This window comes from Streptomyces sp. NPDC033177 (assembly GCF_055577715.1).
In genome coordinates, this window is the sequence record NZ_JBVIPS010000014.1 from 57672 (window position 1) to 114890 (window position 57219).

The 57219-nt window shown below is 70.5% G+C and carries 49 protein-coding genes and 1 tRNA gene (2 of these 50 running past the window's edge); 22 read left to right on the top strand and 28 right to left on the bottom strand.

Translation table 11 applies throughout. From position 1 onward, the window contains the following. From ACZ5U5_RS38145 to ACZ5U5_RS38160, 4 genes are all read right to left on the bottom strand, one after another. A protein-coding gene (locus ACZ5U5_RS38145) for an SNF2-related protein (RefSeq protein WP_469031078.1) crosses the window boundary here: on the bottom strand, nucleotides 1-2620 show its 5' portion. Its footprint begins 425 nt before the window's first position; the window shows 2620 of its 3045 coding nt (coding positions 1-2620); its start codon is at nucleotides 2618-2620; its stop codon lies beyond the left edge, outside the window. A 103-nt stretch (nucleotides 2621-2723) separates the two neighbouring features. Further along, complete coding sequence (locus tag ACZ5U5_RS38150) at nucleotides 2724-3926, bottom strand: serine/threonine-protein kinase (RefSeq protein ID WP_469031080.1); 1203 nt, start codon at nucleotides 3924-3926, stop codon at nucleotides 2724-2726. Nucleotides 3927-4066: 140 nt separating this feature from the next. Beyond that, nucleotides 4067-4213, bottom strand: a complete 147-nt coding sequence (locus ACZ5U5_RS38155) for a hypothetical protein (RefSeq protein ID WP_469031253.1) — start codon at nucleotides 4211-4213, stop codon at nucleotides 4067-4069. A 1024-nt stretch (nucleotides 4214-5237) separates the two neighbouring features. Continuing rightward, nucleotides 5238-5311, bottom strand: a tRNA-Pro gene (locus ACZ5U5_RS38160). Nucleotides 5312-5419: 108 nt separating this feature from the next. On the opposite strand from ACZ5U5_RS38160, the gene ACZ5U5_RS38165 reads away from it, so the two are divergent. From ACZ5U5_RS38165 to ACZ5U5_RS38175, 3 genes are all read left to right on the top strand, one after another. Beyond that, nucleotides 5420-5935 carry a DUF309 domain-containing protein gene (locus ACZ5U5_RS38165; protein ID WP_469031082.1) on the top strand — a complete coding sequence of 172 codons (516 nt, stop codon included), beginning with the start codon at nucleotides 5420-5422 and terminating at the stop codon, nucleotides 5933-5935. A 109-nt stretch (nucleotides 5936-6044) separates the two neighbouring features. After that, a complete protein-coding gene (gene cobF, locus ACZ5U5_RS38170) occupies nucleotides 6045-6824 on the top strand; it encodes a precorrin-6A synthase (deacetylating) (protein WP_469031083.1) in 780 nt (259 codons plus the stop codon). 80 nt (nucleotides 6825-6904) lie between these two features. Beyond that, entirely contained in the window at nucleotides 6905-8995 is a 2091-nt protein-coding gene (locus tag ACZ5U5_RS38175; RefSeq protein WP_469031085.1) for an MDR family MFS transporter, read from the top strand. A 105-nt stretch (nucleotides 8996-9100) separates the two neighbouring features. Here ACZ5U5_RS38175 and ACZ5U5_RS38180 read toward each other — a convergent pair whose 3' ends face one another. The 6 genes from ACZ5U5_RS38180 to ACZ5U5_RS38205 form a co-directional block, all read right to left on the bottom strand. Beyond that, entirely contained in the window at nucleotides 9101-9844 is a 744-nt protein-coding gene (locus tag ACZ5U5_RS38180) for a sulfite exporter TauE/SafE family protein (protein WP_469031086.1), read from the bottom strand. 13 nt (nucleotides 9845-9857) lie between these two features. After that, on the bottom strand, nucleotides 9858-11378 hold the full coding sequence (locus ACZ5U5_RS38185; RefSeq protein WP_469031088.1) for a long-chain-fatty-acid--CoA ligase: 1521 nt from the start codon (nucleotides 11376-11378) through the stop codon (nucleotides 9858-9860). Nucleotides 11379-11435: 57 nt separating this feature from the next. Then, nucleotides 11436-12623: a thiolase family protein gene (locus ACZ5U5_RS38190; RefSeq protein ID WP_469031090.1), complete on the bottom strand. Its 1188-nt coding sequence runs from the start codon at nucleotides 12621-12623 to the stop codon at nucleotides 11436-11438. Between the two features lie 305 nt (nucleotides 12624-12928). Continuing rightward, on the bottom strand, nucleotides 12929-14152 hold the full coding sequence (locus ACZ5U5_RS38195) for an FAD-dependent oxidoreductase (RefSeq protein ID WP_469031092.1): 1224 nt from the start codon (nucleotides 14150-14152) through the stop codon (nucleotides 12929-12931). After that, nucleotides 14149-15606, bottom strand: coding sequence for an FAD-dependent oxidoreductase (locus tag ACZ5U5_RS38200; protein WP_469031094.1), 1458 nt, complete (start codon nucleotides 15604-15606; stop codon nucleotides 14149-14151). Before ACZ5U5_RS38200 ends, ACZ5U5_RS38195 begins: the two co-directional genes overlap by 4 nt. Continuing rightward, complete coding sequence (locus tag ACZ5U5_RS38205) at nucleotides 15603-17075, bottom strand: FGGY family carbohydrate kinase (protein ID WP_469031096.1); 1473 nt, start codon at nucleotides 17073-17075, stop codon at nucleotides 15603-15605. Before ACZ5U5_RS38205 ends, ACZ5U5_RS38200 begins: the two co-directional genes overlap by 4 nt. A 243-nt stretch (nucleotides 17076-17318) precedes the next feature. Between ACZ5U5_RS38205 and ACZ5U5_RS38210 the strand changes: the two genes are divergently transcribed. Together ACZ5U5_RS38210 and ACZ5U5_RS38215 are read left to right on the top strand one after the other, a co-directional pair. After that, nucleotides 17319-18311, top strand: a complete 993-nt coding sequence (locus tag ACZ5U5_RS38210) for a hypothetical protein (RefSeq protein ID WP_469031098.1) — start codon at nucleotides 17319-17321, stop codon at nucleotides 18309-18311. A gap of 78 nt (nucleotides 18312-18389) precedes the next feature. After that, nucleotides 18390-19919 (top strand): amino acid permease, encoded by a 1530-nt coding sequence (locus tag ACZ5U5_RS38215; RefSeq protein WP_469031100.1) that lies wholly within the window; start codon nucleotides 18390-18392, stop codon nucleotides 19917-19919. A gap of 59 nt (nucleotides 19920-19978) precedes the next feature. Here the strand turns inward: ACZ5U5_RS38215 and ACZ5U5_RS38220 are convergent, their stop codons facing one another. The 3 genes from ACZ5U5_RS38220 to ACZ5U5_RS38230 form a co-directional block, all read right to left on the bottom strand. Then, on the bottom strand, nucleotides 19979-20533 hold the full coding sequence (locus ACZ5U5_RS38220; protein ID WP_469031101.1) for a GNAT family N-acetyltransferase: 555 nt from the start codon (nucleotides 20531-20533) through the stop codon (nucleotides 19979-19981). 33 nt (nucleotides 20534-20566) lie between these two features. Further along, nucleotides 20567-21304, bottom strand: coding sequence for an SDR family oxidoreductase (locus tag ACZ5U5_RS38225; RefSeq protein ID WP_469031103.1), 738 nt, complete (start codon nucleotides 21302-21304; stop codon nucleotides 20567-20569). A gap of 81 nt (nucleotides 21305-21385) precedes the next feature. After that, nucleotides 21386-22753 carry a radical SAM protein gene (locus tag ACZ5U5_RS38230; RefSeq protein ID WP_469031104.1) on the bottom strand — a complete coding sequence of 456 codons (1368 nt, stop codon included), beginning with the start codon at nucleotides 22751-22753 and terminating at the stop codon, nucleotides 21386-21388. Nucleotides 22754-22933: 180 nt separating this feature from the next. Here ACZ5U5_RS38230 and ACZ5U5_RS38235 point away from each other — a divergent pair, with 180 nt between their 5' ends. Beyond that, nucleotides 22934-24460, top strand: a complete 1527-nt coding sequence (locus tag ACZ5U5_RS38235; RefSeq protein ID WP_469031106.1) for a CAP domain-containing protein — start codon at nucleotides 22934-22936, stop codon at nucleotides 24458-24460. 301 nt (nucleotides 24461-24761) lie between these two features. On the opposite strand, the gene ACZ5U5_RS38240 is transcribed toward ACZ5U5_RS38235, so the two are convergent. From ACZ5U5_RS38240 to ACZ5U5_RS38265, 6 genes are read right to left on the bottom strand one after another with little or no spacing between them, the layout of a single operon-like run. Further along, nucleotides 24762-25772 (bottom strand): Gfo/Idh/MocA family protein, encoded by a 1011-nt coding sequence (locus tag ACZ5U5_RS38240; RefSeq protein WP_469031107.1) that lies wholly within the window; start codon nucleotides 25770-25772, stop codon nucleotides 24762-24764. Continuing rightward, on the bottom strand, nucleotides 25769-26818 hold the full coding sequence (locus ACZ5U5_RS38245; RefSeq protein ID WP_469031109.1) for a Gfo/Idh/MocA family protein: 1050 nt from the start codon (nucleotides 26816-26818) through the stop codon (nucleotides 25769-25771). The genes ACZ5U5_RS38240 and ACZ5U5_RS38245 overlap by 4 nt, the downstream gene beginning before the upstream one ends. Nucleotides 26819-26868: 50 nt before the next feature. Then, nucleotides 26869-27723 (bottom strand): carbohydrate ABC transporter permease, encoded by an 855-nt coding sequence (locus ACZ5U5_RS38250; RefSeq protein WP_469031110.1) that lies wholly within the window; start codon nucleotides 27721-27723, stop codon nucleotides 26869-26871. After that, on the bottom strand, nucleotides 27716-28660 hold the full coding sequence (locus tag ACZ5U5_RS38255) for a carbohydrate ABC transporter permease (protein ID WP_469031112.1): 945 nt from the start codon (nucleotides 28658-28660) through the stop codon (nucleotides 27716-27718). The genes ACZ5U5_RS38250 and ACZ5U5_RS38255 overlap by 8 nt, the downstream gene beginning before the upstream one ends. Further along, complete coding sequence (locus ACZ5U5_RS38260) at nucleotides 28660-29916, bottom strand: ABC transporter substrate-binding protein (protein ID WP_469031113.1); 1257 nt, start codon at nucleotides 29914-29916, stop codon at nucleotides 28660-28662. The genes ACZ5U5_RS38255 and ACZ5U5_RS38260 overlap by 1 nt, the downstream gene beginning before the upstream one ends. A 22-nt stretch (nucleotides 29917-29938) precedes the next feature. Beyond that, complete coding sequence (locus ACZ5U5_RS38265) at nucleotides 29939-31087, bottom strand: ROK family protein (RefSeq protein WP_469031114.1); 1149 nt, start codon at nucleotides 31085-31087, stop codon at nucleotides 29939-29941. Nucleotides 31088-31496: 409 nt separating this feature from the next. Here ACZ5U5_RS38265 and ACZ5U5_RS38270 point away from each other — a divergent pair, with 409 nt between their 5' ends. From ACZ5U5_RS38270 to ACZ5U5_RS38290, 5 genes are all read left to right on the top strand, one after another. Further along, a complete protein-coding gene (locus ACZ5U5_RS38270) occupies nucleotides 31497-32588 on the top strand; it encodes a mechanosensitive ion channel family protein (protein ID WP_469031116.1) in 1092 nt (363 codons plus the stop codon). Between the two features lie 100 nt (nucleotides 32589-32688). After that, nucleotides 32689-33639 (top strand): ABC transporter ATP-binding protein, encoded by a 951-nt coding sequence (locus ACZ5U5_RS38275; protein WP_469031248.1) that lies wholly within the window; start codon nucleotides 32689-32691, stop codon nucleotides 33637-33639. Next, the gene (locus ACZ5U5_RS38280; protein WP_469031117.1) at nucleotides 33636-34616 is read left to right on the top strand and encodes an ABC transporter permease; all 981 of its coding nucleotides are present in this window, start codon (nucleotides 33636-33638) and stop codon (nucleotides 34614-34616) included. The genes ACZ5U5_RS38275 and ACZ5U5_RS38280 overlap by 4 nt, the downstream gene beginning before the upstream one ends. A 47-nt stretch (nucleotides 34617-34663) precedes the next feature. Next, the gene (locus tag ACZ5U5_RS38285) at nucleotides 34664-35089 is read left to right on the top strand and encodes a GntR family transcriptional regulator (RefSeq protein WP_469031118.1); all 426 of its coding nucleotides are present in this window, start codon (nucleotides 34664-34666) and stop codon (nucleotides 35087-35089) included. 113 nt (nucleotides 35090-35202) lie between these two features. Further along, the gene (locus ACZ5U5_RS38290) at nucleotides 35203-36999 is read left to right on the top strand and encodes an acyl-CoA dehydrogenase (RefSeq protein WP_469031120.1); all 1797 of its coding nucleotides are present in this window, start codon (nucleotides 35203-35205) and stop codon (nucleotides 36997-36999) included. On the opposite strand, the gene ACZ5U5_RS38295 is transcribed toward ACZ5U5_RS38290, so the two are convergent. Next, entirely contained in the window at nucleotides 36941-37600 is a 660-nt protein-coding gene (locus ACZ5U5_RS38295) for a DUF6629 family protein (RefSeq protein ID WP_469031121.1), read from the bottom strand. The genes ACZ5U5_RS38290 and ACZ5U5_RS38295 overlap by 59 nt on opposite strands. Before the next feature lie 238 nt (nucleotides 37601-37838). On the opposite strand from ACZ5U5_RS38295, the gene ACZ5U5_RS38300 reads away from it, so the two are divergent. After that, complete coding sequence (locus ACZ5U5_RS38300; RefSeq protein ID WP_469031122.1) at nucleotides 37839-38963, top strand: NADH:flavin oxidoreductase; 1125 nt, start codon at nucleotides 37839-37841, stop codon at nucleotides 38961-38963. 82 nt (nucleotides 38964-39045) lie between these two features. Beyond that, nucleotides 39046-39681, top strand: a complete 636-nt coding sequence (locus ACZ5U5_RS38305; RefSeq protein WP_469031124.1) for a CGNR zinc finger domain-containing protein — start codon at nucleotides 39046-39048, stop codon at nucleotides 39679-39681. Between the two features lie 102 nt (nucleotides 39682-39783). On the opposite strand, the gene ACZ5U5_RS38310 is transcribed toward ACZ5U5_RS38305, so the two are convergent. Both ACZ5U5_RS38310 and ACZ5U5_RS38315 read right to left on the bottom strand, forming a co-directional pair. Further along, nucleotides 39784-41046, bottom strand: a complete 1263-nt coding sequence (locus ACZ5U5_RS38310; protein WP_469031125.1) for an MFS transporter — start codon at nucleotides 41044-41046, stop codon at nucleotides 39784-39786. Further along, the gene (locus tag ACZ5U5_RS38315) at nucleotides 41043-41717 is read right to left on the bottom strand and encodes a winged helix-turn-helix domain-containing protein (RefSeq protein ID WP_469031126.1); all 675 of its coding nucleotides are present in this window, start codon (nucleotides 41715-41717) and stop codon (nucleotides 41043-41045) included. Before ACZ5U5_RS38315 ends, ACZ5U5_RS38310 begins: the two co-directional genes overlap by 4 nt. Nucleotides 41718-41845: 128 nt before the next feature. Here ACZ5U5_RS38315 and ACZ5U5_RS38320 point away from each other — a divergent pair, with 128 nt between their 5' ends. Together ACZ5U5_RS38320 and ACZ5U5_RS38325 are read left to right on the top strand one after the other, a co-directional pair. Then, complete coding sequence (locus ACZ5U5_RS38320) at nucleotides 41846-42778, top strand: polyphosphate kinase 2 family protein (protein WP_469031128.1); 933 nt, start codon at nucleotides 41846-41848, stop codon at nucleotides 42776-42778. 119 nt (nucleotides 42779-42897) lie between these two features. Further along, a complete protein-coding gene (locus ACZ5U5_RS38325) occupies nucleotides 42898-44541 on the top strand; it encodes a GMC oxidoreductase (protein ID WP_469031129.1) in 1644 nt (547 codons plus the stop codon). A 41-nt stretch (nucleotides 44542-44582) separates the two neighbouring features. Here ACZ5U5_RS38325 and ACZ5U5_RS38330 read toward each other — a convergent pair whose 3' ends face one another. From ACZ5U5_RS38330 to ACZ5U5_RS38345, 4 genes are all read right to left on the bottom strand, one after another. After that, entirely contained in the window at nucleotides 44583-45062 is a 480-nt protein-coding gene (locus tag ACZ5U5_RS38330) for a carboxymuconolactone decarboxylase family protein (RefSeq protein ID WP_365816265.1), read from the bottom strand. Nucleotides 45063-45067: 5 nt separating this feature from the next. Beyond that, a complete protein-coding gene (locus ACZ5U5_RS38335) occupies nucleotides 45068-46147 on the bottom strand; it encodes an NAD(P)H-dependent amine dehydrogenase family protein (protein WP_469031131.1) in 1080 nt (359 codons plus the stop codon). 96 nt (nucleotides 46148-46243) lie between these two features. After that, nucleotides 46244-46759 (bottom strand): lytic polysaccharide monooxygenase auxiliary activity family 9 protein, encoded by a 516-nt coding sequence (locus ACZ5U5_RS38340; RefSeq protein WP_469031132.1) that lies wholly within the window; start codon nucleotides 46757-46759, stop codon nucleotides 46244-46246. 149 nt (nucleotides 46760-46908) lie between these two features. Continuing rightward, on the bottom strand, nucleotides 46909-47451 hold the full coding sequence (locus tag ACZ5U5_RS38345; RefSeq protein ID WP_469031133.1) for a nitrobindin family protein: 543 nt from the start codon (nucleotides 47449-47451) through the stop codon (nucleotides 46909-46911). Nucleotides 47452-47683: 232 nt separating this feature from the next. Between ACZ5U5_RS38345 and ACZ5U5_RS38350 the strand changes: the two genes are divergently transcribed. From ACZ5U5_RS38350 to ACZ5U5_RS38370, 5 genes are all read left to right on the top strand, one after another. After that, complete coding sequence (locus ACZ5U5_RS38350) at nucleotides 47684-49378, top strand: ABC transporter ATP-binding protein (RefSeq protein WP_469031135.1); 1695 nt, start codon at nucleotides 47684-47686, stop codon at nucleotides 49376-49378. Continuing rightward, nucleotides 49375-51180, top strand: coding sequence for an ABC transporter ATP-binding protein (locus ACZ5U5_RS38355; RefSeq protein ID WP_469031136.1), 1806 nt, complete (start codon nucleotides 49375-49377; stop codon nucleotides 51178-51180). The genes ACZ5U5_RS38350 and ACZ5U5_RS38355 overlap by 4 nt, the downstream gene beginning before the upstream one ends. Beyond that, nucleotides 51132-51533: a hypothetical protein gene (locus ACZ5U5_RS38360; RefSeq protein WP_469031137.1), complete on the top strand. Its 402-nt coding sequence runs from the start codon at nucleotides 51132-51134 to the stop codon at nucleotides 51531-51533. Before ACZ5U5_RS38355 ends, ACZ5U5_RS38360 begins: the two co-directional genes overlap by 49 nt. 15 nt (nucleotides 51534-51548) lie before the next feature. Then, on the top strand, nucleotides 51549-52085 hold the full coding sequence (locus ACZ5U5_RS38365) for an NUDIX hydrolase family protein (protein ID WP_451213049.1): 537 nt from the start codon (nucleotides 51549-51551) through the stop codon (nucleotides 52083-52085). Nucleotides 52086-52212: 127 nt separating this feature from the next. Next, on the top strand, nucleotides 52213-53268 hold the full coding sequence (locus ACZ5U5_RS38370) for a YncE family protein (protein ID WP_469031139.1): 1056 nt from the start codon (nucleotides 52213-52215) through the stop codon (nucleotides 53266-53268). Between the two features lie 16 nt (nucleotides 53269-53284). Here the strand turns inward: ACZ5U5_RS38370 and ACZ5U5_RS38375 are convergent, their stop codons facing one another. Then, on the bottom strand, nucleotides 53285-53971 hold the full coding sequence (locus ACZ5U5_RS38375; protein WP_469031249.1) for an esterase/lipase family protein: 687 nt from the start codon (nucleotides 53969-53971) through the stop codon (nucleotides 53285-53287). A gap of 98 nt (nucleotides 53972-54069) precedes the next feature. Continuing rightward, on the bottom strand, nucleotides 54070-54801 hold the full coding sequence (locus ACZ5U5_RS38380) for a FadR/GntR family transcriptional regulator (protein ID WP_469031140.1): 732 nt from the start codon (nucleotides 54799-54801) through the stop codon (nucleotides 54070-54072). A gap of 223 nt (nucleotides 54802-55024) precedes the next feature. Here ACZ5U5_RS38380 and ACZ5U5_RS38385 point away from each other — a divergent pair, with 223 nt between their 5' ends. Both ACZ5U5_RS38385 and ACZ5U5_RS38390 read left to right on the top strand, forming a co-directional pair. Continuing rightward, nucleotides 55025-56269: an SLC13 family permease gene (locus tag ACZ5U5_RS38385; RefSeq protein WP_469031141.1), complete on the top strand. Its 1245-nt coding sequence runs from the start codon at nucleotides 55025-55027 to the stop codon at nucleotides 56267-56269. A gap of 53 nt (nucleotides 56270-56322) precedes the next feature. Then, nucleotides 56323-57219, top strand: partial view of an acyl-CoA synthetase gene (locus ACZ5U5_RS38390; protein WP_469031143.1) — the 5' portion only. The gene runs 555 nt beyond the window's last position; only the first 897 of its 1452 coding nucleotides appear in the window; the start codon lies at nucleotides 56323-56325; its stop codon lies beyond the right edge, outside the window.

Below are 57219 nucleotides of genomic sequence, written 5' to 3' on the forward strand. Positions count from 1 at the left end.
CCTTCGCGTCGCGCAGCGCGTCGGCCATGGGGCGTACCTCGGGCGTCCCATGGCCGTCGGGGCGGAGACCGGTCACGGCCATCCAGCGAACCACGGTCGGGCGACCTAGGGCGTTGGAGTGGATGCCCTGAATGAGGAAGACCGGGCCGTCGACGTGGGGCGTGGTGACGACAGGGGCCTCCTGCCGGCCGAACTCGACCAGGACCTTGTCCGTCAGCCACTCGACCACCGGATGGATGTCGGTGAGGAAGGAGACGTCCGGCCACATCGTGGTGCTGCTGTCCCTTGCCTCGGTGAGCTTGCGCTGTGCGAGGGCTCGGTCGAAGGTGACCAGCATCCGTTCGGCGACGCGCTGTTCCCTGAGGTAGGAGGGCGGCAGGGCTTTGAGGCGGTGTAGCAGGTCGGGCGCCAGGGCCGGGGAGAGGGAGAAGTAGGCACCGCCCTGGGCGTCGGTGCCGGACGACAGGGCGATCTGGTCCTCGGCGCGCTCCTCGTACACCTCGTCGAGGGCGGTGGCGACGAAGTCGGCGGTGTCGCCGTCGAAGAGAGAGATCAGCTCGGCGCGCGCGGGCAGCTCCTGCTCGGTGATCGTGTCCACCTGGCCGAACAGGTCGGCGAGTGCCGTGTCATCGGCGGGGGCAGAGGCCAGAAACTCCTCGACCGTGCCGCCCCTGACCAGTTCCTTGATGAGCCGGCGCTCTTCCTCCTCGGCCCGGTAGAGACCGGAGACGGCCTCGGCCGTGCCGTCCAGCTTGTGCGCCTCCTCCTCCCGGAGCAGCAGCTTCTCGGCGACCGTGCGGTCGTCCTTGGCGCCGGGGACGGTCGAGGTGAGGATCAGCGCGTGGAACCGGGGCTCGTGCTTCTGCCCGTAGCGGTCGATACGGCCGTTGCGCTGCTCGATGCGGATCAGGGACCACGGGATGTCGTAGTGGACGAGGTGGTGGCACTGGCGGTGCAGGTTGACGCCCTCGGAGGCCACGTCTCCGGTGAACAGCAGCCGGACGGGAGTGTCGGCGAGGCCGAAGGCCTCAAGGACCTTGCCCTGCTCCTCGTCGCTGAGGCCGCCGTGCATCACGGCCACGGCCTTCGACGTGCCGTCCGCCCCGACCGGGAGGCCCAGGCGGCCCGGGACGACCTCGGCGAGCCACGTCAGTGTTCGGACGCGTTCGGAGAAGACCACGGCTCGCGTGGTGGACCGGGGGCCGACACCGATCTCCTTGAGCTGGGCGACGAGCGCGTCGAGCTTGGCGGAATCGCCGGGCGCGGTGCCGTCGCCCATGCCGGAGACGATCTCCCGGAGCCGGGCGAGGGCGGCCTGCTCGGCGGCGATGGCGGGGTCGGGTCGCAGCCCCTCCTCCTCGGCCTTGCGGACCCGGTCCGTGAGGGAGGACACGCGGTTCGCGACCGTCTCGTCCAGGGCGACGTGCGAGGACAGGAACGTCTTGAGCAGGTTGTAGGCGAAGACCGGCTCGACGGCGACCGAGACGGGGTCGTGACTCGCGGTGCCGAACTCGGTGCTTGTCGGCGGGGTGGGGATCCAGTGCTCGGCCAGTTCCGCGAAGACCCTCTCCTCCGCCTCGGTGGCCGCGCATTGGAGGGAGACGGTGGGACCCCGGTCCGGCCACTCGGTGCCCATCTCGTCCCGGACCTCGGGGCTGATCTTGGTGCGCCTGATGAAGAGATGGCCGAGGTCCTCCGCCGGGTCGTAGTGGTCGCGGTCGGCGATCGCGGCCGGGTCGAGCAGGGAGATCAGGTCGGCGAAGGACCGCTTGTCGCCGTTGTGCGGGGTGGCGCTGGCGAGCAACAGGGCGTCCGTGCGGGGCGCGAGGATCTCGGCGAGGGCGCGGCGCTGGCTGCCGGGGTTGATCAGGTTGTGGGACTCGTCGATGACGACGGCGTCCCAGCGGATCCGCTCCAGGTGGTGCCGGTACTGGCCGATGTTCTTCAGGGTGTCAACAGAGATGATCACGCGCTTGTAGTGCGTGAACGGATTCCGCCCCGCCGGAAGCTCGCGCTGGACGCGCTGGATGCCGAGCGAGTCGAGCCGTACCAGCGGGATGGAGAAACGGGTCCACAGCTCGTGCTGGAACTGCTCCAGGATGCTCTGTGGGGTCACGACCAGGATGCGCTCGCCCCGGCCCCGGCGGATGAGCTCCGCGAGGGTCAGGCCGATCTCCAGGGTCTTGCCGAGACCGACGACGTCGGCGATCAGAACCCGGGGACGGAGGTTGCGCATGGACAGGGCAAGTTCGGCCGGGCGCTGCTGGTAGACGAGCGGGTCCAGGAGGAAGCGGTCGGTGAGGGCAAGGCCCCGCTCCGACTGAGGCAGCGGCGTCTTGCGCAGGACGGCTTCGAGGAACAGGCGGCTGCGCCGGTAGTACGAGGAGGTATCGGGTACGAGGACGGTCTTCTCCGGGTCCAAGAGCTCCACTGTGTCGATGCCGCTGAAGAAGACGGCCTCCTCGTCCCGCACGAACTCGGAGACGCCGACCGCCTCGATCCGCTCCCCGTCGTGATCGGTCGTGGTGGTGTTACGGACCAGCCACTCCTCGTCCCGTACGAGGACCTGCGCGCCCGGCGGGAACCGGGTTCCCTCCTGCGTTGCCCCCTGGTCGGTCACTCGCCGCCCCTTCGTCTTCCTGTGTGTTATGCGCTCTCATCTCCGCAAGTCTGTCACGGGGAGGAAGGGAGGCGTACGGGGTAGGGCAGGTGGCCGCGCCTGCTCAGAAACGGGCCTCGCGGGCGTAGCCGGCACGAATCCGCTCGGCGATCCTCAAGGGCGCGGAAGGCCTGACAGCGGTCATCCTGCATCGCGGGCGCGGGCGATTTTCCGCCTGCGCAGGCGAGGACGCCGGGAGGGCGGAGGTGCCGTCGTCCGGATCATCCGGATCGGGCTCTCCCACCGAGGTGTACTGCCGGGCCCCTGCGAAACCGGCCGGACCCGCCTGCTCGTCGTCCTCGACCGCCGCCTGGTCGATAACGGCGGGTGTGTAGGCAGGTGCGCCGGCTCCCGCGGGAGGCCCAGGGACCGGCGCGGGAAGCGGGGGCACGCTGATTTCGGGCGTCAGAGCTGCGAGGCGGCGCTTGGCCTGGAGGGCGGTCAGACCCTGTTCACGGATGACGCGCACCAGCCGCTCGGTGACTTCGGGCAGTGCCGGCCTGTCATCCGGATCCAGTGCCAGCATGTCCGTGATCAGCGGCACGAGTTCCGGTGGGGCGTCCGCCAGGTCGGGAGGGGTCGCCGGGTCCTCGATCTTCAGGGCGACGGCCTGCCACGTCGCCCCCTCGTACGGGTAGTGGTGGGTCGCCGCGAAGAGCAGCACCGCACCCAGAGCGTACACATCGGCGGACCGGTCCAGCTGTTGCTCGCCCCTGGCCTGCTCCGGAGGCATGCAGAGCACGCTGCCGACGACGAAGCCGGTGGCCGTGAGGGTGGTGCGGCGTTCCGCGAGGACGGCGAGACCGAAGTCGATCACCTTGGGGCCGTAGGAGGAGAGCAGGATGTTCTGCGGCTTCAAGTCACGGTGGAGCAGCCCTGCCTTGTGGACGGTGCCGAGGCCCTCGGCCAGCAGCGCTCCGAGGCTAGCGGTCTCGGCGAGCGGCAGGGCTCCCTGACCGGCGACCAGGGTGCGCAGATCGGGTCCGGGTACGTACTCGACCGCGAGCCAGGGCTGGTCGGCGTTTGCGTCGGCGCCGACGAAGGCCGCGACGAAAGGCCCGTAAACGGTGCGCAGGCTCTCCACCTCGGACAGGAAACGCGCCCGGGTTTCCTCATCGAGCACGGAGGGCTTGATAACCTTCACGGCGGCCAGGTGGCCGGCCGCGGACTCACCCAGGAACACCTGGCCCATGCCGCCGGAGCCGATCCTGCACACGAGGGCGAAACCCCCGATCTCCTTCGGGTCGTCGTCCCTCAGTGGTTCCACGGTGTCACGCCTCCCCGTTGTGGTCCGCACCCCGCGATTTCACGCGGTGGACCTACCCGGACCGGGACGCAGTCTATGCAGGTCCTCTGTCGTCCTGTACCGGCTTTCCCCGGAGGCATCCACAGGCGCGACGGTCGCCGTCACGAGCCTGACAGGCCGTGGTCGTCCATCAATCGCATCAGATTCCGCTTCCGCTTGTAGGCGGCGCGCAGGTCGGCGATGTACGCGGTGAAGTCGTCCGGTGTGCCGAGGTGGCGGTAACAAGAGGCGAATTGACGGCCAAGCAAAGACCGCCGCCCGCACGGACATCCACTTGACGGCAGCATACCGTTGTCATAGATCCACTTCGAGTCGACGATGTGCCTTCGGAACGGCAGGTCAACGAGCGGCAGCTCTCGGTACTGCAGTGGGTGAGAGGCGGCGCCCCGTCGGCGTGTGGGAGATCAACTCCTACAAGACAACGTGCCAGGCACTGCAGAACCGGCGAGGCTGGCCAACCGCGCGGCGGCCAGCCTTAAGGACCCCATCTCGGCGTTCACCGTCATGCAGGTGAACACCCGCCCACCAGCCTGAAACCGCGCATGACCACCCATCAGAAATGCAGCGTTCATGCGCCAACCGTGCGTCCATAGCGCACACTCGGAAAAAGCAGGTCAGCGGCCCTTTTCTGGCAGACTCCAAAATCGCCACATACTCCACATAATGCGTCATCGGGAACAGGACGATCGGAGCTCAGTTGACCGGTCTCTGTGATCGGTCAACACTAGGCCGAACCAAACTGACATCGCAGGCACGTTCGGTCCCCCGGAGCTCACTCCAGCCCTACCGAATCGGGCAGGCATCACACACGCCCCCAGCATCTTCGTACCGCTCCGTACAGACACCTACATCCACTGGCGCCGGGCCAAGGGGACTCGCAGGAGCAGACATACCCGAGCCGATACCCCTACTGACCTGCGCAGCGTCTCGCTACCGCGTTCAACCTCTGGATGAGGTGTGCAACAAGACAGGGCGTACACACAGACAAGGGGTCGGTGCAAGCCGTCATGGGGTCGAGTGGGAGCACGGCCCCATGACGAGTATTCGGACAAGGGGGCGAACAGCGCGACCCCTTGCCTCGTGCACCAGACCGGGCAGCGGAGATGCTCCCTGGGAGCGACCGGATCGGGTGACCATCCGTCCACCCCCGGTTGACGTCGCTCCCAGTCTCCCGCTCCCTGGGAGCGCAGGGAGCCGCTCCCCGCTCCCAGAATTGCTCCCAAACACGAAGTAGGGGCCATCCGAAGATGGCCCCTACCTGCGACGTTTCCGTCGGGACGACAGGATTTGAACCTGCGACCCCTTGACCCCCAGTCAAGTGCGCTACCAAGCTGCGCCACGTCCCGATGCGCGTGTCCCGCGGTGTTCTGCGTGATCGCGCAAACAGAACTTTACCCCACGTTCGGGGGTGGTCCGCTCCCCCCGCCGCACGCCCGGCGAGGGACAATCGCCGTATGAGCACCGCACCCCGACCCGATGACCGTGGCCGCGACCGTGATACCGAAGGGCGGGCCCGCAACGCGCGGCCGCGTGACGGTCTCGGGCGCCCTTTGCCGTACGGCACCGAAGGCGTGGAGCGGCAGCCCGAAGGGGTCACGCGCACACCCGAGGAGACGGTCACTCAGGCACAGGCGCTCCTCGACGCGGGGCGCCCCTTTCACGCGCACGAGGTCTTCGAGGACGCCTGGAAGTCGGGCCCCGATGACGAGCGTGACCTGTGGAAAGGGCTCGCGCAGCTGGCCGTTGGGCTGACCCACTCGGCCCGCGGCAACCTCACGGGTGGGGCGCGGCTGCTGCTGAGGGGAGCGGGCGCGATCGACGCGGGGAGGAAGAGCGAGCGGCCGTACGGGATCGACGTGGACGGACTCGTTCTGTGGGCCCGGCAGTTGGCGGAGTCTCTGGAGGCGGGCGGGCCGACGGTGGACGCCGCGAAGCACGCGCCGCGGCTGCGCGGGGCCGACGGCACGTGACGTCGCGGGGCCGGATCCGGCAGGTGAAGCCCTCGGGTCCAGTCGGTACCGGCCGTACCTGACGCGCCCCGCCCACCCCCACCGCACCCCCGTGCGGCAGACTCTCGGCGTGCGAAAGATTCATGTCATCGGTATCGGCGCCGGCGACCCCGACCAGTTGACCCTGCAGGCCGTCAAGGCTCTGAAGAGCACCGACGTGTTCTTCATCCTCGACAAAGGCGAGGAGAAGGACGACCTCGTCCAGCTGCGGCGTGACCTCCTTGACGCGCACCGCGCCGACGGCGCCTACCGCGTGGTCGAGGCGCGGGACCCCGCACGCGACCGGAAGGCGGGTGGCGCCGACTACTCCCCCGCCGTCGGGGACTGGCGCAGCCGCCGGGCGGACATCTACGCGCGGCTGATCGCCGATGAGCTGGGTGCGGACGAGTGCGGCGCGTTCCTGGTGTGGGGCGACCCCGCGCTGTACGACAGCACGCTCGGGATCCTGGAGGAAGTACTCGACCGGGGCGAGCTGGCCTTCTCGTACGACGTCGTGCCGGGTATCAGCAGCGTCTCCTCGCTCGCCGCCAGGCACCGCACCGGCCTGAACCGCGTCGCGCGCCCCGTGCAGATCACCACCGGGCGCCGGCTCACGGACCACGGCTTTCCCGACGGTGTCGATGATGTCGTGGTCATGCTCGACGCCCATCAAGCGTTCCGGCGCTATCAGGACGGGGAGGGCGGCGACATGTACATCTACTGGGGCGCCTACGTCGGGACCGCCGACGAGATCCTCGTCTCCGGGCCGCTCGACGAGGCCGCTCCGCGTATCGAGGCCCTTCGGGCCGAGGCGCGCGAGCGCAAGGGCTGGATCATGGACACCTATCTCCTGCGCCGCAACCTGGACTGAGGGAACGCGCGCGAGCCCCGCGTCACCGGACCGGACCGGCCCCGCATGCACACGCCCGTGCCCGGTGTGAGGGTGACGGTGTGACGACCACCGCCGAGCCCGCCGCCGAGGCCCCCGCGCAGGGGCCGCCCGTCCTGGACAAGCGCCGCCGCAACATCGTCTTCGTGACGATCATGCTGGGGATGCTGCTCGCCGCGCTCGACCAGACCATCGTGGGCACCGCGCTGCCCACGATCGTGGCGGATCTGGGCGGCGCCGAGCACATGTCGTGGGTCGTGACCTCGTATCTGCTCGCCGAGACCGTGGCCACCGTGCTCGTCGGAAAGTTCGGCGATCTCTTCGGGCGGAAGATCGTCTTTCAGGTCTCGGCGATCATCTTCATCACCGGCTCGTTCCTGTGTGGTCTGTCGACCAACATGACGCTGCTCATCGCCTGGCGTGCGCTGCAGGGCATCGGAGCGGGCGGTCTCATGGTGACCTCGATGGCGTTGATCGCCGACGTCATCCCGCTGCGTGAACGCGGGAAGTACCAGGGTGCGATCGGCGCGGTCTTCGGGGTGGCCACCGTCATCGGCCCACTCCTCGGCGGGCTCTTCACCGACCATCTGACCTGGCGCTGGGCCTTCTACGTCAACGTCCCCATCGCGATCGTCGTGGTGATCGCCGCGGCGCGCACCATCCCCGTCGTGAAGTCGGCGGTACGGCCCGTCATCGACTATCTCGGCATCGCGTTCGTCGCGATCGGCGCCAGTGCGCTGATCCTGGCGACGAGTTGGGGCGGCAATCAGTACGCGTGGGGTTCGGGCACCATCATCGCGCTGTTCGCGGGCGGCGCGATCGCGCTCGCGTTGTTCTGCGTGGTCGAGACGCGGGCCGCCGAACCGATGCTGCCGATGCGGCTCTTCGCCAATCCCGTCTTCACCGTCTGCTCGATCCTCAGCTTCATCGTCGGCTTCGCGATGCTGGGCGCGATGACCTTCCTGCCGACCTATCTGCAATACGTGGACGGGGACTCGGCCACCATCTCGGGTGTGCGGACGCTGCCCATGGTGATCGGGCTGCTCATCGCGTCGGTCTTCAGCGGCAACGTGGTGAGCAAGACCGGCAGGTACCGGATCTTTCCCATCGTGGGTGCGCTGGTCATGGCACTCGGGCTCTATCTGCTCTCGCTGATGGACAACGAGACCAGCACCTGGCTCGAATCCCTGTACATGTTCGTCCTCGGTGCCGGTATCGGGCTCTGCATGCAGGTCCTGACGATCGCCGTGCAGAACACCGTCGTCTACTCGGATCTGGGGACGGCGACCTCCGGGGTCACCTTCTTCCGTACGCTCGGCAGCTCCTTCGGCACCGCCGTGTTCGGGACGATCTACGCCAATACGCTGAAGCCGAATCTGGAGGACGGGGTCGCGGCGGCGGCGAAGGCCGGGTCCGCCGATCCCGCCGTGGTGGCCAAGGCCGCGCAGAGTCCGGCGGGGCTGCACGGCCTCCCCCCGGAGGCGGCGGCGCCCATCATCAAGGCGTACGCCGACACGCTGCACACCGTGTTCCTGTGGACGGTGCCCGTGGCGCTGCTCGGATTCCTGGTGGCCCTCTTCCTCAAGCAGGTGCAGCTGCGGGACAGCGCGCGGATGAGTTCATCGGACATGGGCGAGGGCTTCGCGTCGCCGACCTCGGGCGGCAGCCCGGACCGGGTGCTCGAACTGGCGGTGGGCAACATCATCCGCAACACCGGGATGGACACCGCTCGTCGTGTCATCCGTGAGTCCGACACCCGGCTCGACATCGCCGGCGCGTGGGCCGTGATGCAGGTGACGCTCTTCGACCGGATGGTCGGTCACGCGAATCTGAGCCTGATCGCCGCCCGGCGTCAGCTGCCGGCCGAAGTCCTGGTGCCGGTGTTCGACCGCATGGTCGAGGAAGGCTTCCTCACCCGCACCGGCATGCTCTTCTCGCACACCCCCGCGGGGGAACGCGAGGCCGACGTGATCGGCAAGGCGTGGGCCAGGTGGCTGGGCGAGCAGGTGGAGAGGGACAGCGGGCGTCCCGCCGACCAGGATCTCGTCAAGGCCGTCGACGCGATCGCGAAGCGGCTGCTCGTGGAGGACCTGGAGCACGGCCTCGCCCCCGAGGCGAGAAAGCCGGCCCCGATCTCTGCGGGCAGGGCCTAGGTCCCTGGCCGGGGCCCCTCCACACCGCCGACCCCCCGATGCGTACGTCGCCTTCGAGTGCGGCCGGGCGGGCTTCGCGGCACCGCGCGGCGGGACTCGGGCGGTTCAGCGCAGCAGCAGTTGGAGGCCGCCGAGCACGGTGGCCCCGATGACCAGTTGCTCGAAGAGACGCTGGTTGATGCGGTGCACGGCGGCCTTGCCGATGAGGGCTCCCGGGATGACGAAGAGCACGAGTGCCGCGTCGAGGAGCAGTGAGTGCGCGTCGATCAGGCCGAGGCCCGCGCTGAACGGCACCTTGGAGGTGTTGACGATGAGGAAGAACCACGCCGACGTCCCCAGGAAGCTGAGCTTCTGGAAGCCCGCGGAAAGCAGATACATCGACATGACCGGGCCACCCGCGTTGGCGACCATGGTGGTGAACCCGCCGAGCACGCCGTAGGAGGGGGCCTTGAGGCGGGAGCGGCGCGAGGGTTCCGCCCCGTCCGCGACGGCCCGGCGTCGCCACAGCGTGACCGCCGCCATCATCAGCAGGATCGCCCCGATCGACGTACGCACCACGGCGTCGTCGGCCCACATCAGGAAGACGGTGCCCACCACCACGCCGCCCGCGACGGCGGGGAACAGCCGCCACAGCGTGGGCCAGTGGGCATGCCTGCGGTAGATGAGGACGGCCAGGACGTCGCCCGCGATGAGGATGGGCAGCAGGACGCCGGTCGACTCGCGCGCCGGCAGGACCGCGGCGAAGACCGCGAGGCTGACCGTGTTGGCTCCGCTGACGGCGGTCTTCGAGAAGCCGACGAGCACCGCGGCCGCGGCGAGCGCGGCGAATTCCCAGAGAGATATGTCCATGCCAGGGCGAAACCTACGCCCCGCTGTAGGTGACGCGCAGCTCCCGCTTGAGGACCTTCATGCTGGGACCGAGCGGCAGTTCGCCGGTGAACTCGACGCGGCGCGGGTACTTGTGGCGGCCCAGGTGCTCCTTGGACCACGCGGTGATGCCCGCGGCGTCAGGGACCGCGCCCGGCGCCGCGACGACGACGGCGCAGATCTCCTCGCCGTGCACGTTGTCGGGCAGGCCGATGACGGCGACGTGCGCGACGTCCGGGTGGCGCATCAGCACCTCTTCGACCTCGCGCGGGTAGACGTTGAAGCCGCCGCGGATGATGACGTCCTTCTTGCGGTCGACGATGGCCAGGAACCCGTCGGCGTCCTTGGTCCCGAGGTCACCGGTGCGGAACCAGCCGTCGACGACGGCCTCGGCGGTAGCCTCCGGGCGCCCCAGGTAGCCGGAGAAGACGTTGTGGCCACGGACCACGACCTCGCCAAGGTCACCCGTCGGAAGCAGCTCGATCCGCCCCTCGACGTCGGCTCGGGCAATCTCCACGTCGACGCCCCACAGCGGGTGGCCGATGCTGCCCGCCTTGGTGCCGAAGACGGGCTGGTTCACGGAGGCGGTGGGCGAGGTCTCGGAGAGGCCGTACCCCTCGTAGACCGGTACGCCGAAGGCCTCCTCGAAGCGTTCGAGCACGGCCACGGGCAGCGAGGCGCCGCCGGAGACCGCGAGCCGCAGCGTGGGCAGTTCGGAGGCGGCGGTGGCAGCAGCGGCCACGAGGTTCACGTACATCGTCGGAACGCCGTGGAAGGTGTTGACGCCCTCCGCCGCCATCAGTTCGATCGCCCGCGCGGCGTCGAAGCGCGGCAGCAGGACGAGCGTCGCGCCCGCGCGCCAGGTCGCGTTCATGGAGACGGTCTGGCCGAACGCGTGGAAGAGCGGGAGCGCGCCGAGCGCGATGTCGTCGTCGCGCACGTCATGGGCGTCGAAGGCACAGACGGTCGCGTTCATCACCAGGTTGAAGTGGCTGAGTACGGCACCCTTGGGGACCCCCGTGGTGCCGCTGGTGTAGAAGACGACGGCGGGGTCGTCGGCCTCACGGGTGACGTAGCTGGTCAGCGGCTCGGCTGCCCCCGCCAGGGTCTCCAGTTCACCGCCCTCGCCCAGGGTCAGCATCCGTACGCCGGTGGCGGCGGCAGCGGTTTTACCCGTCTCGGCCTGCGCGGGGTGGCAGAGGAGCAGGGTGGCGCCGCTGTCCCGCAGGACGTGCTCGACCTCCTCCGCGGAGAGCAGGAGGTGTACGGGGACGACGACGCCGCCCGCGGCGAGGATCGCGTAGTAGGCGCGGGGGAACTCGGCGGTGTTGGGCGCCATCAGGGCCACGCGGTCTCCCGGCCGCACCCCGAGCCCCACGAGCGCCGCGGCCTGCGTACGGGCCTGCTCCCACAACTCGCCGAAGGTGAGCCGCAGTTCGCCCTCGACGAGGGCGGTGCGGTCCGGTCGGCGTCGGGCGGGCTCGGCGAGGATCGCGGCGAGGGACAGCGTGGCCATGGGTGGTGCTCCGTTTCCTTGCGTTCCGTGCGGCCTTGCAGATGTGAGGCGGGGGATTCAGCCGCGCTCGACCAGGAGCGCGCTGCCCTGGCCGACGCCCACGCACATCGTGGCGAGGCCACGGGCCGAGCCGGTGCGGCGCATGCGGTGCAGCAGCGTGGTCAGGATGCGGGCGCCGGAGCAGCCGAGGGGGTGGCCGATGGCGATGGCGCCGCCGGTCGGGTTCACCAGCTCCGGGTCGATGCCCAGGGCGTCGACGCAGGCGAGTGCCTGGGCCGCGAACGCCTCGTTGAACTCGGCCTCCCGCAGGTCGTCGACGGACCAGCCGACGCGGGCGAGCGCCTTCTGCGTGGCGGGCACGGGCCCGATGCCCATGACGTCCGGGTGCACACCGGCGGAGGCCCCCGCGACGTACCGGCCGAGGGATTCGAGGCCGAGGTCGTTCAGGGCCTCCTCGCTGACGAGGAGGAGTCCTGCCGCGCCGTCGTTCATCGGCGACGCGTTGCCCGCGGTGACGGTGCCGCCCTTGCGGAAGACGGGGCGCAGGCCGCTGAGCTTTTCGTACGAGGTGTCCTCACGGATGCATTCGTCGAGTTCGACGAGGGTGCCGTCGGGCAGCGTGACGGGGAGGATCTCGTCGTCGAAGTGGCCGTTCTTGCGGGCCTCGGTGGCCTTTTGGTGGCTGCGGAGGGCGAAGGTGTCCTGGCGTTCGCGGGAGATGCCGTGGCGCTCGGCGACTTCCTCGGCGGTCTCGCCCATGGCGAGGACGCCGTGCAGGTCCTTCATGGCGGGGTTGACCAGGCGCCACCCGAGGCGGGTGTCGGCGGTCTCCATCTTGTGCGGCAGTGCTTCGTCGGGTCGGGGCAGCACGAAGGGGGCGCGGCTCATCGACTCGGAGCCGCCCGCGAGGACGATGTCGGCCTCACCCGAGGCGATGGTGCGGGCGGCGGCGGTGACGGCTTCCATACCGGAGGCGCAGAGGCGGTTCACGGTGGCGCCGGGCACGGAGTCCGGGAGACCGGCGAGGAGGGCGGCCATGCGGGCCACGTTGCGGTTGTCCTCGCCCGCCTGGTTGGCGGCGCCCCAGTACACGTCGTCGATCCGGGCCGGATCCAGCTGGGGTGTGCCGGCCAGGAGGCCCCGCACGACGGTGGCGGCGAGGTCGTCCGGGCGGACGGCGGAGAGGGCGCCGCGGAGCTTGCCGATGGGGGTGCGGCGGGCTGCGGCGAAGTGGACTGGGCGCACGATACGGCTCCGGATCGTTTGCGGTCATCGTCTGCGGGGTCACTGCGTGACGGCTCGATGTAAATTAGCACTGCTAGTTTTGAGTGTACGGGGAGGCTGCGCTGGGCGGAAGAGCGGTCTTTTCCCCAACCCCGCCCCTTCCCGAAAACCGTGCCTGCGCCCCGGACCTACCTGGGGCTCCGCCCCAGACCCCGCTCCTCAAACGCCGGAGGGCTGAAAGACTCAGCCCGTCCGGCGTTTGAGGACAAGGCCCCCGCGCCGAGCGGGTTTTCGGGAAGGGGCGGGACTGGGGCCAAAAAAATGCTCTACACAACCGTCACCCGCACCGGACCATCCCCCGCATCCACCCTCCCGACCCAACCCCCCGAGAGATACACCCCCTGGTTGGGCAGCACCCTTCGCCGTACCCGTTGCCGGTGCAAGAGGCGCCCGTCCTGCCTCACCACCAGAACAGGGCAGACCAGAGCCTCCGCCGTCCGCAGGACAAAGCGGCCGCTCGGAGCATCCGGCACCAGCCGGTTCGGCGCCACCCACCGCAGTGGGGCCTCGGCCACCACCGGCACCGCGCCGCCCGGCCACCCCGCACCCCCGAGATGCCGCCGCACCGAACCCGCGACCAGCGCCCCCTCCCCCGCGGCCACCCGCGCCGGCTCCACCGCGTGCACCCCGCTGCCCACCGCGAAGACCCCCGGTGACGCGGTGCGGAACGAGGTGTCCACCGCCGGGCCCCGCGTCCCGGGGTCGAGGAGCACGCCCCCGCGTCGCGCCAGCTCGTGGTCGGGGACGAAGTCGCCGGTGAACACCACCGTGTCGCAGGCGAGTACGCACTCCCGCCCGTCTTCCCGCCGCAGGCGCACTCCCGACAGCCTCCCGCGGCCCAGGAGTTCGGTCACCGAGGCCCCGGTCAGCAGCGGTACCGAGGGCACTCCGAGTCTGGCGACCGCGGCCCTGCCCCGGCCCACCTGGGCACGCGCCTCCTCCGTGACGAGCGCGACGACCTCCACGCCCGCGCGCCGCAGCGCGGACAGCGCCCCGTAGCTCACCGGCTCCGCGCCGACGACGACCGCGCGGGTCCCGATCTCCTGCCGGTAGATGTCGACCGCCTGCTGCAGCTCTCCCGTGGTGAAGACCCCCGCCGGGCGCGTCCCCGGGACGAGCCGCGCCGTCCGAGGCCGTTCCCGCGCGCCCGTGGCGAGGACCACGGCACGCGCGGTGATCCGCTCCAGGCCGTGCGGCCCGGTCGTGTCCAGGGCCAGCGGCCCGGCCCAGCCGGTGGCGCTCACCCCGGTCCTCACGGCCGCTCCGGCACCGAGCGCGGCCTCGACGAGGCCCTCCGCGTACTGCGGCCCCGTCACTCCCCACCGCCCGAACCCGGCGTGGTGACAGTGCCGCGGCACCCCGCCGGCCCGCGCCTCCCGCTCCAGGACCTCCACCGTGCCCGCGCCCGACGCGGCGAGGCGCGCGGCCGCGGCGAGTCCCGCGGGGCCCGCGCCCACGACGAGTACGTCCACGCTGCGCTGCCGCCTCATCGCGCCGCCCCCGACTCGCCCCAGCCGTCGAAGAGTTCCCGTACGGCGGCCCCGCAGTAGAACCCCTGGCAGCGCCCGCCCCGCGCCCGTGTCCGGCGCCGCAGTCCGTCCAGAGACCCGGGCGGAACGGTACTGATGAGGGCGTCCCTGATCTCCCCGCGGGTCACGCGTTCGCAGTGGCAGACGATGCTGCCGTACGCGGGGTCGGTCGCGATGAGGTCGGCGCGCTGGTAGGGGCGCGGGAAGGCCTCTCCCAGGTTCGGCATGCGCACCGGCTCCAGGGCCTCGGGGGCTGTCAGGTCGAGGCCGAGGTCTGGGTCAGCGGTCTCGGCGAGCAGGCCCACGACGTACTCCGCGATCGCCATCGACGCGGTGAGGCCCGTGGAGCGGATGCCGCCGACGGTGATGTACCGCTCCTTCGGTGCGGCGTGGATCTGGTAGTCGTCGTGCTCGGTGGCCGCCCGCAGCCCGGCGTAGACCGTGGTGACCTCCTCGTCGAGGAGCGCGGGCAGGATGCGCCGGCCCTTGGCGCGCAGCCCGGCGAGACCGTCCTCAGTGGTGCCCGTGGCGCCCTTGTCGTCCAGCTCCTCGGCGGTGGGGCCGAGAAGAACGTTGCCGTACACGGTCGGCGCCACCAGCACGCCCTTGCCGAGCGCTGTGGGCACCGGCAGCAGGATATGGCTGACCAGGTCCCGGGCGAGCTTGTCGAAGACGATGAGCTGGCCGCGGCGCGGGGTCACGGTGAACTCGCCGCGGCCGAGCAGCTGCCGGTCGAGTACGTCGGCGTGCAGCCCCGCGGCATTGACGAGGTGGCGGGTGCGTACGACGCCGCGGGGCGTGGTCAGTTCACGGCAGGCGGAGTCGTCGTCGTCCGGTGATCGTGCTGGACCGATCTTCTCCACCGCGCAGTTGAGGTGCAGGTCCACTCCCCCGCGCACGGCTTGGGTGGCGTACGCGAGTGTCGTCGTCCAGGGGCAGATGATGGACTCGCCGGGGACGTCGAGAGCACCCAACACACCTTCGCCCAGGTGTGGTTCGCGAGACCTCACCTCGTCGGCGTCGATGATGCGGGCTTCGTCGTAGCCGTTGCGTTCCGCCTTGCGCAACAGGCCGGGGAGCGCGTCGAGTTGTTCCTCGTCCCAGGCGATGAGCAGTGCCCCGACGGGTTCGACGGGGATGCCCGTCTCGGTTGCGTACGCGGCCAGTAGGCGGCTTCCCTCGCGTACGAGGCGGGCCTCCAGGGAGCCGGGCACGGCGTCGAAGCCGGTGTGCAGGATCGCGGTGTTGGCCTTCGACGTGCCGTCGCCCACGTCCCCGGAGGCTTCGACCAGGGCGACGCGGAGGCGGTGGTGCCGGGCGAGCTCCCTGGCGATGGCCGAGCCGACCACCCCGGCGCCGACGACCGTCACGTCGTAGGGCTCGGAGGGCAGCGGCCCCTTGGTGGTGACGCTCATGACGAGGGGGCGGGCGCGCGGTCGAGCAGGGCGTCGACCGCCGTGCGGAACCCACCGAGGCGCTCGGCGGCCCGCGTGGCGTCGATCTTCGGCTCGTACACGGCGGCGGGCTGCCACCGGGGGACGGCGTCCCGCACCGTGAGCTGCGGATCGAGGCCCATGCGGGCGACGGCCCCCACACCGAGGGCGGTGACATCGGGCAACGCCGATACCTCCACGGGGAGTTGCAGGAGGTCCGCCTGGGTCTGCATCAGGAGGGCCGAGCGTGTCAGGCCGCCGTCGACGCGCAGGCTCGTCAAGGGCTCGCCCAGGTCGGCGGCCACGGCGTCGGCGAGGGAGACCACCTGGGCCGCGAGGCCCTCGCACAGGGCACGGACGAGATGGCCCGGGGCGGTGTCGAGGCCGAGTCCGGTGATCGAACCGCGCAGGTCGCCGCGCCACCAGGGCGCCGCGAGCCCGGCTAGCGCGGGCACGAAGGTGACGCCGCCCGCGTCGACCACCGACGAGCCGACCAGGTCGAGGTCCGCCGCCCCCTCGATCACGCCGAGGTCCGTGAGCCAGCGGACGGCGGACGCGGCCGTGTAGACCTGCCCGTCGAGGCAGTAGCTGCTCTCCCCCGCGAGACGCCAGGCGAGACAGCTGACCAGGCCGGAGTCGCCGCGGCGCGGGCGGGAGCCGGTCTGGGCGAGCAGGAACGCGCCGGTGCCGTAGGTGCACTTGGCGGTGCCCGGCTCGGTCACGTCCTGGGCGAGCAGCGCGGCCTGCTGGTCGACGAGGAGGCCGGTCAGCGGGAGTTCGGGGCCGAAGGCCCTCGTCGTGCCGACCGGGCCCGCCGCGTCGACGACCCGGGGCAGGCGCTCGTCGGCGAGGCCGAAGACGTCAAGGGCGCGCGGCGCCCACGTGGCGTCGTCCAGGTCGAGGAGCTGCGTGCGCCCGGCGGTCGCCGCGTCGGTGACGAACTCGCCGGTGAGCCGGTGGATCAACCAGGCATCGCTGGTGGTGACGACGCCCTCCCGGGTGAGGTGGCGGCGTATCCAAGTCATCTTCGGCGCGGCGAAGTAGGGGTCGAGGGGGAGCCCTGTCAGGTGTCTCAATTCGTCCGCGTACGGGGCGAGTTCGGTGCAGAGCGACTCCGCTCGGCGGTCCTGCCAGACGATCGCGTCGGTCAGCGGGCGGCCGGAGGCGGGGTCCCACGCGAGGACCGTCTCGCCCTGGTTGGCGAGGCCGACGGCGGCGACCGGTTCCCCGGCGTCCGCGAGGGCGCGGCGTCCCGCGTCGACGACCGAGGCGAGGAGCGCCGCCGGGTCGACCTCCACCCGGCCGCCGGGGAGGTGGCGCGGGCGTACGGGCGCGGCACCGGAACCGATCACCCCGCGCTCCGGGCAGAGGACGAGAGCCTTCGTGCCGGACGTGCCCTGGTCGATGGCGAGGACAGCCTCGCCGCGCGGTCCGCTGCCGTGGGTGATCACCGCGGAAGCCTGCAACAACGCCCAGGAAGGCGTCAAGAGGCCCCTTCGCGGGCGGACACCTGACTGATCTTTTCTCAGATTGCCAACCGGCGCGCCGAGTTGAATACAAGTCGATCCCAAAAGATCCACGAACCGCACTGTAAACGGAAGTTACAGATCTACACTGACCGCCGAACAAACAACATCAGTCCCGCACACGCCAGTTCAGCCCATGCCCGCCTTCTCCTCCCCCACAGAGGATTCATGCCCACTCCGTCAGGCCGCCCCGTGTACCACCCGGCGGGCCACGACGAACAGTTGCGCGCCGTTCTCCAGGACCTCAAGACGGGTCGCTGGGTGTCGACGCGCAACCTGCTCGACTCGACCCCCGACTGGGGCCTCTGGACGCAGCGCACACAGATCCTCGCCGCCGCCGTCGCCGGTTCCGACGTGGTCAGGGCGTGGCAGGCCGAGGAGCCGCACAGCGCGGCGGCGTCCGTCCTGCACACCAGGGTCCTGGTCGAGCGGACCCTGCGCGCCCATCGCGCCGGTCACCGCCACACCAACGAACTGTGGCGCGAGGCGGCAGCGGCCTGCGGAGCCACGATCGACGCCTCCCCCGAGGACCCCGTGCCGTGGGTCTGCCTGCTCGCCCTCGCCCAGCTCGACAAGGGGCAGCGCTGGGACGAACACCGGGTGCCCGCCCCCGAGCCGATGCTCTTCCCCGGCCCCTGGCACCTCCTCGCCGAGGCCGACAAGCGAGACCCCGGCAACCGCGAGGCCTACCACCGGATGCTGCAGTTCGCGTACACCCGGCGCCCCGGAGGCCCGCTCACCGAAGCGGTCAACTTCGCTCACTGGGCGTCCGGTTCGGCGCCCGCGGGCTCCGCGCTGCACGTACTGCCCCTGTATGTGCGCGTCGAGCGGTACCGCAAGGACGGCGGCGCGGAAAACGCCCTGGACCTGCACTGGATCGGTGAGGACGCGACCCGCTCCGCCCTGCGCGCCCTGCACCTGTGGTTTGAGCACACCCGGCCCGCGGCGACCTCGCTCCTCGACCTCAGCCACGTCGCCCACGCGTTATGGGGCGCCCACCAATTCGCGGACGCGGCCCGGGTGTTCGAGGTGCTCGACCCCTTCTACACCGTGGCGCCCTGGACGTACCGCACGCGCTCGCCCGGCGACGCCGACGCTGCGGCCGAGGTATTCACGCAGGCACGTACGCGCTGTCTGAGCGCCGTACGGGATCCGGACTGAGCACCCTCCTCGGCACGGTCCATCGAAATCAGCACCACCAGCTTCCCCGGTCCACCGCTCCCCGACGGAGGTACATCCGTGTCCCGCACCACCTGGTCGAGTCCCGACTCGACCGCGGCCCCACTGCCCGACGAGGAACAACGGCTCAGGGAGCTCGGTTACCAGCCGGTCCTGGCACGTCGGATGGGTGGCTTCGGCAACTTCGCCATCAGCTTCTCCGTCATCTCCATCCTCTCCGGCTGCATGACCCTGTACGGCTTCGGACTCGGCACCGGCGGCCCGGCCGTGATGCTCTGGGGCTGGGCAGGCGTCGGCCTCTTCGTGCTCTTCGTGGGCCTGGCGCTCGCCGAGGTCACCAGCGCCTACCCGACCTCGGGTGCCCTCTACTACATGGCCGACCGGCTCGGCGGCCGGCGCTGGGGCTGGTACACGGGCTGGCTGAACCTGCTCGGCCTGCTCGGCGCCATCGCGGGCATCGACTACGGCGCGGCACTCTTCTCCGGAGCGTTCCTGAACCTGAAGTTCGGCTTCACGCCGACGCCCGAGAAGACCTTCCTGATCTTCCTCTGCATCCTGCTCCTGCACGCCGTGCTGAACCTGTTCAACGTGCGTCTGGTCAGTCTGCTCAACTCGATCAGCGTGTGGTGGCACGTGGCCGGTGTCGCCGTGATCGTGGGCGTCCTCGCGATCGTGCCCGACCACCACCAGTCGCCCGGTTTCGTCTTCGGCGAGTTCGTCAACGACACCGGCTGGGACAACCCGCTCTACGTCACCGCGATCGGTCTGCTCCTGGCGCAGTACACCTTCTGCGGGTACGACGCCTCCGCCCACCTGTCGGAGGAGACCTCCAACGCCTCGGTGACCGCGGCACGCGGCATCGTGCGTGCCATCTGGGCGTCCTGGATAGCCGGTTTCGTACTGCTTGCCGGCCTCACGTTCGCGATCCAGGACTACGCGGGCACCCAGAACACCGAGACCGGGGTGCCACCGGCGCAGATCATGATCGACGCCATCGGCGAGTCCGGCGCGACGGCCCTGCTGCTCATCGTGATCGTGGCGCAGCTGTTCTGCGGCAACGCCGAGACGGCGGCGGCCAGCCGGATGGTGTTCGCGTTCAGCCGCGACAACGCGCTGCCCGGATCGAAGGTGTGGCGCAAGGTCAGCTCCCGTACCCAGGTCCCGGTGCCCGCGGTGTGGCTCTCGGTCGGCCTCGCCGCGGTCATCGCCCTGCCGTCGCTGTACTCGACGACCGCCTACACCGCCGTCACCGCCATCAACGTCATCGGCATCACGCCCGCGTACGCCATCCCGATCTACCTGCGGCTGCGGGCGGGCGACCGCTTCGAGCCGGGCCCGTGGAACCTGGGCCGCTGGAGCAAGCCCATCGGCTGGATCGCGGTGATCTGGGTGGCGTTCGTGACGGTCCTGTTCTGCCTGCCGCAGGTCTCACCGGTGACCGTCGACACGATGAACTACGCGTCGATCGCGTTCGTCGTGGTGCTGACCCTCGCCACGGTGTGGTGGTTCGTGGCGCGGCGCTCCTACAGCACGCCGTCGGCGTACGGGTCGGAGCGGGAGCAGGCGGAGATCGCAGAGGACATCGTCTAGGCGCCTGTACTTGCAGGCACTTGCGCATTCTTCGACCGGCCGCGTCCCCTGGAAACGCCTCAGGGGGTGCGGTCGTTGAGGATGCGCTGGAAGAGCCGGTGGTCGCGCCAGGCGCCGTTGATGTGCAGGAATTTCGGCGCGACCCCGTACTCCTCGAAGCCGCATTTGGTGAGGACGCGCTGCGAGGGCACGTTGTCGAGGAGCGTGCCCGCTTCGACGCGGTGCAGGCCGAGCTCGGTGTCCGCGAGGACGCAGGCTTGCTCGACGGCGGCGGTGGCGAGGCCGCGGCCGATGTGGTTCACGTCGATCCAGTAGCCGAGATTCCCGCTGCGCAACGGGCCGAGGACGATGTGGGACAAGGTGACCGAGCCGACGATGTCCCCGTCACGGTCGAGCACCCAGGGAGCCGTCCGCCCGGACCTGCACTCCTCCAGTTGGGCGCGAAGCCTGGCCGCCTGCGCCTGCCGGGTGAAGTAGTCCTCGGGTCTGCTGGGTTCCCACGGCTCCAGATGAGCGCGGCTGCGCAGCCGGGCGTGCGCGAGACCTTCGGCGTCCTCCTGCCGGGCGGGGCGCATGACGACGTCCGGGGTGATGCGGGCGGATTCGGTGATCATGCGCCAAGCCTAGGGAACGTGCCGGATACGGGCTCACCTTCCGCCGGCGACCCGCAGGATCGTCCCGGTCGCGTAGGACGCCTCGGTCGAGAGGAGCCATGCGACGGCCGCCGCGATCTCCTCGGGGTGGCCCGAGCGTCCCAGGGGGATGTTTCCCGCGAGCTTCGCCGGACGCTCCGGGTCCGCGTGGAACTCGGTCCAGATCACGCCGGGCGCGACCGCGTTGACGCGGATGCCGTCCGCCGCGACCTCCTTCGACAGGCCGACGGTCATCGTGTCCACGGCTCCCTTGGCGGCGGCGTAGTGGACGTACTCGCCCGGGGCGCCGAGGGTCGCCGCCGCGGAGGAGATGTTCACGATGCCGCCGCCGACGCCGGTCCGCTTCATGTCGCGGATCGCGCGGCGCGCACAGAGCAGGTAGCCGAGTACGTTCACGTCGAGCGCGCGGCGCATGGCGGCGACGTCGGCCTCCGCGAGGGGGCCCACCGGGGCCCCGATCCCGGCGTTGTTCACGAGCCCCGTGACCGGGCCGAGTTCCGTGGCCGCGGCCTCGAAGAGGCGGTCGACGTCCGCCTCGTCGGCGGTGTCCATCCGGACGGTGAGGCAGCGGGCGCCTGTCGCGCGGACTTCGGCGGCCACCTTTTCGGCGGCGTCGGCGTCGGAGTGGTAGCCGAGGGCGATGTGGTGGCCGTCCTTGGCGAGGCGGGTGGAGATGGCCGCGCCGATGCCGCGGCTGCCGCCGGTCACTACCGTGACGGGGTTGTGCTGCACGTTTCCTCCGGGGGCGGGATCGGGGGTGGGGGTGACGGCGGAGGCCGAACGACTGCTTTCGGCGCTGGGCGCGCCCGGAAACTAGGCCTTTTCGGGGACGACGTTCCCGGTCACGCGGTCCTCGGGGGCGGCCTCGTCCGGCGCCAGGCTGTCCATGAAGGAGGAGACGGAGAACACGGCGCGTCCCGGTCCCGCGGGGCCGTAACCAGGAGGTGAGGAAAGGCCGTTGGCCTCCATCGTCGCGCGGTACGCCTCCAGCAGACGCACGTGGTACTCCAGCGGCGCGCCCAGCGGGTTCGCCTTGCCCAGCGGTGTCGTGGGCTCCGGGCACCAGGTGGTGAAGCGGGGCGTGATGCCGCGCGACATGAAGTACTGCAGCCCCTCGACGGTGGAGTCGATGGCTTCGCCGACCGTCTTGAAGCCGAACGGCTCCGCCATCTCCACGCCCGCGACGAAGTTCGGGATGACGTTGCGCGGCCCGAAGACGTCGGCGGAGTCCAGGATGCGGCGGTGCCACTCGTCACGGCCGACGTAGCGCTCCTTGCCGGGGCAGTAGCGCTCGAACAGGTAGGGGTCCCACACCTCGTAGTTGGGGTGGTAGATCCGCACGCCGTAGTCGTGGAAGCGCTGCACGTCCGCCTTGGGCAGGGCCTGGGCGACGACCTTGCCGATCCAGCGGCCGGGGAAGCGCTCCTCGATGGCCTTCGCGTACTGGCCGTAGAAGTCGGCCTCGTCCTTGCCCTGGAGCTTTGTGGTGATGGCGCCGCCGGTGAGTGTATACGCGGTGGACGACTTGTTCGTGTCGTACTTGTCGATGATGGCGAGGGCTTCGAGGACCTCGTCCATCGGCTTCACGCCGGTGTAGGGGCGACCCGCCGCCTTCTGCTGGCGCCAGTTGTGGTTGATGTCGCAGTACCCGCACTCCTCCTTGGCGCCGAAGTACTGGCAGACCCGGAAGACCGTCAGGTAGATGAGGTAGCCCCACTGGATGGTGGGCGCCACCTCCATCACGGACTTGCCGTTCTCCAGGGTGTGCCGGTAGTAGTCCGGCATCGGGGGCAGGCCGACGTCGGAGATCCGTACGCCGTCGAGGTAGAGGCCGAGTACGCCGTCGTCATCGGCGGCCACGCGGTAGGGCGAGGAGGGGTTCACGCGGACCGAGACGACCGTGCGGCGCAGGTCGTACGGGCCGCCGGTGAGGACGATCTCCTCGGGTGGGCGGCGCAGGGCGGCGGCGCCGAGCTCGGGGAGGGTGCTGTGGTCGAAGGAGAAGATGAAGTACGACTTCGGCTTGACCTCGCCGCCCTCGTTGTCACTGAGCGCGGACTCGTCGAACGCCATCCCGCCCCTGAGCAGGTCCTCCTTGATCACCGCCTCCCGCGGCACCTGCGGGAACCGCTCCATGAGTCCCTCTACGAGCTGGGTACGGCTCTCGCTGCGGCTTGCCATCTGCCGGGCACCTCGGATCCTGTCGGTGAATTGTGCTTTCCCGTGACCCCCACGCTAATACGCGGCTTTTCCGGCGCGGATCCGCCTCCGGTCTCAGCCGCCCTCCGCCCTTCGGCGGTCCCTCCGGCTCCGGCTCCGCGCGGCGGGAACCTGAGGGGGCCGACCTCGCGTTGTCCTTGCATGAACGAGCTGGTTGCCGGGGGGAACGTGCCGCTGCCCGACGGTGCCGTCACCCTGCGGGTGCCCGGCCCCTTCGACCTGTCCGTGATCGTCACGGACGACGGCGGGAAGGTCGCGGGCGACGGCGACTTCGTCTTCTACAACCAGCCCGCCACGGCCGGTGCCCGGCTCCAGGGCGACACGGTCACGGTCGACGGGCGGCGCCTGCGGGCCGGTGCGAGCCGGGTCACCGTGGCCGTGAGCCCCGCGGAGCCCGGCACGCCTCTGGGGCGCCTGCCCGGCATCGCGCTCCAGGTGCACGGGCCCGGCGGCGGGTTGGTGGCACGTTTCACACCGCCTCGCCCCGACCGCGAGACGGTCCTGCTGCTCGCAGAGATCTACCGCCGCGGCCCGGTCTGGAAGCTACGGGCACTGGGCCAGGGGTACGCGGACGGTCTCGCGGGGGTGGCACGCGACTTCGGGGTGGACGTGGCGGAGGACGAGACGACGCAGCCACCTGCGGCTTCCGGTGCGCGGCTGGGCGGTGCTTCGAGTGTGCGGCCGGGCGTGACTTCCGGCGCGCAGCCCGGCGCAGCTTCCGGCGCACGGCCGAACGCTCCTTCCGGCGCGCAGCCCGGCGCTGCTTTCGGAACGCCGCCGGCTGCGGCTGCCGGTGTGCCGGCGCCTTTGCGGGCCGCGTCTTCCGGGCGGCCACTCGTTCCTGCCGGTCGGTCCGCGTCCGCTGAGCCGCCCGCCTCCTTCGGCCCGCCCGGCGCCGACGGATTCCTCCCGCTGGTCAACGCCGCGCGGGCGTCGGCCGGTGCCCCTCCCGTCTCCCTCGACGCCCGGCTGACCGCCGCCGCGGGCGCGCATGCCGCCGGGATGGCGGCGCGGTCCACCCTCAGCTCGGAGCATGCGGACGGCACGTCTCTCTACCAGCGCGTCGTTGCCGGTGGTTACGCGTATCTGGCCATCGGCGAGCATCTGGTCTCCGGGCCTCGCTCGCCCGCGGACTTCGTGGAGTACTGCCTCTCCGGCGAGGAGTCGCGGCTGACGGTGCGGAGCCGCGCGTACACGCACGTCGGGGTGGGCCGCGCCGCCGACCCGCGATCCGGCAATGTCTACTGGACGGCACTGTGGGCGACCCCGTTCAGCGCGCAGGGCCTCGCGGAGTGGGCGGCGGCGGTTCTCCGTCTCACCAACGCCGAACGGACCGCCGCGCGCCTGCGGCCCCTCTCCCCCGACCCGCTCCTGACCGCGGCGGCGCAGGCTCACAGCGCGGACATGGTGGCCCGCGCCTTCTACTCCCACACCTCGCCCGACGGCGGCGAACCCTGGCACCGCGCGTCCGCAGCGGGCAGCACGCACCGCGCGATCGGCGAGAACATCGCCTGCGGGCAGCGCACACCCGCCGAGGTCGTGGACGGCTGGATGAACAGCCCCGGCCACCGGGCCAACATCCTCAAGCCCTCCTTCACCCACCTCGGCGTCGGCTTCGCGGGCGGCGGCTCGGCGGGCACGTACTGGACGCAGTTGTTCGGCGGCTGAGCGGCGGCGGGCGGCACAGCACACTCACCGAGCCACCCGCACCCGCCGGACGGCGTGTGCCTTAAGAGCGGAGAATGCGCGAGGCGGGGCCGTCACGCTCCTGCCACCCCACCACCACTGCCCGCACGAGAGCCCGGTCGGCCGCCGGACCTCAGAGCCGCGCCCTCCGCTCCCCCGGACGGCGTCTCTGCCCGAAGAGCGGAGGGCGCGCGAGGCGGAGCCGTCACGCACCCGCCACACCCACCACCCGCACGAGAGCCCGGCCAGCCGACAGACCCCAAAGCCGTACCCCTCCGCCCCCTCACCCCACCGCCACCGGCACCCCGCTCCGGGCCGACGCATAGCCCGCTGTCACGATCTTCAGCGTGCGCAGGCCCCCCTCGCCGTCGGCCACGTCCATGCCGTCCTTATCCGGGCCGTACAGGAAGGCACGCAGCATTCGTTCGTCCAGGTCGGCGCCGAAGGGGAGTTCCAGGCCCTGGCCGCGGCGTTCGCTGTAGCCGTGGACCGACTGGTCGAAGGCGTCCATCTCCAGGGTCGCCCGCTCGCCCACCACGGTGAGTTCGAGCCCGCCCCACGAGTGGTGGGAACGGGGATGGGACCAGCTGCAGTCGATCGTGGCCACCGAGCCGTTGTCGTAGGTCACGGTGACCAGCCCGCTGGTCTCGGCGTCGACCTCGCCCTCGTACATGCGGTTGTTCGTCTGCGCGTACACGTCGACAGGGCGGGCGTCGCCGAAGAGATCGTCCAGGAGGTCGGCTATGTGAACCGTGTGGTCCATCAGGGCGCCCCCGCCCGCGAGTTCGGGATCGGCGAACCAGCGCCGCGAGCTCGGCATGGAGCCGTTGTTCGCGCCGGTCACGGTCAGGACCCGGCCCACGTCCCCCGACGCGACGGCCGCCTTGACCGCCGCGTACGCCGGGCTGAAGCGGACCGGGAAGGCGACCGCGAGCCGCACGCCGGCCTCCCGGCACGCCGCCAGCATCGCCTCCCCGTCCTCGACCGTCGTGGCCAGCGGCTTCTCGCACAGGACGTCGACGCCGCGGGACGCGGCGAGCTCCACCAGCGGCCGGTGCCGCGCGTTCTCGGAGCAGACGATCACCGCGTCGGGGCCCCAGGCGAAGGCTTCCTCGTACGTCTCCACGTACGCGACCCCCCTCTCCTCGGCGAACGCGCGCCCCCGCACCTCATCGGGCGCGCCCGACCCGCTGTCCGGATCGCTGCCGATCACCTCGACTCCCGGCATCCGGGCAAGGAGCCGCAGGTACGCGGCCGCGTGGACGTGGGCGAACGACAGAACGGCGACCTTCATCGCGTGACCTCCTGGATGACCGTGCGGGCCGCGGACGCCCCGCTCGCTGCGATTTCGACGGCCCGGCCCGTACGGCTCGACTCGGCGGCCGCCTCGGCGATCCGCACCGCCTCGATGCCGTCCCGCGCGCCCACCCGCGGCTCCGGGCCACCCTCCTCCCAGGAGGCCGCGAACTCCCGCAGCTCGGAGAGGTAGGGGCTCTCGGTCATCCGGCTTGACGGGATGCCCTCGTTGGCCGCGCGCACGCCTTGCGCGGTGATCCGGTAGCCCGGCACTGACGTGGAGTCGTGCCGCAGCAGCCCGTCGCCGCCCGCGACACGGAACGTCGTACGGAACTTCTGGTCCGGCAGGCCCCAGAGTCCGGTGAGGTGACTGATCGCGCCGGAGGCGTGGGTGAGGACGGCGGTCGCCGACACGACCTCGGCCCGGTCGCCGCCCGCGGCGTGTTCGACGCCTCGCGTCTGCGCGTGCACGCGGACCACGTCGCCCGCGATCCAGCGGGCGACGTCGATGTCGTGCACCATCAGGTCCATGATGACGCCGCCGGACAGGGCGGGGTCACCGAACCAGGGCGCCCACTGCGGACGTGCCCCGCCACGTGTGAAGCGAAGCACCGCGAGGTCCCCCAACTCCCCCCGCGCGACAGCTTGTTGCATGGCCGCGTACGCCGGGAAGTACCGCACGACGTGGGCGGGATGCAGCCGCACGCCCGCCGCTTCGGCGGCTGCCGCGATCTCCTCGGCGTCCCGCGCGTTCAGCGCGAGGGGCTTCTCGCAGATGACGTGGCGGCCCGCCGCGACGGCCGCGAGGGCGAGGTCCTTGTGGGTCGGGGTGGGGGTGCAGATGTCGACGGCCGTGCAGTCGGCGAACAGTTCGTCGAGACCCGCCACCGCGGTGACCCCGCGGCCCGCGTACTCGGCGGCAAGCTTCTCCGCCGAGCCGTCGACGGTGTGGACGCTGACGCGCGCACCCAGTTCCAGCCAGCCGGGGAGATGGGCGCGGGCGATGCCGCCCGCCCCGATCAGGCCGATGTGAAGCGGTCGCATGAAGGGAGTTACCTTTCCTCGTCGAGTGGGGCTGTGGCGGCTCAGCGGGGTCAGCTCTTGGAGCCGGAAAGCGCGACGCTCTGCACGAAGTGCCGCTGAAGGAAGGCGTAGACGATGAGCATGGGCAGGCTCGCGATGAGCGAACCGGCCATCATCACGGGGTAGTTGGTCTCGAACTGACCCTCCAGCGAGGTCAGTCCGGCGCTGATGGGCATCTTCTGCGGGTCGGTGTTGACGATCAGCGGCCACAGCAGGTCGTTCCACGACCACATCGCGGTGATGACGGCGAGAGCCGCGAGCGCGGGCCGCACCAGCGGCAGCATGATCGACCAGAAGATGCGGAACGAACCCGCGCCGTCGATCCGCGCGGCTTCCTCCAGCTCCTTGGGGAGCGTGAGGAAGAACTGCCGCAGCATGAAGGTCCCGAACGCGCTGAACATGCCCGGCAGGAACAGCGCGGGCGCCGAGTTGAGCAGGCCGAGCCGCTGGATGATGTCGTACTGCGGAAGGACGAGCAGTGAGCTCGGCACCATGAGGACGGACAGGAAGAGCGCGAACAGGACGTTGCGGCCCCGGAATTGCATGCGTGCGAAGGCGTAGGCCGCCAGTGAGCAGAACACCAGCTGCCCGGCCGTGCGCCCCACGGTGTTGAGGACGCTGTTGAACAGCATCTCCTTGAACGGCAGCGCGCCGAAGACCTCTTCGAAGCTCGACCAGTTCCAGGTGTCGGGCAGGAAGGTCGGCGGCACCTTCGCCGTCTCCGCGAGGGACTTGGCGGCCGTGAGCAACTGCCACAGGAAGGGGAAGACCATCACCAGGGCGCCGAGCGAGAGCGCCGCGTGGGTGGCGACCGAACCGGCGTCGAAGCGGCGGCGGGCGGACGGTCGTACGGAGGACTCACGCATAGTGCACCCACCTCTTCTGCAGCCTGAACTGCACCAGCGTCAGCGCCGCGATGATCAGCATGAGCAGGAAGGCGAGCGCGGCGGCGGCGCCCTGGGCGTTCTCGATGAAGGCCCATTTGTAGAAGAGGCTCACCACGGACTGGGTGTCGCCGATCGCGGGGTTCTTCTCGGCCATCATGATGTAGATCAGGTCGAAGGTCTGCAGCGAGTTGATCATGCAGATGATGGACGCGAAGAAGATCGTGGGGCTGAGCAGCGGCAGCGTGATCGTGAAGAAGCGGCGCAGCGGCCCGGCGCCGTCCAGCTCCGCGGCTTCGTAGTAGTCCTGCGGGATGCCCTTGATGCCCGCCATGAAGATGATCAAGTAGTAGCCGGTGGTCGACCAGACCATGACGGTGCCGATCGCGTAGACCGCGGTCGAGGGGTCGGAGACCCAGTAGCGGCGGTCGGCGCCGAACCACTCGAAGACTTCGTTGATCAGTCCGTAGTCGCCGTTGTAGAGCCAGTTCCAGACGAGACCCACGGCGACGGGCAGCGTGACGAACGGGATGAAGTACAGGGCGCGGTAGACCGGGACGCCGCGCAGTCCACGCCGGTTGAGCAGCGCCGCGACGCCGATCGCGACCGGCAGGGCGAGCAGCCCGATGGCGCAGTAGATCAGGGTGTTGCCGAGTGCCTGCCAGACGGTGACGTCCTTGAGGACCCGCACGTAATTGTCCGTGCCGATCCAGGTGTTGCCGCCGAACGCCCCGAATTCGGTGAAGCTGAAGTAGAAGGTCTGGAGCAGCGGCCAGAAGTAGAAGACAGCGAAGCCGATGCCGAGCGGCGCGATGAAGAGGTAAGCCCCGCGCTGGTTACGGGACTTGGGCGCGGCACCGTGCGCCGGCCTGGTGCGGCTCGCCTTCTTCGCCGCCGCCGTGGAGGGAAAGACACTCATCATGCGCGCTCCTCCTTCAGGGCCCGGTCCATCTGCTCGCCCAGGGTGCGTGCGGCGCTCTCGATGCCGCCCTTTCCGCTGAACGCGGCGCCCAGGAGCGGGTATTGGAGGTTCTCCCAGACCGCGGTGTTCTTCGAGCTCGGGTACGGCACGGCGTACTCCAGCATCTCGATGTAGTGCTTCAGGTCGAACTCGGGCATCGACTTGAGCCAGGCGTCCTGCGTCCCTTCGTACGAGGAGATGGTGATGCCTGCCGACGCCTGGATCTCCGCGGCCTTGCGGCCCGCCATGAAATGGACGAACTTCCAGGCCGCCGCCTTCTTCCGGCTCTTGGCGGAGATGACGTTGGCGAGCCCGTGGATGATGGTGGCCCGTTCCCGGCCCTTGGGCAGGACGGTGACGCCTGCGTGGTCCTTGAGCGCGGGAACGGCGTGGTACTGCCCGGAGAACGCGGATATCTCGTAGACCATGGCGGCCTTCTCCGACCAGAAGCGGTTGCGGGCCTTGGACTCGACCATCGCGCTCTGCGGCGGCGACCAGCCGCGGTCGATCATGTCGGTCCAGTAGCGCAGCCCCTCGATGGAGCGCTCGTCGCCGAAGCCGGACTTCCCGTCCTCCAGGACGTGGCCGCCCGCTCCGTGGATGGCGGGGTAGAGCTGGGCCTGGCGGTCCATCTCGGCGGCCATGCCGTGCACGCGCTCGCGTGGGTCGGTGAGTTCGGCTGCCGCGTCGCGCACGTCGTCCCACGTCCACGTCGCGTCCGGGTACTTGATGCCGGCCTTGTCGAAGAGCGCCTTGTTGTACCAGAGGCCGATGGTGTCGAAGTCCTTCGGTATGCCGTACTGCGTGCCCTGGTAGGCGTAGATCTTCACGAGCGAATCGGGGTGCCGGTCCACGGGGGTCCGGTCGCTCTCGATGTGTCCGCTCAGGGGCTCCAGGACGCCGCTGGACGCGTACAGCTGCAGATTGACCGCGTTCATCCAGAACACGTCGGGTGCCGTGCCGCCGCGCATCGACGTCTTGAGGGTGGTCCAGTAGCTCGACCAGGGCGTCAGCTCCATGCGCACGGAGATGCCGGGGTTCTCCTTCTCGAAGGCGTCGATCACCTTCTGCAGCCCCGGCACCTGGGCCACGTCCCACACCCCGTACGAGAGGGTGGTGCGTCCACCGCTCCCCTTGCCGTCGTCGCTCTCGCCGGAGCAGGCGGCGAGCAGGGGCGCCGCCATCGCTCCGTACAACAGAGTCCTCCTGCGCATGAGCGCCTCCCTTCAGGACTGGTCAGAGGGCGGGGTCCGAGTCCGCGTCCGTCAGGAGATCGGACTCGACCCGGTCAAGTGCCTTGCGTACGGCGCCGATCGCGACGCCTTGTTCGCCGAGCGTGCTCAGTGCGATGCGCGGGACGTGCAGGGTCAGCGGGCGCAGCCGTTCCTCGATCAGCGGCACGAGGTGGCCGCCGAGCGGGGTCGCGCCGCCGGTGAGCACCACGAGCTCCGGGTCGACGGCGAGGGCGAGGGCGGCGATGCCCGGCGTGATGCGGTCGGCGAAGTCCGCGACGGCCGCGAGGGCGCGGGGGTCGCCGGTGTCCGCGGCGCGGGCGAGTGCGGCCACCTCGGACTCGCCGGAGCGCCGGTCGCCCTGCCAACCGAGCGCCTCCTGCGCGGTGTTCATGCCGAGCAGCGGCAGCAGGCCGAGCTCGCCCGCGCCGCCCCGTCTCCCCCGGTGCAGTCGCCCGCCGATGGTGAGGCTGCACGCCACGCGGTGGCCGGTCAGGACGCAGACGACGTCGTGCGCGAGGGTGGCGGCTCCCTGCCAGCGTTCGGCGAGTACGGCGAGGTTCACGTCGTTCTCGACGAGGGTGTGCCCCGCCTCCCCGTCGCAGAGGAGCCGCCCGAGGTCGACGCCGGACCATTCGGGGATGACGTGGGAGGTGATGGTGCCGCCCGCGTCGACGACGCCGGGTACGCCCACGCAGCGGGCGAGGATGTCGTCGCGCCGTACGGAGTGCGCGTCCAGGAAGGCTTCGAGCCCCCTGCGCAGCAGGTCGAGACGCTGGGCTCCGCCCAGCTCCGGGTCGATGTCGTCGCGCCGCACGGCGAGCACCGTTCCGCCGAGGTCGGCGAGGAGCAGCACCATCTTGTGCAGGCCGATGTCGGCGCCCACGACACAGCCCGCCTCCACGCGGAAGCGGAACCGTCGGGCGGGGCGTCCTGGGGCTCGCTCGCTCCCGTCGCGCTCGGCCTCCCCCGCCCAGCCGTGCGCGGTCAGCTCCTCGACGGCGGATTCCACGGTGGGCCGGGAGAGCCCGGTGCCGGCGGCGAGCTCCGCGAGCGTCTGGGGGCTGCGGCGGTGCAGGGCACGCAGCACGACGGTGGTGTTCAGTCGGCGCAGCGAGGCGAGATCGTGCCCCCGTGTCCCGTTCCGCAACACTTCTTCACCTCATGTCGAGGCCGGGACAGCGCTGTTGACCAGTGGGTCAACCGCTTGGCCCGGAGATTACGGAGGAGACTTGCATATACATGGTCGGCGGGGAACCCCCTGTGCGGGGCCGGAATCACGCCTCATTTCCCTGGCGACACCTCGGGTGGCACCTCCGGCAGACGCCGGTGCCGCTGTACGCCGGGTTGGGACGCAAGGCGTAGCCGCAGGGCGGCACGGTCGCCTGACCTGATGTCAGGTGATTCGGCGCGGGATGTCGGACATCAGCCCGCGCCCGGTGAGTTGAGGGCAAGCTGGGTGCGGGCCCCCGGCAACGGCGCCGCACCCATGGGGCAGGATGACGCTCGCGCCGGACCTGAACACGCGTCCGGCGCGCCCGCACAACCTGGAGAATGAACTGATGGAGCGAGCGCTCACATGGCACGACCTGATCACTGCCGGTATAGCGGTGGCCGTCGGCATCGCGGCGGGTCTGCTGCTGCGGATGACCCTGCGGTGGCTGGGCGAGCGGGCCAGCAGGACCCGGTGGAGCGGCGATGACGTCATCGTCGATGCCGTGCGCACGCTGGTCCCCTGCGCGGCGATCACCGCGGGGGCGGCCGTCGCCGCCGCCGCCCTTCCGCTCACCCCCAGGACCGGCCGCAACGTCTCGATGACGCTGACCGCCCTGCTCGTCCTGGCCGGGACCCTGACGGCGGCCCGCGTGGTCACCCGCCTGGTGAAGTCCCTCGCGCAGTCCCGGTCGGGCGTCGCGGGCTCGGCGACGATCTTCGTCAACATCACCCGTGTCGTCGTGCTCGCGATGGGCTTCCTCGTCGTACTGCAGACGCTCGGCGTCTCCATCGCTCCGCTGCTCACGGCCCTTGGCGTGGGCGGCCTCGCGGTGGCCCTGGCTCTCCAGGACACCCTGGCCAACCTCTTCGCGGGCGTACACATCCTCGCCGCCAAGACGGTGCAGCCGGGTGACTACATCAAGCTCAGCAGCGGCGAGGAGGGCTATGTCGTCGACATCAACTGGCGCAACACGGTGGTGCGTCAGCTGTCGAACAACCTCGTCATCATCCCCAACGCCCAGCTCGCGGGCACCAACATGACCAACTTCAGCCGCCCCGAGCAGGACCTGTCCATCATGGTCCAGGTCGGCGTCAGCTACGACAGCGACCTGGAGCAGGTCGAGCGCGTCACGACCGAGGTCGTGGAGAGCGTCATGAAGGACGTCGACGGCGCCCTTCCGGAGCATGAACCGGCCGTGCGTTTCCACACGTTCGGCGACTCCAGGATCAGCTTCACGGTGATCCTGGGCGTGGGTGAGTTCAGCGACCAGTACCGCATCAAGCACGAGTTCATCAAGCAGCTGCACCAGCGCTACCGCGCCGAGGGCATCCGGGTGCCCGCCCCGGTCAGGACGGTGAACGTCCAGCAGGGCGAGCTGCCGCCGGGCCTGATCCCGCACCAGCGCGAGGCCACGGCGCCGACGAAGTCGGTGCAGTAGCGGATCGGCCGGGCGACTCGGAGGGGGTTTGACAGGTCCATACGACGCAGATCATGATTCCATTAATTGTTTAATGGAATCGAGAGAGGCGCGCGTGGACATGACTCTTGCCGACCCCACCGAGGCCGCAGGCCCTCTGAGCGCGACCGCGCTCGAGGCCCGCGGCCTGGGCAAGCGCTATCGCCGCGGCTGGGCGCTGCGCGACTGCTCCTTCCGGCTCCCCGCCGGGCGGATCTGCGGTCTCGTCGGCCCCAACGGCGCCGGAAAGAGCACCCTGTTGGGGCTCGCGACCCGCTTGGTGGCCCCGACCGAGGGCGAACTGCGCATCTTCGGCGTGCCGGTGGACGACCCGGCCGCGATGCCCCGGTTCGCCTTCCTCTCTCAGGACAAGCCGCTGTTCAAGCGGTTCACCGTGGCCGAGACGGTGCGCATGGGCAGCGAACTCAACCCCGGCTGGGACATGGCGGCCGCCGAGCGGATCGTGCGCTCCGGCAACGTCCCGATGAACGCCAAGGTCGGCACGCTCTCCGGCGGACAGCGCACCCGCGTGGCCTTCGCGCTCGCCTTCGGCAAACGTCCCGATCTGCTGCTGCTCGACGAGCCCATGGCCGACCTGGACCCGCTGGCCAGGGACGAGATGAGTTCCCTGCTGATGTCGGAGGCCGTCGAGCGCGGCACGACCGTGGTGATGTCCTCCCACATGCTCTCCGAGCTGGAGGACATGTGCGACTACCTCCTGGTCATCGCGGACGGCCGGCTCAGGATGGCGGGCGACACCGATGAACTGGTCCCGGCGCACGCCCTGGTGACCGGGCTCGCCCCCGACGGCACGCCGCCCGCGGACCTCGCCCCGCACACGGTGGTCGAATTCCGCGTCCAGGGACGCCAGTTCCGTGCCCTCGTCCGCCCCCACGGGCCGCTGGCCCCCGACTGGGAGGTGTCCGAGCCGAGCCTGGAGGAAGTCCTGCTCGCCCACCTCCGTACGCCGGACGCGGAGCCGCTGTTCACGCACGACGCACGTATCGAGGCCGAGGGGATCACCGCCGCATGAGCACCACCCTGACCGAGCAGCCGCGCACGGAGCGGTCCGCCGAGAAGCCGGGTCTGCTGCACGGACTCACCTGGCTCGTCCTGCGCCAGCACCGCACCACGACGTGGATCGTCGTGGCCCTGGTCGTGCTCGGCTCGGCCGCGATCATCTACGAGCGCGGCCAGATGGCCGACATGCTCGCCGGTCTCGGCTGGCCCGGCAAGGACGTCAGCCTGTCGCAGGCCCCGGATAGTTACGAGTACATCGCCGAGGCCCTGGGCGCCCTGCCCATCGTCCTCGGTGTCTTCATCGGCGCCCCGCTGATCGCGAGCGACCAGGAACACGGCACCGCACACTTGGTCACCACGCAGTCGGTGCAGCGCCGCCGCTGGCTCGCCGCCAAGCTGATCTGGTGCCTCGCGCTCGTCCTGGTGGCCACCCTCGTGCTCTCCACGCTCTTCTTCTGGTGGTGGGAGCCCTACCGCGACCTCCTCCTCTCGGAATGGCTCTCGGGATCGGTGTTCGACAACACGGGCCCCGTGCTCGCGGTGCTCTCCCTCTTCCTCACCATCAGCGGCATCGCAATCGGCATGCTTTTGCGCCGGGTACTGCCCGCCATGCTGGCCACCTTCTTCTTCGCCCTGGTCGTCCAGGTGGCCTGGGGCGAGTTCCGGGACCGTCTCGCCACCCCGCGCACCATCACCTGGCCGCTGAACGGCGACACGCCGAACCTCGTCAACAGCAGCAGTGTCGTCGAGGCGGACCGCTGGGTCGGCACCGCGGACGGGCAGCTCTACCCCTGGAGCACCTGCGTCGAGGCGACCGAGAAGGCCAGCACCGCCTGCGCCAAGGAGCACGGGATCGTCAACAACGTGGTCGAGTACTTCGGCTACGACCAGATGCCGGGCATGCAGTGGACCGGCGCCGCGGTGCTGCTCGGAGCGACCGCCGCCGTGGCGGTGTTCGTCCTGTGGTGGGCCTCGCGGCGGCCCCTCTAGGACACCGGGAACGACACGAACGTAAAGTGTCCGCAAACGAGCAGAGAGTGGGGACAGTGGTCGAATTCCGCATCGACCGGCGCAGCGGTGTGGCCACGTACCTCCAGATCGTGCGCCAGGTCGAACAGGCCCTGCGCATGGGCGCGTTGGTGGAGGGCGACCGGCTGCCCACGGCGGCCCAGGTCGCCGCGGCCACCAAGGTGAACCCGAACACGACGCTCAAGGCGTACCGCGAGCTGGAGCGCGCGGGCCTGGCCGAGGTGCGCCAGGGGGCCGGCACGTTCATCACCCGCTCCCTCGCCCGCCCCCAGGCGGGTCCCGACTCGCCCCTGCAGAGCTCCCTGACGGAGTGGATGGAGCAGGCGCGGTCCGCAGGCCTCACGGGCTCGGACGTCACGGCGCTGTTCGAGGCGGTGCACGCGGCCACCTTCCAGGGGGACGCGCCCACCTTCCAGGAGGACGCGGCCGGCTGAGCCGGGTGTCACAGGGCCGCCCTCGACAAACCCCGTAAGCAACCGCTTAGTATCGGGTGTGCGGGGCCCTCTGCCCCGGGATCGGTACCGCCGTCACCCCATGGAGAAACCGCATGGCATCCCTGCTCCTGTCCCGTCGCGACCTCGACTTCCTGCTGTACGAGTGGCTCGACGTGCCCGCGCTCACCGGCCGGGAGCGGTACGCGGACCACTCCCGGGAGACCTTCGACGCCGCGCTCGAACTGAGCGAGCAGATCGCCACGCGGCACTTCGCCCCGCACAACAAGAAGAACGACGCCCAGGAGCCCACCTTCGACGGGGAGCGGGTGCACATCATCCCCGAGGTGAAGGAAGCGCTGCGGGTCTTCGGGGACTCGGGGCTCCTGGCCAGTGCCATGGACCACGAGATCGGCGGCGGGCAGCTGCCCGCCGTGGTGGCGCAGGCCTGCTTCGCGTGGTTCCAGGCGGCGAACGTCGGCACGGCCGCGTATCCCTTCCTGACCATGGGAAACGCCAATCTGCTCCTCGCGCACGCGTCGAAGGAACAGATCGAGATCTTCGTGCGCCCCATGGTGGAGGGGCGATTCCTGGGGACGATGTGCCTGTCGGAGCCGCAGGCGGGCTCGTCGCTCGCCGACGTGCGGACGCGGGCCGAGGAGCAGGCGGACGGAACGTACCGCCTCTTCGGGAACAAGATGTGGATCTCCGGCGGTGAGCACGAGCTCTCGGAGAACATCGTGCATCTGGTGCTCGCCCGGATTCCGGGCGGTCCGCCCGGTGTGAAGGGGCTCTCGCTGTTCATCGTGCCCAAGGTGCTCGTCGGCGACGACGGGTCGCTCGGCGAGCGCAACGACGTCGTGCTCGCGGGCCTCAACCACAAGATGGGCTATCGGGGGACGACCAACACCCTGCTGAACTTCGGCGAGGGCGCCCACCGTCCCGGCGGTGAGCCCGGCGCGGTCGGCCATCTCATCGGCGAGGCCAACCGCGGTCTCGCGTACATGTTCCACATGATGAACGAGGCCCGGATCGGCGTGGGTCTCGGCGCCACCGCGCTCGGCTACACCGGCTATCTGCACGCCCTGGACTACGCGCGCACCCGCCCGCAGGGCCGTCCGCTCGCGGCCAAGGACCCCGCTTCGGCGCAGGTCCCGATCATCGAGCACGCCGACGTGCGCAAGATGCTCCTCGCCCAGAAGGCTTACGTGGAAGGCGCGTTGGCGCTCAACCTGTACTGCGGGCGGTTGCTCGACGAGCAGAACACCGGTACTTCGCCGCAGGCGCGCGAGGAGGCCAAGCTGCTCCTCGACGTGCTCACGCCCATCGCCAAGAGCTGGCCCTCGCAGTGGTGCCTCGAGGCCAACAACCTGGCGATCCAGGTGCACGGCGGCTACGGCTACACGCGCGAGTACAACGTCGAGCAGTTCTACCGCGACAACCGCCTCAACCCCATCCACGAGGGCACGCACGGCATCCACGGCCTCGATCTGCTCGGCCGCAAGGTGATCATGGACGGCGGCAGCGGCCTTCGGCTGCTCGTCGAGCGGATCTCGCGGACGTCTGCCCGCGCCGCCGCGGCGGGCGGCTCCGCTTCCGGGTACGGACGGGCGCTCGACGCGTCCGCCGCGCGCGCGGTGGAGGTGACCCAGCGGCTCTGGTCGACCGGCGACCCGCAGACGGCGCTCGCCAACGCGAGCGTCTACCTCGAAGCGGTCGGGCACGTGGTCGTCGCCTGGATGTGGCTGGAGCAGATGCTCGCGGCGGAGCCCGGCACCGAGGACTTCCACGCCGGCAAGCGCGCCGCCTGCCGCTACTTCTTCCGCCATGAACTGCCGAAGACGGAGGCCCAGTTCACGCTCCTGGAGAGCCTGGACCGGACCGCGCTCGAACTGGACGAGAACGCCTTCTGACCCAGAAGTAGAGGAACACCGAGCACACCGCCGCGAACGCGCACCACGTGGAGATGTACTCGCGACGCCACAGCAGCACGCACACCGCCGCCCCGACGGCGACCAGGACGCCGAAGAGGACCAGGCCCCGGTCGCCGGAGATGAGCAGGGAGCCGACGGTGGCGATCAGGTATCCGGCGATGATCAGCTCGGGCCGGGGCAGGCCGAGCGCGTATCCGACCGTGTGGCCGCGGATGTCGGCCGTCACGGTGCGGGTCGCCAGGTGGTAGGAGAGGACCGCCGCCGTCGCCAACCCCGCCGCGAGGGGGATCAGCAGGCGGCGGCGGGCGCTCGGCGGTGCCGCGCACAGCACCGCCACGGGCAGCCACAGCGCCAGCAGCGGCAAGGCGATCACGGCCCAGGTGACGGTGGCCCACCCCGCGCCGCCGTCGTTCCGCCAGACCTCGGACTCGATGAGCTGGTGGGCGCCGAGCAGCAGCGGCAGCGCGGCGATCGGCAGATCGCGCGGCCGTCCCCCACGCGCCGCGCGGGCCACGCAGGCGACCCCCACGGCGGCCACACCCACGCCCGCCACGAGATCGGCCGTCGCGCTCCAGCACATGGACCTCACGCTACGACCCCCGCCACACCGGGGCGCGGCAGGCGGTCCACCGGGGTTACCCGAGGGCGCGCACCGAGCCCGCTCCTCCCCGTCGCCCGTACCGAGACCCGCCACCCCCGTCTCATCTCGTACCGTACGGACAGAAAGGAGGGGCCCTCACAAGCGACATGAGTAAAACGCGTACGCTTACGTCATCGATCACAGGAGATCGTTCCCTCGTTCCCTGCCAGGAGGACACATGACCTCGGCGTCACAGACCGCGCGCACACCCCAGACCCTCGACCGCCCCTTCAGCGTCGGCAGCCTCACCCTGCCCAACCGCATCGTGATGGCCCCCATGACCAGGGATTTCTCGCCGGGCGGCGTACCGGGCGCGGACGTGGCGGAGTACTACGCGCGCCGGGCCGCCGCCGGGGTCGGCCTGATCATCACCGAGGGGACGTACGTCGATCACGTCTCGGCCGGCACGAGCGACCGGGTCCCGCGCTTCTACGGCGATGACGCCCTCGAAGGCTGGCGCAAGGTGGTCGACGCGGTGCACGGCGCGGGCGGGAAGATCATTCCGCAGCTCTGGCACGTCGGCATCACGCGCGACGAGGGCAAGGGCCCGGTGCCGTCCGCACCCGCGGCGGGCCCCTCCGGCATCGACCTGGACGGGCAGCCCAAGGGCAGCACGCTGACCGCCGACGACCTCGCCGACGTGATCCGCGCGTTCGCCGACGCCGCTGCCGCCGCCGAGCGCATCGGCTTCGACGGCGTCGAACTGCACGGCGCGCACGGCTACTTGATCGACCAGTTCCTCTGGGAGCGCACCAACCGCCGCACGGACGGCTACGGCGGCGACATCGAGGCCCGCACCCGTTTCGCCGCGGAGATCGTCGCTGCCGTACGCGCCGCCGTCTCGCCCGACTTCCCCGTCTTCTTCCGGCTCTCGCAGTGGAAGGCCGGCAGCTACGACGCGAAGCTCGCCCAGTCCCCCGAGGAGCTGGAGCGCATGCTCACCCCGCTGGTGAACGCGGGCGTCGACGTCCTGCACGCCTCCACCCGGCGCTACTGGGAGCCCGAGTTCGAGGGCAGCGACCTCAACCTCGCGGGCTGGGTCAAGAAGGTGTCCGGAGTTCCGGTGGTCACCGTGGGCTCGGTCGGCCTCGACCAGGTGTTCATCGGTTCGCAGGGCTGGGCGGCGCCGTCCGCCGCGACCGGCATCGAGCCGCTCATCGACCGCCTCGAGCGGGACGAGTTCGACCTGGTGGCAGTGGGGCGCGCCCTCATCGCCGACCCGGAGTGGGCGGCCAAGGCGCTGGAGGACCGGCTCGGTGACGCGCTGCCCTTCGACAAGTCGCTCCTCAAGAGCCTGGTCTGAGCGAGCCCGATCGGCGGCCACCCATGGCGACAGCAGTCAATCCCATACGCTGCTGTCGCCCTCGGTCGCGTACGATGTGCGCATGACCTGGCCTGCCACCGAGCGCTACCTCCCTACCGCCGTTCCCGGCGGCCTGGGGCTCGTGCAGGACATCCTGAACACCGCGCCGACGGGCCACGCCCCCGAGGCCGATCTCCTCGGGGACGTGGCCGCCGCGCAGGGCTGGGTGTCCGTCGCGCTCCCCACCTGGGCCGAGAGGACGGGACGCACGGCGGTGCGGCTCACCCTCACCGAGGAGGACCTGCCCAAGCTGCGGCAGCTGCGCGAACAGCTGCGCCGCGCCCTGCTCTCCCGGTGCGGCACGACGAGCGGCGAGACCGCCCGCTTCACCTCCTGCGCCCTCCAGGTGAACCTGCACGGCGACGCCGCCCTGACCACCGAGCCCGAGGGCGAGGGCTGGCGCTGGCTGACGTCCGCCGTGCTGTGCGAGGCGCTGCTCGCCCAGACCACCGGAGAGTGGCGCCGCCTGAAGATCTGCCGCAACGAACGCTGCGCCACGGCGTTCTACGACCGCTCCCGCAACAACAGCGGCGTCTGGCACTCCACCCGCGACTGCGGCAACGCCGCGAACCTGCGGGCCTCGCGCCAACGCCGCCGCGCGGGCGCGCAGCCGGAACCGGAGCCGGCGCCCGAGCCCGCGCCGGACGGTCAGGCGTAGAGCCGCCGGGGCCTGCCGACCGCGACGAGCCTCAACTGCCGTACTCCACCAGGCTGGTGGGCGTCACGACACGGAGCGCCGGACGCGGCTGGGCGGGCGCGGCTATGCGGGCACGGTGTCCTGCTCGGCGGGCTCGGGCAGCTCCCGGATGCCCGGCACGGGCGACGGCAGGAGCCACAGGACCGCGAGGACCGCTCCGGCCGTGCCGATCCAGAGCGTGGGGCGCAGGCCGATGGCCGTGCCGAGCACACCCGCGGTCATCGCCCCCAGCGGGCGGAAGCCGTGGTTCAGGGTGCGGAAGGCGCCCATCACCCGCGAGCGGATGGTCAGCGGGATCAGCACCATCTGGAGTGACGCGGAGGCGATGTCGATGACCATCACACCGACGCAGCTGAGGAATTCGGCGGCGAAGAGCATGACGACGATCAGCGGCAGCGGGCCGTCGGCAAGCGGCACGAGCAGCAGGGGCAGGGTGAACCCGACGGAGCCGCAGAGAATCGAGGGGCCGATGCCGATACGCCGCACGACCCTGCCGCTGCACACTGCGCCGATCACACCACCGACGGCACCCGCGCTCAGTACCGCGCCGAGTACGCTCGCGCCCAGGCCGAGTTCGACCGTCACGTACAGCACGAAGAGCGTATGGAACATGTAGTTGAAGAACTGGATGGTTCCGGACCACGCGAACAGCGCTCGCATCGAGGGCTCCTTGACCACCCACCGCAGGCCCGCCGTGAAGTGTCCCTTGCCGACGGGCTCGGGCACGGGCTCCACGGGGTCGATGCGCGCGAGGAAGTGGGCCGAGACGAGATAGGTGAAGGCGTCGGCAAGCAGCGCGAAGGGTGCGGTGAGGAACTGCACGAGGAGTCCGCCGGCTCCTGGCCCGGCCAGCCAGGACATCGAACGGGAGCCGCTGACGAGCGAGTTGGCCTGCACATAGCGCTCCTTGGACACGAGTACCACGAACAGGGTGTTGTTGCAGGCATCGAAGAGCACGGTCAGCGCACCGACCGCGAACGCCGTCACATAGAGCTGCCCGAGCGTGAGGGCGTCGAGCAGGTACGCGACCGGGAGCGTCACGAGCAGCACCGCGCGCGCCACATCGGCGGCGATCATGGCGCGCCGCCGCCGGGCCTGCCGGTCGGCCCACGCGCCGAGGGGCAGGTTGAGCAGGAGCGCGGGCAGCAACTCGACGGTCTTGAGCCAGCCCATCTCCGCGGCGTCGGCGCCGAGGACGAGCACGGCGGCGAGCGGGATGGCGATCAGTGAGATCTCGCCGCCGATGAGCGAGACCGTCTGCCCGGTCCAGTAGCGCCGGAAGGTCCGCTCCCGCAGCAGCTCGGGTATGCGCTCCCGGAGCTTCACGCGCCGGCCTCCGGGCCGTCAGCCTCCGTGCCGTCACCCGCTTCGTTGGCGCCCGGGGCTTCCTCCGGGATCTCCCGGTCGGCGAAAGCGAGCCGCACCACGCTGATGGGGAGCGCGCCTTCGGGGCGCAGGTCCGGGTCGCTCTCGCGGTCCTCGTAGGGCCGCAGCAGCGCCTCGATGCGTGCGTTGATGCCGGAGAGTTCCTCGGCGGTGAGGTGGAGGAGGGAGTCACTGAACTGCTCCGCCTCACGCCAGGCGCGCGGCAACAGGTGGCGTTGCTCCATCGCCCGGACGGCCCGCTCGAAGTACCGCCGGGCGACCGCCGCGCTCAGCGCGTCCGAGGCCTCGGCCACGGACGGGTCCTCGCTGTAGCCGGGCCAGTCGGTGAACCGGGCGGTCGCCTGCCACGGCTTCTCGCGCCCCCGGCCCCCCTGCGCCTCCTCGACGAGCCCGTACTTCGCCAGTATCCGCAGGTGGTACGAGCAGCTGGCCACGGATTCGCCGGTCAGCTCGGCGGCACGGGTGGCCGTGAAGGGTCCGCTCCGCCGCAGCAGACCGACCAGGGCCATGCGCGTGGGGTGGGCGTAGGCCCGCAGGGCGCGGGGGTCGGTGAGGTGAATGCTGCGCTCGGTCGGCCTGGGGTTGTCGCGAGCTTCCGGGGTCTCCTCCATGATGTAAAGCTATCTTTAGAAAGACTTCTTTACAAGGCTCCCACGGGCTGCACCGGAGCCCGGATCCGGCTGGCGGGTACCCGCCCCCTGACCCACCATCGAGGCACATCGGAGGAAGGGACCGCCCAGTGGCCAAGGACAAGAAGGACCAGAAGAAGCAGGGCAAGAAGGCCAGGAAGGGCAACGCCACCCGGGGCACCCCCAGCCCCGCGCCCTCCGCCCCGCCGCTCCGCGAACTCCTCCGCATCCCCGAGGGCGAGCGCGTCAGCCTCACCTCGTACGCAGCCGACGCGACCCCCGGCGGGCCGGTGGACAAGACCGCCGGCCTCCTCGCCACCGCCCGGATGGGCGAACGGCTCGCCGACCTGCAGGAGCGGCTCTACGCGGCAAGCACCGCGGGTGACCGCCGCCGCGTGCTGCTCGTCCTGCAGGGCATGGACACGAGCGGCAAGGGCGGCACGGTCAAGCACGTCATCGGCCAGTTCAACCCCTCCGGCTGCCGCATCCGCGCCTTCAAGACGCCCACGCCCGAGGAGTTGAGCCACCCCTTCCTCTGGCGCATCTCGCAGGCGCTCCCCGTGCCCGGCGAGATCGGCATCTTCGACCGCTCACACTACGAGGACGTCCTGATCGCCCGCGTACGCGAACTGGTCCCGCCCAGCGACCTCGGCCGCCGCTACGGCAGGATCAACAACTTCGAGCAGAGCCTCACCGACGACGGCGTCACCGTCATCAAGTGCTTCCTGCACATCTCGTACGAACAGCAGCGCCGCCGCCTGCTCGAACGTCTCGACAACCCGGACAAGCACTGGAAGTTCAGTCCGGGCGACATCGAGGAGCGCGCCCTGTGGCCCGCCTACCAGGAGGCGTACGAGATCGCGCTCGAGCGCTGCTCCACGGCGGACTCCCCCTGGTACCTCATCCCGGCAGACCGCAAGTGGTACCGCAACTGGGCGATCAGCGGGCTGCTCCTGGAGCACCTGACCGCGCTTGATCCGCAGTATCCGAAGGCGGACTTCGACGTCGCCGAGGCCAGGAAGCAACTCCTGCACGACGGTTGAGACGCAACAACGGATCTTAGGCACAAGATCGGACAGAAGTTACTTCTAGGTATGCAGTGACTTAGTGCGCCACTAGCAGTAGAACTCGTTCCCATTCCTACGAGAGTGAGGAACGTCACATGAGTGGCACCACCATGCGTTCTGACGGTTCCGGAGGCGTTTCACGCCGAAGATTCATAGCTGGAACCAGTTCTATTCTGGGCGTCGCATCCCTGGCGACGCTCGCCCCCGCGACCCCTACGTACGCCGCGGCAGCGGCAGGACCCATCGGCGACGGAGCCCGCGTCCCCGTACTGATCATCGGCACCGGGTACGGCGGCTCCGTCGCCGCCCTGCGCCTCGCCCAGGCAGGCGTCGACGTGCACATGGTCGAGATGGGCATGGCCTGGGACACCCCCGGCTCCGACGGCAAGATCTTCGCCCACACGACCTCACCCGACGGCCGTTCCTACTGGCTGCGCACCAAGACCAAACAGCCCCTGAGCAACTTCCTCGGCTTCCCGATCGACAGGGCCATCCCCCGCTACACCGGAATTCTCGACGCCGAGGACATGGGCGGGATCCTCGTCTACCAGGGCCGCGGAGTCGGCGGCGGCTCCCTGGTCAACGGCGGCATGGCGGTCACGCCCAAGCGCGAGAACTTCGGCGCAGTCCTCCCCTCGGTCAACGCCGACGAGATGTACTCCACCTACTACCCGCGCGCCAACGCCGGTCTCGGCGTCAGCACCATCGACCCCGCCTGGTTCGACAGCGTCGACTGCTACCAGTACTCCCGGGTCGGCCGTAAGCACGCCCAGCGATCCGGCTTCCCGTTCGTCTTCGTGCCCGGCGTCTATGACTGGGACTACATGAAGCAGGAGGCGGCCGGAACAGTCCCCAAGTCGGCGGTCGCCGGTGAGATCCTCTATGGCAACAACTACGGCAAGAAGTCACTCCAGAAGACCTACATCGCCAAGGCCACCGCGACCGGAAAGGTCAGCATCTCCGCACTGCACAAGGTCACCACGGTCAGCCCCGCGTCCGGCGGCGGCTACAGCGTCGTCATCGAGCAGCTCGACACCAGCGGCACCACCACCGCCACCAAGACCGTCACCGCGCAGAAGGTGTTCTTCGCGGCAGGCAGTGTCGGCACCAGCAAACTGCTGGTCAAGCTGAAGGCCACCGGCGCGCTGCCCCGGCTGAACGCGGAGATCGGCAAGGGCTGGGGCGACAACGGCAACGTCATGTGCGGTCGCGCCAACCACATGTGGGACCCGACCGGCAAGGTGCAGTCGTCCATCCCCACGGCCGGCATCGACAACTGGGCGGCCGGAGGCGCGTTCGCCGAGGTCGCGCCGCTGCCCACCGGCATCGAGACCTACGCCTCGTTCTACCTCTCGATCACCAAGAACCCGAACCGTGCCGCCTTCTCGTGGAACGCCTCGGCGGGGAAAGTGGACCTGAACTGGCAGACGGCCTGGAAGCAGCCGTCCATCAACGCGGCCAAGACCATTTTCGACAAGATCAATTCCAAGGAGGGGACGATCTACCGCACCGATCTGTTCGGCACGTACAAGATCTGGGGCGACCATCTCACGTACCACCCGCTCGGCGGCGCCGTCCTGAACAAGGCCACCGACAACTACGGCCGTCTGCACGGCTATACGGGCCTGTACGTCATCGACGGCTCGCTGATCCCCGGCAACACGAGCGTCAATCCGTTCGTCACCATCACGGCGCTCGCCGAACGCAACATCGAGAAGATCATCGCCACTGATGTGTAGCACCAGGCGTGTGTAGCACCGTGGATGTGTAGCAACTCCCCTCAGTGGCCGGGGAGTACGCAGACCGCGTCCAGGCCGAGCACGTGGTTGAGGCGGCCGAAGGCCAGCCAGGAACCGATGCTCATGCTCAGCTCCACGATCTCGCGCTGGCTGTAGTGCGCGGTCATCCGCTTCCAGAACTCCTCGTCGAGGCCATGGTGATCCAGGGCGTACCGCTCGGCGTACTCGGCGGCAAGGCGTGTCCGGTCGTCGAAGGCGTCGGTGGTGCGCCACTGGGTGACCGCTTCGGCGAACTCCTCCTCGACCTTCTCGCCCTCGCGTTCGGTGCGCCAGTCGAGGCAGAACAGGCACCCGTTGATCTGTGCGACACGCAGCCGCGCGGCCTCGAACTCCCGCAGTCCCAGGGTCGTGTGCTCGTACACCGACAGCGAGAAGTTCGCCGCGGCCATGCCGATCCCGGGGACCATCTCACCCCACACGTACCCGATCGGCTCCTGCCCCTCGGGGATGTCTATGTGCATCGAGCTCATTGCTTGCTCCTTCCGAGTTTGCCGGTCGCGGGGCGCAGCGGGACGTCGAGCGCGTCGTAAAGGCCGGGGTCCATGTCCACGAGCCAGTCGATGGCTCCGACAAGACGGCCGACCGCGGTGGCGTTGCCGCCCGCCGACCGGTTCTCCCCCTCGTCGGTGGCCTCCACCGTCACCTCGATGCGCGGGCGGCCCTCGATGATCACGCGGTGCGCCCCGGCGCCGTCGGGTGGCGTGGGCCAGTCCGGTGCGCAGGACGGGTGGATGCGGGTGACGTGCTCGATGACGATGCGGGGCTCGCCCCCGACGATGCCCTGCACCTCGAAGCGCACGGCGCCCTGGGTGCCCGCCTCGAAGTCACCCATCGTCCTGGTGCTCACCGAGGTGTCGAGCGCGCGTCGCTCCAACGTCTCGCGGATGTCGTCGAGTTCGACGCCGAGCGCCCTGGCCATCAGCCGGATCTGCCCGCCCCACACCATGGTCGGAATGGTCTCGGCGAGCATGAGGGGCTGGTAGTCCATCGGATGCCCCATGCCGATCAGATGGCGTACGGAATCCTCCTGGTCGTACGTGGAGTAGTCGAAGATCTCCTGGCAGCGGATCCCGTCGACGGTGCTGCCGAGTCCGCTGATAAGGAGCGGCAGGATGTCGTTGCCCCAGCCGGGGTCGACGCCGGACACGAAGAGGGAGCCGCCGCCGTCCGCGACGGCGGCGAGGAGCGGATCCCGCAGCTCGGGCGGGGCGTTGCGCTGGTCGTAGAGCGCGTAGAGCGCGGGGGTGACGACGACGGCGCCGGCCCGGATCGCCCGGCCGACGTCCTCCAGGGCCTCGTCGGGGCGGATGTCGCCGGAGGCCGCGTACACCACGGCCTGGGGTGCGGCCGCCAGGACCGCGTCGATGTCGTCGGTCGCCGTGACGCCCAACTGCCCCTGGAGACCGGCGAGGTCGGCCGCGTCGCGGCCGACCTTGCCGGGACTGTGGACGAGCACGGCCGTGAGCTTCAGCGCCGGGTGGGCCTCCACGGCACGTATGGCCGCTCGGCCGACATTTCCGGTACCCCAGACAACCGTGGAAATCATGCGCGGAGGGTAGCCAGAGGGCGTATCACTTCATAGGGCCATGACCGGAGAAATTTCCAGCGCGAGCGCCCGCCCCGAGGAGCAGGAGTTCGGGCCCTAACGGATGTTGACGTCGATGCACGCGTAGAAGGCGTTCGACGTGTCGCCTATGTTCCAGACCGCGAGCACCTTGTGCCTGCCGGTGGCGCTGCCGAGGTTGACCTGGTGCGAGACGGTGGTGGGGGGCTGCTGGTTGCCGCCATCGATGGTGGCGACCTTCCTGCCGTCGACGAAGTACTCGTAGTTCGCGGTGCGGTGGCGTGCGGTGAAGGTCCAGGTGAAGGTCTGCGTGCGACTGACGTCGCTGACCCGCCACCCCTTGCTGTCGTTGTCGAGTTCCGCGAACCGGGCGTTGCCGCCGCTGCAGCTGCGCAGGCCCTTGGGCCCTTCGACGCTCTGCGGTTCCCACTTGATCTCACCGCACGCGACCGTGCCGGCGGCGCACTGCGCCTGCCGGCTGGCCGGTGCGTTGACGTATCCGTGCGCGCTGGCCGAACCGGTCGGCAGGGTGAGGGCGAGGACCGGTGCGAGGCCCGCACCGATCATGGCGGCGAACTTCCGCTTCCTGTGCATGCATACTCCTTCACGGCGCTGAGGTGGGGGTGTGCGTGAAGTGCTGGGGCCAGATGTTCGCGAGGGCCGATTAGTCCAGACCATAGACTTCGGCCGCCCTCGGTCAAGGCCCTTTTCGCGCCAGGTACGTGCGACAGGAGAGCCGCGGTCTACGCCGTGCGGCGCAGGCGTGCCGAGAGGTGATGCTGGAGCGGTTGGCCGACTGCTTCGAGGTCGTGGACGAAGGTGAGCCGGCCGTCCTCGGTGAGCGTGTAGCGGCGGCGGGTCGCCTTGACCTCCTTGGCGGTGGGGGTGCGGGCCACCTCGCTGGTGGAGAGGTCGATCGTGTCGCCCGTCGCCCGGCCCACCGCGATCTCCGCGATGCCGGTGGGCTGGGTGATCAGCGCCTCCACCCGGCCGTCGGGCTGCAGCCGCCACCAGCCGCTCTCCCGCGCGGAGGGCCGCAGCGGTGCGTCGTCGGCGTCCAGGAGCCAGGCCCGTGCCTCGTAGCGGAGGAAGGGACGGCCGTCGTGGCTGAAGGTGACTTCCTGGGCGTAGGTGAAGTCCGCGTCGAGGGTCGGGTATTCGCCCTGGCCCCGGCCGTGCCAGGTACCCAGCAGGCCGAGCACCGGCGCGAGCAGCGCGTGCGGCGTCGGTGTCTCGTCCGGCCGGTGGCCGTCGGGGTACGGGTGCTCCGGTGCGGGGTCGAACACGGTGTGCGCTCCAAGGTCGGGGGCCGATGCCAGAAGAAGCCTAGGGGCCCTCAGGACCAGGGAGGGGAGACGGACTCCATCTGTCGGCCCCGCCGGACACCCTGCGGTGCCGCATCACGCCGGACCCGGTCAGCGGGACCCTGCTGGTCATTCCCATGGGACGTCACCACGGAGAATCGACTTAGGGTAGCCTCACCTAGATTTTTGCTGTCCGGCCCTGGAGAGGTGGCGGGTGAGTTCTTCAAGTCCGTCGGGGCGGGACGTCCTGAGAGAGTCGATACGGGGCCAGCGGCGCGATGTCGCCGTCGGCTCGGTGCTGGGTTCCGGGCACCAGATAGGCGAGGCGCTGGTCCCCGTCCTGATCGGTGTCGCGATCGACCAGGCCGTCACCGACTCCGACACCGGCGCCCTGCTCATGTGCCTCGGCGTCCTCGCCGTCGGCTATGTGGCGCTCGCGCTGAGCTTCCGCTTCGGCGCCATGGCCGGTGAGCGTTCCGCCGCCCGCGCCGAGCACACCCTGCGCGTCTCCCTCATACGCCGCATCCTGGATCCCGGCGGCGGAGCCGAGGAAGGCCGGCTTCCCGGCGCCCTCGCGAACATCGCCACCGAGGACGCCAAGCGGGTCGGCGCCGTCAACATGGCCCTGATGTCCGGGATCTCGGCGCTGACCGGCATCCTCACCTGTGCGGTCGTCCTGCTGCGCATGTCGCTGACGCTCGGCCTCGTCGTGCTGCTCGGCACGCCGGTGCTGCTCTGGCTCGGGCATCTCCTGAGCAAGCCTTTGGAGAGCCGCAGCGAGGCAGAGCAGGAGCGGGCGGCACACGCGTCCGCCGTCGCCGCCGACCTGGTGACGGGCCTGCGGATCCTCAAGGGCATCGGCGGTGAGTCGGCCGCCATCGCCCGTTACCGCACCACGAGCCGTGACTCCCTGGGCGCCACCCTGAAGGCGGCACGCGCGCAGGCCTTCCAGAGCGGCATGGTCCTCGCACTGACGGGGTGCCTGATCGCCGCCGTCGCGCTGGTCGGCGGCAGGCTCGCCGCCCAGGGCAGCATCAGCCTGGGCGAGCTGGTCTCGGCGGTGGGGCTCGCGCTCTTCCTCCTCGGTCCCCTTGAGGTGCTCGCCTGGGTCAACGCCGAGTTCGCCCAGGGCCGGGCGTCGGCGGGACGGATCGCGGAGGTCGTCGCCACCGAGCCCGTCGTCACCGGCGGCGACCGGAGCCTGCCCTTCCCGGTGCGCGGGGCGGTGCGGCTCGACGGCGTACGGCACGGCGGGCTGCGGGGCGTCGACCTGGACGTCACGCCCGGCGAACTGCTCGGCGTGGTCGCGACGGACCCAGCGCACGCCAACGACCTGCTGCGCTGCCTGGCCCGCCGGGCCGACCCGGAGGCCGGGACCGTGGAGCTGGACGGCATCCCCCTGCGGGACCTCGACCCCGCCGAACTGCGCACGGCGATGCTGGTCGCCGAACACGACGCGGACCTCTTCGAGGGCACCGTCCGCGACAACGTCACGGCCGCCGCGTCCGACACCACCGACCCGGAGCAGGCCATGGCGGCCGCCGGCGTCGCGCAGATCGCCCGGACACTGCCGGACGGCGAGCACACGCCTGTCGGAGAGCGCGGCCGCTCACTCTCGGGTGGGCAGCGCCAACGCGTCGCCCTCGCCCGAGCACTGGCCGCCGAGCCCCCCGTCCTGGTGGTCCACGATCCGACCACCGCGGTGGACGCCGTGACCGAGGCCGGCATCGCGGCCGGTGTCCGCGAGATCCGCAAGGGCCGCACCACGGTCCTGGTGACCACGAGTCCCGCGCTCCTCTCGGTCACCGACCGGGTGGTCCTCCTGGACGAGGGGCGAGTCATCGACACGGCCCCGCACGCAGACCTGATCCAACGTCATGAGGCGTATCGCACGGCGGTGTTGGCATGAACGAGACCTCGGCCGAGCAGCACACGGACACCCGCGAGCTGCTCCCCACCGCCACCGCGACCCGCACCCGCGCCGCGGTCCGCGAACTGGTGCGCCCTTACCTCGGCCTTGCGGCCTGCGGCTTCGGAGTGATGATCGCGGCGACCGCCGTGGGCCTCCTTGTCCAGCCGCTGCTCGGCCGCATCGTCGACCTGGTGGCCGAGCAGCGCCCGGCGGGCGACCTCACGCTGCCGGTCGTCCTGCTCGTCCTGGTCGCCCTCGTACACGGCGGAACCACCTCGCTCGGCCTGACGCTCGTCTCCCGGCTCGGCGAGACCGTGCTCGCGCACCTGCGCGAGCGGTTCGTGGAGAAGGCCCTGCGGCTGCCGCTCGAACAGGTGGAGAAGGCCGGGGCAGGAGACCTCACCGCGCGGGTGACCCGGGACGTGTCGGTGGTGGGCGAGGCGGTGCGCAGCGCCCTGCCCGAACTGGCCCGCTCCCTGCTCGCCATCCTGCTGACGCTGGTGGCGATGGCGGCCCTTGACTGGCGTTTCCTGGTCGCGACCCTCCTCGCGGTGCCCATCCAGGCATCCACCGCCCGCTGGTACGTCCGCCACGCCGTTCCGCTCTACGCCCAGCAGCGCATCGCCACCGGGGCACAGCAACAGCAGCTGCTCGACACCATCGCCGGCGCGGGCACGGTGCGGGCCTTCCGCATCGAGGAGGAGCACACCGCCCGCGTGACCCGCCGCAGCTCGACGGCGGTCGAGCTGAAGATGCGCGGCATCCGGCTCGTCCTGGACTTCTACAACCGGCTGCACGTCGCCGAGTATCTCGGCCTCACCGCGGTCCTCGTCACCGGGTTCTTCCTGGTCCGCTCGGACTCCGTGTCCATCGGCACCGCGACCGCCGCCGCGCTCTACTTCCACAGCCTCTTCACGCCGGTCAACTCCGCGCTCGTACTCCTGGACGACGCGCAGTCGGCGACGGCCTCGCTCGCCCGCCTGGTCGGGGTCGCCGACGAGACGACCCCCGAGCCCGCGGCCACACCGCTGACGCAGCCCGGCACGGAACCGGACGGCACCGTCACCGTGATCGGCATCGACCACGAGTACGTGTCCGGGCAGCCCGTCCTGCAAGCGGTGGACCTGAAGCTCCGGGCCGGGGAGCGTGTGGCCCTGGTCGGCCCGAGCGGCGCGGGAAAGACGACCCTGGCCAAGCTCATCGCGGGGGTGCACCGGCCGACCTCCGGATCGGTGCACCTGACCGGCGCCCGGGGCCGGGGCAACGGCCTTCCGGTCGCCCTGGTCACCCAGGAGACGCATGTCTTCGCCGGGCCGCTCGCGGACGACCTGCGCCTCGCCCGTGCCGACGCCACCGACGACGAGCTGCGCACGGCGCTGACCGACGTCGAGGCCATCGACTGGGTCGAGGCCCTGCCCGACGGCCTTGACACCGTCGTGGGCGACGGAGGCCACCGCCTCACCTCCGCCCAGGTCCAGCAACTCGCCCTCGCCCGGCTGATGCTGGCCGATCCGCCGGTGGCCGTGCTCGACGAGGCGACCGCCGAGGCGGGCAGCACCGGCGCGCGTCTCCTGGAGAAGGCCGCGGGCCGGGCGGTCGAGGGGCGCACCGCGCTGGTCGTCGCACACCGCCTCACCCAGGCCGCGACCGCGGACCGGATCGTCGTCATGGAGGAGGGCCGGATCGTGGAGAGCGGCACCCATGACGAACTGCGCGCGGGCTCCGGGCCGTACGCCTCCCTGTGGCAGGCGTGGTCGGGCACCCGCACCGGGAGCGACACCTTGAAGGGCGACGACTGAGGCCGGCTCTCCCAGACGCGCAGCACACCTCGCGACCCCGCTCGCCTCCGCGCAGCGGCAGACCAGGCCGCTCCCGCGTCCTCACCGGTCTCGGCTTCACCCTGCCGGGCGACCTGGACAAGGTCATCGGGGACGAGCTCGGTACCGCCATCAGCAAGGAACGCACCGATCTACTGAACACCGACGCGAGCGTGTGCATCGCCACAGACCCCGCGAAGGACGAGGCTGAGCTCGACAGGAACGTCCTCTACGCCGACCTGCCGTACATACTGGAACGCCTGGTGCCGCAGCTGGCATCGGCCGTCGACGGCGACACCGCGACCAAGGTGAAGCAGCACGCCGGGAGCCAGTGAACGTATGATCAGCCGATGTCTGACACGACCGAAACCACACCCGGCTGGCTGACCTCCGACGAGCTCGAGCAGGCCCGTTCACGCATGCCGATCCTGTATGTCGAGGCCGTGCCGGTGCGCGTCGACGACAACGGCGAAGTCACCAGCATCGGACTGCTGTTGGGCATGGGGCGGGACGGAGCGGTCAGCCGCTCCCTCGTCTCGGGCCGGGTCCTGCACCACGAGCGGGTGCGCGACGCCCTGCTGCGCCACCTCGAGAAGGACCTCGGCCCGGCGGCGCTCCCCCGCGTCCCGGCCTCCCTGCAGCCCTTCACCGTCGCCGAGTACTTCCCGACGCACGGCGTCACGCCGTTCCACGACCCCCGCCAGCACGCCGTGTCCCTCGCCTACATCGTGCCGGTGGCCGGTGACTGCCGTCCGCGGCAGGACGCTCTCGACCTGGCCTGGTTCAGTCCGCAGGAGGCCTCGTCCGAGGTGGTCCAGAGCGAGATGCCGGGCGGTCACGGCGTCCTCCTCAAGCAGGCACTCGCGCACGCGGGTTGCCTGACCTGAGCGGATTCCGGCGGAGCCCGGCGCATCGTCCGGTGAAACCCCCGGTGACGGATTAGGTAAGGCTCGGCTAAGTTGATCGGCGAGTGCCTCCCTCCGGAGGCACCCCTGCCAAGGAGATCGACGCAGCATGAGCTCAACCATCCGCCGGGCCCGCCGTACCACCGCGATAGCCGTGTCCCTCGCCGCGGGCGGCGCCCTGGCCTCGACCGGGAGCGCGGGCGCCGTCACCGCGGACGCCGGCTCGCCCGCCACCTCCGCGCCGATCGCGCCGGGTCTGTACCAGTCCGCGTACTCGGAGCGGAACGACGCGCTCTGGGTCGCCTCCTCGGTGGGCCAGCCGCCCGCGCCCGTCACCGGGTCCAGCCTCCTGAAGGTCGACCCGGACTCGCTGCGGGTCAAGAAGAGATACACGCCGGCGACCAACGCGGCCACGGGCGCCGTCCAGTCCGTCTACGGCGTCGCCGTGGACGACGAGCACAACACCGTCTGGACGACGAACACCCGGGACAACTCCGTCTCCGTCTACAGCCAGCGCACCGGCAAGCACCTCGCCACCCTGCCCGGCGTGAACCACTCGCGGGAGATCGTCGTCGACGAGCGGCGCGACCTGGTGTGGGCGAGCGCCTTCGGCGACGGCACCCTCGTCGCCTTCGACTCCGGCACCTTCAAGGAGAAGCGGCGCGTCACCGTACCGGGCGCGGGACCGACGGGCCTGGCCGTGAACGAGCGGACCGGCTCGGTGTACGCGGCCGACCACACCGGCGACCGGATCATCGAGGTCTCCGCCGGTGCCGCGAGCCCGCGGCTCATCCCGACCGGCGACGGCCCGCTCTCGGTGGCACTCTCCAAGAACGGCCGCACCGCCTACACCGGTGACCAGACCGCGGGCACCGTCTCGGTCGTCGACCTCCGCAAGGGCGCCGTCACCCGGTCCGTGGCATCCGGCCTCGGCACCAAGTCCGTTGCCGTCGACCACCGTTCAGGCCACGTCCTGGCCGTCAACCGCCTCTCCGCCACCGTCACGATCGTCGACCCGCACAAGGGCGCTGTCGTGAAGACGGTGTCCACCGCGGCCCTGCCGAACCACGTCCACGTGAACAAGGGCACCGCCTACGTGGTCGACAAGTCGGCGTCGGGCCCCACGGGCGAGGACCTGATGGCCCGCTTCCGCGTCCGCCACTAGCCACCGCCAACTGCCGCTATCCGGCGACGAAGTCGCGCACACCTTGTGACACCCCGTCGTCTCCCAGCAGGTCGTTGTGCTTCAGGCAGCCCGCCGCGTTGTTCGTGGCGCCGTCGAGGCGCACGCTGCTGTCGGGGTTGATCACCTCGTCGCAGTGGGACCACCAGGTCGCGTAGGCGACGCCTCCTGGTGTCTCGTCGCCCTCCGCGAGCCCGTCCTGGACGTACGAACCCGGTGTCATGTCACGGCAGGCCTGCGACCAGGCGGCGCAGGCCCAGGCCGTGGCGGTGCCGTGGTTGGGACCCGCGAGGGAAGCCCAGTGCGCGACCGTCGCGGTGCCGCCGCCGTGCTTGACGTACCAGCGGGTGACGAGGCTCCCGAAGGAGTGGGCGACGATGTCCACCTTGGCGGCGCCCGACTGTGCGCGCACCTGCTCGACGTACGCGGCGAACCGGCCGGAGAGCACCTCGTTCACCGACCGGCTGGTGTCGTACCCCCAGGAGAACAGCTCCGCGTCCGTGTAGCCGGACGCCTTGAAGTCCTCCCGCAGGGAGCCCCACACCCCCGGGTCGGCGTTGTAGCCATGGACGAAGATCACCGGAGTGCGGGCGGCCTTCGGGGTCTCGTCCGCCTGGGCCGGGGTCAGCGGCGTCAGGAGGGCGGCGGTGGCCGCGATGGTCAGCGGGAATGAGATGCGGCGCAGCACGGGCTCCCCCTCGGTCCGGCGGATCGGTGCCGAGAATGGTGAGGTGTGCGACGACGAATGAACAGCCCTGTGCAGCAGGGAAGTTACCGTGGGTATCAAGCCTCGGGGTGATCCGGGGTGCTCGCTTCGTCGTCCGGGTTCCAGTCCAGGAGCCGGACCTTCGCGACCGTCCGCACATGTCGGCGCATCGCGGCGGCCGCCGCTCGGCCCCGGCCCGCCTCGATCGCGTCGAGGATCGCGTGATGCTGGGCCAGGGACCGGGCGGGACGCCGCACCTGGCGCAGCGACTCGTGACGGCTTTCGGTGATCTGCTCGGCGATGGAGCGCATGAACTCGGCGAGCAGCGCGCTGTGGGCGGCCGCGGTCACGGCGGCGTGGAAGAGCCGGTCGCCCTCGACCCCGCGTTCGCCCGCCTCGATCTCCCGCGCCATCGTGTCGAGCGCCGCCCGCATCGCCCGTACGTCCTGGTCCGTGCGGCGCTCCGCGGCCAGTTCGGCGAGTTTGGTCTCAAGTGCCTCTCGCGCCTCCAGGACGTCGGGCAGCCGGCGCCTGCGCTCCACGAGCCGCTCCACGGGCTCGGCGTCCAGGCTGTCCTTGACCAGGTAGGTGCCGCCGCCGTGCCGCACCTCGACCAGGCCCTGCACTTCCAGTACGACGATGGCCTGCTTGACGGAGGCGCGGGACACCCCGAGGCGCTGGGCCAGTTCGCGCTCGGGCGGCAGCCGGTCGCCGGAGCGCAGTCCGCCCTCGCCTACGTAGGCGCGCAGCCGGTCGAGCACCTGCTCGTACAGCCGCGTCCTGCCCATGGGGCGCAGCGCGTCAGACATCCCAACCCCCATATCGGCCTCAGTGCCGGATTTCGGTCCCCGTGCCGATGGTTCCGCAGCCTAACAGCGGCCCCTCCAGTGGACGAGTGGGCAAGTGGCTGAACCAATTTGCGTCCGATCTCTTGACGGCCGAAACCGATACCCCGACGCTGAGTTCCGCCAACGGCCACATTGGCTCAGCCACTTGGCCACTGAGGGACGGCCCCAGGGACGGGAGCCCACGATGTCCGCCGAACTCATCTCCATCCTCGTACTCGTGGTGGTCTTCGTGATCGCCACCACCCGCTCCATCAACATGGGCGCGCTCGCCTTCGCCGCCGCCTTCGCGGTCGGCGAGCTGGTCGCCGACCTCGACGCGGACGGCATCTTCGCCGGCTTCCCCGGTGACCTCTTCGTCGTCCTGGTCGGCGTGACCTATCTGTTCGCGATCGCCCGCGCCAACGGCACCACCGACTGGCTCGTGCACGCGTCGATCCGCCTGGTGCGCGGGCGGATAGCCCTGATCCCCTGGGTGATGTTCGTGATCACCGGGGCACTCACCGCGATCGGCGCGGTCAGCCCGGCCGCCGTGGCGATCGTCGCCCCGATCGCCCTCAGCTTCGCGGCACGGTACGGGATCAGCCCGCTCCTGATGGGCGCCATGGTGGTGCACGGGGCGCAGGGCGGCGGCTTCTCGCCCATCAGCATCTACGGGTCGATCGTCAACGGCATCATGGAGCGCGAGAACCTGCCGGGGAACGAGGTCGTGCTGTTCCTCGCCTCGCTCGTCGTCAACCTCATCATCGCCGGGATCGTCTTCGTCCTCTTCGGCGGGCTGAAGCTGGGCGGCCGCGACACCGGCAAGTCGGACGAGAGCGAGGCCGATGCGCGGCTCGATCCAGCCAAGATCGCCACGCTCGCCGCCCTGGTCGCCCTCGTCGTCGCCGTGCTGGCCTTCGATCTCGACGCCGGTCTGAGCGCCATCACCCTTGCCGTACTCCTGAGCGCGTTCTGGCCCGACGTCAGCCGCAAGGCCGTCGGCGAGATCGCCTGGGCGACCGTGCTGCTGATCTGCGGTGTGCTGACCTACGTCGGCGTGCTGGAGGAGATGGGCACCATCAAGTGGGCCGGAGAGGGCGTCTCCGACATCGGCGTCCCGCTCCTCGCCGCCCTGCTCCTCTGCTACATCGGCGCGCTCGTCTCCGCGTTCGCCTCCTCCGTCGGGATCATGGGCGCGCTCATCCCGCTCGCCGTACCGTTCCTGGCCCAGGGCGAGATCGGGGCGGTCGGCATGATCGCGGCGCTCGCCGTGTCCGCCACCGTCGTGGACGTCAGCCCCTTCTCGACCAACGGCGCACTGGTGCTCGCCGCCGCCCCGGACGTCGACCGGGAGCGCTTCTTCCGGCAGCTGATGGTGTACGGCGGGATCGTGGTGGCCGTGGTGCCCGCCGCGGTGTGGCTCGTCTTCGTGGTGCCAGGATTCGGGTAGGACGAACCAGCACAAGACAGCGGTCCGTGACGACAACCAAGGAGATAAGCAGCGTGAGCTCCCCCCATCCGCCCCTCTTCCCGGCCCTCGTCGCGGGCCCCGACCTCCCCGCCCTGCGCTTCGGCGAACGCTCGTTGACGTACGCCGAGCTCGCCGCCACGGCAGGTTCCCTGGCCGCCTCGATCGGCTCGGCGCGCCGGGCGGCACTGTGGGCCACGCCGTCCCTGGAGACCGCCGTCGGTGTGGTGGCCGCGCTGCTCGCCGGTGTGCCGGTGGTGCCGCTGAACCCGAAGATCGGCGAGCGCGAGCTGGGGCACATCGTGGCGGACAGCGCCCCGACGGTGGTGCTCGCGGCGCCCGGCGACGAACTTCCGTCCACTCTCCGCGCGTTGGAGCGTGTGGAAGTGACCCTCGCCGCCTCCACGACGGCCGCGGCTCCGCCCGCCGAGCCCGACCCCGAGTCCCCGGCCCTGATCGTCTACACGTCGGGCACCACGGGACCGCCCAAGGGCGCGGTGCTTCCCCGCCGGGCCCTCTCCACCACCTTGGACGCCCTGGAGGACGCCTGGCAGTGGACGTCCGACGACGTACTGGTGCACGGGCTCCCGCTGTTCCACGTGCACGGCCTGATCCTCGGCATCCTCGGGCCGCTGCGCCGGGGCGGTTCGGTGCGGCACCTTGGCCGGTTCTCCGTCGAGGGGGTGCAGCGCGAACTGACCGACGGTGCCACGATGTTGTTCGGCGTGCCGACCATGTACCACCGCATCGCGGAGGCGCTGCCCACCGACCCGGGCCTCGCCAAGGCCCTGTCCGGCGCGCGCATCCTGGTCTCCGGGTCCGCCGCGCTGCCCGTCCACGACCACGAGCGCATCGCGGCGGCCACCGGGCGCCGGGTGATCGAGCGGTACGGCATGACGGAGACCCTGATGAACACGAGCGTGCGGGCCGAC

Bases quoted from the DNA above. Each gene is read 5' to 3' on its own strand.
- ACZ5U5_RS38165 (WP_469031082.1), top strand. From the start codon at position 5,420: ATGAGCACCGCACCCCGACCCGATGACCGTGGCCGCGACCGTGATACC.
- ACZ5U5_RS38180 (WP_469031086.1), bottom strand. From the start codon at position 9,844: ATGGACATATCTCTCTGGGAATTCGCCGCGCTCGCCGCGGCCGCGGTG.
- ACZ5U5_RS38185 (WP_469031088.1), bottom strand. From the start codon at position 11,378: ATGGCCACGCTGTCCCTCGCCGCGATCCTCGCCGAGCCCGCCCGACGC.
- ACZ5U5_RS38195 (WP_469031092.1), bottom strand. From the start codon at position 14,152: ATGAGGCGGCAGCGCAGCGTGGACGTACTCGTCGTGGGCGCGGGCCCC.
- ACZ5U5_RS38200 (WP_469031094.1), bottom strand. From the start codon at position 15,606: ATGAGCGTCACCACCAAGGGGCCGCTGCCCTCCGAGCCCTACGACGTG.
- ACZ5U5_RS38210 (WP_469031098.1), top strand. From the start codon at position 17,319: ATGCCCACTCCGTCAGGCCGCCCCGTGTACCACCCGGCGGGCCACGAC.
- ACZ5U5_RS38220 (WP_469031101.1), bottom strand. From the start codon at position 20,533: ATGATCACCGAATCCGCCCGCATCACCCCGGACGTCGTCATGCGCCCC.
- ACZ5U5_RS38230 (WP_469031104.1), bottom strand. From the start codon at position 22,753: ATGGCAAGCCGCAGCGAGAGCCGTACCCAGCTCGTAGAGGGACTCATG.
- ACZ5U5_RS38235 (WP_469031106.1), top strand. From the start codon at position 22,934: ATGAACGAGCTGGTTGCCGGGGGGAACGTGCCGCTGCCCGACGGTGCC.
- ACZ5U5_RS38240 (WP_469031107.1), bottom strand. From the start codon at position 25,772: ATGAAGGTCGCCGTTCTGTCGTTCGCCCACGTCCACGCGGCCGCGTAC.
- ACZ5U5_RS38245 (WP_469031109.1), bottom strand. From the start codon at position 26,818: ATGCGACCGCTTCACATCGGCCTGATCGGGGCGGGCGGCATCGCCCGC.
- ACZ5U5_RS38250 (WP_469031110.1), bottom strand. From the start codon at position 27,723: ATGCGTGAGTCCTCCGTACGACCGTCCGCCCGCCGCCGCTTCGACGCC.
- ACZ5U5_RS38255 (WP_469031112.1), bottom strand. From the start codon at position 28,660: ATGAGTGTCTTTCCCTCCACGGCGGCGGCGAAGAAGGCGAGCCGCACC.
- ACZ5U5_RS38260 (WP_469031113.1), bottom strand. From the start codon at position 29,916: ATGCGCAGGAGGACTCTGTTGTACGGAGCGATGGCGGCGCCCCTGCTC.
- ACZ5U5_RS38270 (WP_469031116.1), top strand. From the start codon at position 31,497: ATGGAGCGAGCGCTCACATGGCACGACCTGATCACTGCCGGTATAGCG.
- ACZ5U5_RS38275 (WP_469031248.1), top strand. From the start codon at position 32,689: ATGACTCTTGCCGACCCCACCGAGGCCGCAGGCCCTCTGAGCGCGACC.
- ACZ5U5_RS38280 (WP_469031117.1), top strand. From the start codon at position 33,636: ATGAGCACCACCCTGACCGAGCAGCCGCGCACGGAGCGGTCCGCCGAG.
- ACZ5U5_RS38290 (WP_469031120.1), top strand. From the start codon at position 35,203: ATGGCATCCCTGCTCCTGTCCCGTCGCGACCTCGACTTCCTGCTGTAC.
- ACZ5U5_RS38295 (WP_469031121.1), bottom strand. From the start codon at position 37,600: ATGTGCTGGAGCGCGACGGCCGATCTCGTGGCGGGCGTGGGTGTGGCC.
- ACZ5U5_RS38300 (WP_469031122.1), top strand. From the start codon at position 37,839: ATGACCTCGGCGTCACAGACCGCGCGCACACCCCAGACCCTCGACCGC.
- ACZ5U5_RS38305 (WP_469031124.1), top strand. From the start codon at position 39,046: ATGACCTGGCCTGCCACCGAGCGCTACCTCCCTACCGCCGTTCCCGGC.
- ACZ5U5_RS38315 (WP_469031126.1), bottom strand. From the start codon at position 41,717: ATGGAGGAGACCCCGGAAGCTCGCGACAACCCCAGGCCGACCGAGCGC.
- ACZ5U5_RS38325 (WP_469031129.1), top strand. From the start codon at position 42,898: ATGAGTGGCACCACCATGCGTTCTGACGGTTCCGGAGGCGTTTCACGC.
- ACZ5U5_RS38330 (WP_365816265.1), bottom strand. From the start codon at position 45,062: ATGCACATAGACATCCCCGAGGGGCAGGAGCCGATCGGGTACGTGTGG.
- ACZ5U5_RS38335 (WP_469031131.1), bottom strand. From the start codon at position 46,147: ATGATTTCCACGGTTGTCTGGGGTACCGGAAATGTCGGCCGAGCGGCC.
- ACZ5U5_RS38340 (WP_469031132.1), bottom strand. From the start codon at position 46,759: ATGCACAGGAAGCGGAAGTTCGCCGCCATGATCGGTGCGGGCCTCGCA.
- ACZ5U5_RS38355 (WP_469031136.1), top strand. From the start codon at position 49,375: ATGAACGAGACCTCGGCCGAGCAGCACACGGACACCCGCGAGCTGCTC.
- ACZ5U5_RS38365 (WP_451213049.1), top strand. From the start codon at position 51,549: ATGTCTGACACGACCGAAACCACACCCGGCTGGCTGACCTCCGACGAG.
- ACZ5U5_RS38370 (WP_469031139.1), top strand. From the start codon at position 52,213: ATGAGCTCAACCATCCGCCGGGCCCGCCGTACCACCGCGATAGCCGTG.
- ACZ5U5_RS38380 (WP_469031140.1), bottom strand. From the start codon at position 54,801: ATGTCTGACGCGCTGCGCCCCATGGGCAGGACGCGGCTGTACGAGCAG.
- ACZ5U5_RS38385 (WP_469031141.1), top strand. From the start codon at position 55,025: ATGTCCGCCGAACTCATCTCCATCCTCGTACTCGTGGTGGTCTTCGTG.